56 protein-coding genes and 1 tRNA gene are annotated in these 55,820 nt (G+C 65.1%); 48 read left to right on the top strand and 9 right to left on the bottom strand.

All coding sequences use genetic code 11. From position 1 onward, the window contains the following. Positions 1–344: 344 nt before the first annotated feature. Together AC0SZ7_RS18480 and AC0SZ7_RS18475 are read right to left on the bottom strand one after the other, a co-directional pair. A complete protein-coding gene (locus tag AC0SZ7_RS18480) occupies positions 345–758 on the bottom strand; it encodes a PA2817 family protein (RefSeq protein ID WP_475505734.1) in 414 nt (137 codons plus the stop codon). A 59-nt stretch (positions 759–817) separates the two neighbouring features. After that, positions 818–3,265, bottom strand: a complete 2,448-nt coding sequence (locus AC0SZ7_RS18475) for an acyl-CoA dehydrogenase (RefSeq protein ID WP_475505733.1) — start codon at positions 3,263–3,265, stop codon at positions 818–820. A 234-nt stretch (positions 3,266–3,499) separates the two neighbouring features. Between AC0SZ7_RS18475 and AC0SZ7_RS18470 the strand changes: the two genes are divergently transcribed. The 3 genes from AC0SZ7_RS18470 to AC0SZ7_RS18460 all read left to right on the top strand — a co-directional run bounded on the left by AC0SZ7_RS18470 (position 3,500) and on the right by AC0SZ7_RS18460 (position 5,975). After that, a complete protein-coding gene (locus tag AC0SZ7_RS18470) occupies positions 3,500–4,123 on the top strand; it encodes a glutathione S-transferase (RefSeq protein ID WP_475505732.1) in 624 nt (207 codons plus the stop codon). A 143-nt stretch (positions 4,124–4,266) separates the two neighbouring features. After that, a complete protein-coding gene (locus tag AC0SZ7_RS18465; protein WP_475505731.1) occupies positions 4,267–5,199 on the top strand; it encodes an ABC transporter ATP-binding protein in 933 nt (310 codons plus the stop codon). Beyond that, complete coding sequence (locus tag AC0SZ7_RS18460) at positions 5,196–5,975, top strand: ABC transporter permease (RefSeq protein WP_475505730.1); 780 nt, start codon at positions 5,196–5,198, stop codon at positions 5,973–5,975. Before AC0SZ7_RS18465 ends, AC0SZ7_RS18460 begins: the two co-directional genes overlap by 4 nt. A 218-nt stretch (positions 5,976–6,193) precedes the next feature. Here AC0SZ7_RS18460 and AC0SZ7_RS18455 read toward each other — a convergent pair whose 3' ends face one another. Then, positions 6,194–6,706, bottom strand: coding sequence for a DUF2062 domain-containing protein (locus AC0SZ7_RS18455; protein WP_475505729.1), 513 nt, complete (start codon positions 6,704–6,706; stop codon positions 6,194–6,196). 147 nt (positions 6,707–6,853) lie between these two features. Here AC0SZ7_RS18455 and AC0SZ7_RS18450 point away from each other — a divergent pair, with 147 nt between their 5' ends. From AC0SZ7_RS18450 to AC0SZ7_RS18410, 9 genes are all read left to right on the top strand, one after another. Next, positions 6,854–9,076 (top strand): DNA internalization-related competence protein ComEC/Rec2, encoded by a 2,223-nt coding sequence (locus tag AC0SZ7_RS18450; protein ID WP_475505728.1) that lies wholly within the window; start codon positions 6,854–6,856, stop codon positions 9,074–9,076. 62 nt (positions 9,077–9,138) lie between these two features. After that, on the top strand, positions 9,139–9,774 hold the full coding sequence (locus AC0SZ7_RS18445) for a MotA/TolQ/ExbB proton channel family protein (RefSeq protein ID WP_416423132.1): 636 nt from the start codon (positions 9,139–9,141) through the stop codon (positions 9,772–9,774). Then, a complete protein-coding gene (locus tag AC0SZ7_RS18440; RefSeq protein WP_455921489.1) occupies positions 9,771–10,196 on the top strand; it encodes an ExbD/TolR family protein in 426 nt (141 codons plus the stop codon). Before AC0SZ7_RS18445 ends, AC0SZ7_RS18440 begins: the two co-directional genes overlap by 4 nt. Further along, on the top strand, positions 10,196–11,197 hold the full coding sequence (gene lpxK / locus AC0SZ7_RS18435) for a tetraacyldisaccharide 4'-kinase (protein ID WP_475505727.1): 1,002 nt from the start codon (positions 10,196–10,198) through the stop codon (positions 11,195–11,197). The genes AC0SZ7_RS18440 and lpxK overlap by 1 nt, the downstream gene beginning before the upstream one ends. 41 nt (positions 11,198–11,238) lie before the next feature. Continuing rightward, a complete protein-coding gene (locus AC0SZ7_RS18430; protein ID WP_027977460.1) occupies positions 11,239–11,424 on the top strand; it encodes a Trm112 family protein in 186 nt (61 codons plus the stop codon). After that, a complete protein-coding gene (gene kdsB / locus AC0SZ7_RS18425; RefSeq protein WP_475505726.1) occupies positions 11,421–12,185 on the top strand; it encodes a 3-deoxy-manno-octulosonate cytidylyltransferase in 765 nt (254 codons plus the stop codon). The genes AC0SZ7_RS18430 and kdsB overlap by 4 nt, the downstream gene beginning before the upstream one ends. Then, the gene (locus tag AC0SZ7_RS18420; RefSeq protein ID WP_475505725.1) at positions 12,185–12,649 is read left to right on the top strand and encodes a low molecular weight protein-tyrosine-phosphatase; all 465 of its coding nucleotides are present in this window, start codon (positions 12,185–12,187) and stop codon (positions 12,647–12,649) included. The genes kdsB and AC0SZ7_RS18420 overlap by 1 nt, the downstream gene beginning before the upstream one ends. After that, complete coding sequence (gene murB, locus AC0SZ7_RS18415) at positions 12,646–13,665, top strand: UDP-N-acetylmuramate dehydrogenase (protein ID WP_475505724.1); 1,020 nt, start codon at positions 12,646–12,648, stop codon at positions 13,663–13,665. Before AC0SZ7_RS18420 ends, murB begins: the two co-directional genes overlap by 4 nt. A 21-nt stretch (positions 13,666–13,686) precedes the next feature. Further along, entirely contained in the window at positions 13,687–14,274 is a 588-nt protein-coding gene (locus AC0SZ7_RS18410; protein WP_475505723.1) for a nucleotidyltransferase family protein, read from the top strand. A gap of 333 nt (positions 14,275–14,607) precedes the next feature. Here AC0SZ7_RS18410 and rne read toward each other — a convergent pair whose 3' ends face one another. Next, the gene (gene rne / locus AC0SZ7_RS18405; protein WP_475505722.1) at positions 14,608–17,925 is read right to left on the bottom strand and encodes a ribonuclease E; all 3,318 of its coding nucleotides are present in this window, start codon (positions 17,923–17,925) and stop codon (positions 14,608–14,610) included. A 740-nt stretch (positions 17,926–18,665) separates the two neighbouring features. Here rne and rluC point away from each other — a divergent pair. The 3 genes from rluC to AC0SZ7_RS18390 are packed head-to-tail and all read left to right on the top strand — an operon-like array spanning position 18,666 to position 21,284. Continuing rightward, positions 18,666–19,625 carry a 23S rRNA pseudouridine(955/2504/2580) synthase RluC gene (gene rluC / locus AC0SZ7_RS18400; protein ID WP_475505721.1) on the top strand — a complete coding sequence of 320 codons (960 nt, stop codon included), beginning with the start codon at positions 18,666–18,668 and terminating at the stop codon, positions 19,623–19,625. After that, the gene (locus tag AC0SZ7_RS18395) at positions 19,615–20,277 is read left to right on the top strand and encodes an HAD-IA family hydrolase (protein ID WP_475505720.1); all 663 of its coding nucleotides are present in this window, start codon (positions 19,615–19,617) and stop codon (positions 20,275–20,277) included. Before rluC ends, AC0SZ7_RS18395 begins: the two co-directional genes overlap by 11 nt. A gap of 23 nt (positions 20,278–20,300) precedes the next feature. After that, a complete protein-coding gene (locus AC0SZ7_RS18390) occupies positions 20,301–21,284 on the top strand; it encodes a S49 family peptidase (protein WP_475505719.1) in 984 nt (327 codons plus the stop codon). Positions 21,285–21,330: 46 nt separating this feature from the next. Here AC0SZ7_RS18390 and AC0SZ7_RS18385 read toward each other — a convergent pair whose 3' ends face one another. Then, a complete protein-coding gene (locus tag AC0SZ7_RS18385) occupies positions 21,331–21,909 on the bottom strand; it encodes a Maf family protein (RefSeq protein WP_475505718.1) in 579 nt (192 codons plus the stop codon). A gap of 94 nt (positions 21,910–22,003) precedes the next feature. Here AC0SZ7_RS18385 and AC0SZ7_RS18380 point away from each other — a divergent pair, with 94 nt between their 5' ends. The 18 genes from AC0SZ7_RS18380 to AC0SZ7_RS18295 all read left to right on the top strand — a co-directional run bounded on the left by AC0SZ7_RS18380 (position 22,004) and on the right by AC0SZ7_RS18295 (position 36,103). Further along, a complete protein-coding gene (locus AC0SZ7_RS18380; protein ID WP_475505717.1) occupies positions 22,004–22,531 on the top strand; it encodes a YceD family protein in 528 nt (175 codons plus the stop codon). A 13-nt stretch (positions 22,532–22,544) separates the two neighbouring features. Next, positions 22,545–22,727, top strand: coding sequence for a 50S ribosomal protein L32 (rpmF, locus tag AC0SZ7_RS18375; RefSeq protein ID WP_008375086.1), 183 nt, complete (start codon positions 22,545–22,547; stop codon positions 22,725–22,727). 3 nt (positions 22,728–22,730) lie between these two features. Continuing rightward, a complete protein-coding gene (gene plsX, locus AC0SZ7_RS18370; protein ID WP_475505716.1) occupies positions 22,731–23,741 on the top strand; it encodes a phosphate acyltransferase PlsX in 1,011 nt (336 codons plus the stop codon). A 128-nt stretch (positions 23,742–23,869) separates the two neighbouring features. Then, positions 23,870–24,808 (top strand): ACP S-malonyltransferase, encoded by a 939-nt coding sequence (gene fabD / locus AC0SZ7_RS18365; RefSeq protein ID WP_475505715.1) that lies wholly within the window; start codon positions 23,870–23,872, stop codon positions 24,806–24,808. A 16-nt stretch (positions 24,809–24,824) separates the two neighbouring features. Further along, on the top strand, positions 24,825–25,565 hold the full coding sequence (gene fabG, locus AC0SZ7_RS18360; protein WP_027977471.1) for a 3-oxoacyl-ACP reductase FabG: 741 nt from the start codon (positions 24,825–24,827) through the stop codon (positions 25,563–25,565). A 196-nt stretch (positions 25,566–25,761) separates the two neighbouring features. After that, positions 25,762–25,998 (top strand): acyl carrier protein, encoded by a 237-nt coding sequence (acpP, locus tag AC0SZ7_RS18355; protein ID WP_003175607.1) that lies wholly within the window; start codon positions 25,762–25,764, stop codon positions 25,996–25,998. Between the two features lie 109 nt (positions 25,999–26,107). Then, on the top strand, positions 26,108–27,352 hold the full coding sequence (fabF, locus tag AC0SZ7_RS18350) for a beta-ketoacyl-ACP synthase II (RefSeq protein ID WP_475505714.1): 1,245 nt from the start codon (positions 26,108–26,110) through the stop codon (positions 27,350–27,352). Further along, positions 27,352–28,167 carry an aminodeoxychorismate lyase gene (gene pabC / locus AC0SZ7_RS18345; protein WP_475505713.1) on the top strand — a complete coding sequence of 272 codons (816 nt, stop codon included), beginning with the start codon at positions 27,352–27,354 and terminating at the stop codon, positions 28,165–28,167. The genes fabF and pabC overlap by 1 nt, the downstream gene beginning before the upstream one ends. Before the next feature lie 3 nt (positions 28,168–28,170). Beyond that, on the top strand, positions 28,171–29,334 hold the full coding sequence (gene mltG, locus AC0SZ7_RS18340) for an endolytic transglycosylase MltG (protein ID WP_475505712.1): 1,164 nt from the start codon (positions 28,171–28,173) through the stop codon (positions 29,332–29,334). Further along, positions 29,331–29,963, top strand: coding sequence for a dTMP kinase (gene tmk / locus AC0SZ7_RS18335; RefSeq protein WP_475505711.1), 633 nt, complete (start codon positions 29,331–29,333; stop codon positions 29,961–29,963). The genes mltG and tmk overlap by 4 nt, the downstream gene beginning before the upstream one ends. Then, a complete protein-coding gene (locus AC0SZ7_RS18330) occupies positions 29,956–30,942 on the top strand; it encodes a DNA polymerase III subunit delta' (RefSeq protein ID WP_475505710.1) in 987 nt (328 codons plus the stop codon). The genes tmk and AC0SZ7_RS18330 overlap by 8 nt, the downstream gene beginning before the upstream one ends. A 60-nt stretch (positions 30,943–31,002) precedes the next feature. After that, complete coding sequence (locus AC0SZ7_RS18325) at positions 31,003–31,359, top strand: PilZ domain-containing protein (RefSeq protein ID WP_475505709.1); 357 nt, start codon at positions 31,003–31,005, stop codon at positions 31,357–31,359. Positions 31,360–31,373: 14 nt separating this feature from the next. Then, positions 31,374–32,159: a TatD family hydrolase gene (locus AC0SZ7_RS18320; RefSeq protein ID WP_475505708.1), complete on the top strand. Its 786-nt coding sequence runs from the start codon at positions 31,374–31,376 to the stop codon at positions 32,157–32,159. 375 nt (positions 32,160–32,534) lie between these two features. Beyond that, entirely contained in the window at positions 32,535–33,170 is a 636-nt protein-coding gene (locus AC0SZ7_RS18315; protein WP_027977478.1) for a TetR/AcrR family transcriptional regulator, read from the top strand. Positions 33,171–33,331: 161 nt separating this feature from the next. Beyond that, positions 33,332–34,300, top strand: coding sequence for a GTP 3',8-cyclase MoaA (locus AC0SZ7_RS18310; protein WP_475505707.1), 969 nt, complete (start codon positions 33,332–33,334; stop codon positions 34,298–34,300). A gap of 87 nt (positions 34,301–34,387) precedes the next feature. Further along, a complete protein-coding gene (locus AC0SZ7_RS18305) occupies positions 34,388–34,993 on the top strand; it encodes a DUF4823 domain-containing protein (protein WP_475505706.1) in 606 nt (201 codons plus the stop codon). Positions 34,994–35,014: 21 nt separating this feature from the next. Next, positions 35,015–35,578: a DUF1285 domain-containing protein gene (locus tag AC0SZ7_RS18300; protein WP_475505705.1), complete on the top strand. Its 564-nt coding sequence runs from the start codon at positions 35,015–35,017 to the stop codon at positions 35,576–35,578. Positions 35,579–35,713: 135 nt separating this feature from the next. Next, complete coding sequence (locus tag AC0SZ7_RS18295; protein ID WP_475505704.1) at positions 35,714–36,103, top strand: cupin domain-containing protein; 390 nt, start codon at positions 35,714–35,716, stop codon at positions 36,101–36,103. Positions 36,104–36,189: 86 nt separating this feature from the next. Here the strand turns inward: AC0SZ7_RS18295 and AC0SZ7_RS18290 are convergent. Both AC0SZ7_RS18290 and AC0SZ7_RS18285 read right to left on the bottom strand, forming a co-directional pair. Next, a tRNA-Asn gene (locus AC0SZ7_RS18290) sits at positions 36,190–36,265 on the bottom strand. Positions 36,266–36,335: 70 nt separating this feature from the next. Next, on the bottom strand, positions 36,336–37,532 hold the full coding sequence (locus AC0SZ7_RS18285) for an amino acid aminotransferase (RefSeq protein ID WP_475505703.1): 1,197 nt from the start codon (positions 37,530–37,532) through the stop codon (positions 36,336–36,338). Between the two features lie 331 nt (positions 37,533–37,863). On the opposite strand from AC0SZ7_RS18285, the gene uvrB reads away from it, so the two are divergent. Then, positions 37,864–39,879, top strand: a complete 2,016-nt coding sequence (gene uvrB / locus AC0SZ7_RS18280) for an excinuclease ABC subunit UvrB (RefSeq protein ID WP_475505702.1) — start codon at positions 37,864–37,866, stop codon at positions 39,877–39,879. An 80-nt stretch (positions 39,880–39,959) separates the two neighbouring features. Here uvrB and AC0SZ7_RS18275 read toward each other — a convergent pair whose 3' ends face one another. Beyond that, complete coding sequence (locus AC0SZ7_RS18275) at positions 39,960–40,277, bottom strand: EscU/YscU/HrcU family type III secretion system export apparatus switch protein (RefSeq protein WP_475505701.1); 318 nt, start codon at positions 40,275–40,277, stop codon at positions 39,960–39,962. Continuing rightward, on the bottom strand, positions 40,274–41,833 hold the full coding sequence (fliK, locus tag AC0SZ7_RS18270; RefSeq protein ID WP_475505700.1) for a flagellar hook-length control protein FliK: 1,560 nt from the start codon (positions 41,831–41,833) through the stop codon (positions 40,274–40,276). The genes AC0SZ7_RS18275 and fliK overlap by 4 nt, the downstream gene beginning before the upstream one ends. Positions 41,834–42,026: 193 nt before the next feature. Here fliK and ccmA point away from each other — a divergent pair, with 193 nt between their 5' ends. From ccmA to AC0SZ7_RS18200, 14 genes are all read left to right on the top strand, one after another. Continuing rightward, complete coding sequence (gene ccmA, locus AC0SZ7_RS18265; protein WP_475505699.1) at positions 42,027–42,659, top strand: cytochrome c biogenesis heme-transporting ATPase CcmA; 633 nt, start codon at positions 42,027–42,029, stop codon at positions 42,657–42,659. Then, positions 42,656–43,327, top strand: a complete 672-nt coding sequence (gene ccmB / locus AC0SZ7_RS18260; RefSeq protein WP_475505698.1) for a heme exporter protein CcmB — start codon at positions 42,656–42,658, stop codon at positions 43,325–43,327. Before ccmA ends, ccmB begins: the two co-directional genes overlap by 4 nt. 59 nt (positions 43,328–43,386) lie before the next feature. Continuing rightward, the gene (locus AC0SZ7_RS18255; protein ID WP_475505697.1) at positions 43,387–44,145 is read left to right on the top strand and encodes a heme ABC transporter permease; all 759 of its coding nucleotides are present in this window, start codon (positions 43,387–43,389) and stop codon (positions 44,143–44,145) included. Continuing rightward, a complete protein-coding gene (gene ccmD / locus AC0SZ7_RS18250; RefSeq protein WP_416423170.1) occupies positions 44,142–44,318 on the top strand; it encodes a heme exporter protein CcmD in 177 nt (58 codons plus the stop codon). The genes AC0SZ7_RS18255 and ccmD overlap by 4 nt, the downstream gene beginning before the upstream one ends. Further along, positions 44,315–44,782: a cytochrome c maturation protein CcmE gene (gene ccmE / locus AC0SZ7_RS18245; RefSeq protein ID WP_475505696.1), complete on the top strand. Its 468-nt coding sequence runs from the start codon at positions 44,315–44,317 to the stop codon at positions 44,780–44,782. The genes ccmD and ccmE overlap by 4 nt, the downstream gene beginning before the upstream one ends. 4 nt (positions 44,783–44,786) lie before the next feature. After that, complete coding sequence (locus tag AC0SZ7_RS18240) at positions 44,787–46,760, top strand: heme lyase CcmF/NrfE family subunit (protein ID WP_475505695.1); 1,974 nt, start codon at positions 44,787–44,789, stop codon at positions 46,758–46,760. Beyond that, positions 46,757–47,293: a DsbE family thiol:disulfide interchange protein gene (locus AC0SZ7_RS18235; protein ID WP_475505694.1), complete on the top strand. Its 537-nt coding sequence runs from the start codon at positions 46,757–46,759 to the stop codon at positions 47,291–47,293. The genes AC0SZ7_RS18240 and AC0SZ7_RS18235 overlap by 4 nt, the downstream gene beginning before the upstream one ends. Further along, on the top strand, positions 47,290–47,760 hold the full coding sequence (locus AC0SZ7_RS18230; protein ID WP_475505693.1) for a cytochrome c-type biogenesis protein: 471 nt from the start codon (positions 47,290–47,292) through the stop codon (positions 47,758–47,760). Before AC0SZ7_RS18235 ends, AC0SZ7_RS18230 begins: the two co-directional genes overlap by 4 nt. Continuing rightward, a complete protein-coding gene (gene ccmI, locus AC0SZ7_RS18225; protein ID WP_475505692.1) occupies positions 47,757–48,959 on the top strand; it encodes a c-type cytochrome biogenesis protein CcmI in 1,203 nt (400 codons plus the stop codon). Before AC0SZ7_RS18230 ends, ccmI begins: the two co-directional genes overlap by 4 nt. Positions 48,960–48,961: 2 nt before the next feature. Then, entirely contained in the window at positions 48,962–49,369 is a 408-nt protein-coding gene (locus AC0SZ7_RS18220; RefSeq protein ID WP_475505691.1) for a hypothetical protein, read from the top strand. A gap of 358 nt (positions 49,370–49,727) precedes the next feature. Further along, a complete protein-coding gene (locus AC0SZ7_RS18215; RefSeq protein WP_475505690.1) occupies positions 49,728–51,737 on the top strand; it encodes a DUF1302 domain-containing protein in 2,010 nt (669 codons plus the stop codon). 12 nt (positions 51,738–51,749) lie between these two features. Continuing rightward, a complete protein-coding gene (locus AC0SZ7_RS18210) occupies positions 51,750–53,117 on the top strand; it encodes a DUF1329 domain-containing protein (protein WP_475505689.1) in 1,368 nt (455 codons plus the stop codon). A gap of 392 nt (positions 53,118–53,509) precedes the next feature. Further along, positions 53,510–54,496 (top strand): WD40/YVTN/BNR-like repeat-containing protein, encoded by a 987-nt coding sequence (locus tag AC0SZ7_RS18205; RefSeq protein WP_475505872.1) that lies wholly within the window; start codon positions 53,510–53,512, stop codon positions 54,494–54,496. 20 nt (positions 54,497–54,516) lie between these two features. Then, the coding region (locus AC0SZ7_RS18200) for an efflux RND transporter permease subunit (RefSeq protein WP_475505871.1) at positions 54,517–55,820 on the top strand (1,304 nt) is incomplete at its 3' end.

Here is a 55,820-nt window from a genome sequence, read left to right as displayed (position 1 = left end):
TCAGATAACGAATCTGCCGATATGGGGGTGGCAGACTGCTTCCATGTGGCGCGGGAGGTTAAACGCGGGCCTGACAAGCGTCAAGTAAGATGGTTCCTAAAACGCAAATGACGTTTTTGATAGGAAGGGGGCATTTCCTGAAGCGGCTAGCCGCGTCCGTTAAGGGTTTCAGCCCTTTTTCATTGGGCATTCGCCGTTCATTTACAGATGAAATGTAAAAGCAATTACAGGTGAAAACCGACCAGTGGTATTGGGCTCGGGCGGATGGTTTTTGCCTCGGGATTCGGTCGAACGCCAGCCACAAAAAAGCCGCTCGAAAGCGGCTTTTTCTGACAACAACCCAATCAGTGCTTGCTGCTGTCCTGCAACGACATCGCCAGCAGTTGCTTCTCCTGGTTCCAGTCGAACGGCTCTTCGTTTTCTTCCGCTTCAAAGCGACGCTCTTCCAGTGCCTGGTACAGGTCGATTTCTTCGTCGGGCATGTAGTGCAGGCAATCGCCGCCGAAGAACCACAGCAGGTCGCGGGGGATCAGGTGGGCGATTTGCGGGTAGCGCTGGATGATCTGGCACATCAGGTCCTGGCCCAGGTAGGCGCTGGCGACCGGGTCGATGGGCAGTTCCATGCGCAGTTCGTCGTAGCGCTCCAGAAACAGGGCGTGGCTCTCGTCGGGTACCTGTTCGGCTTCACCCAGGGCGACCAGGATGCCGCGCAGGTGATCGAGCAGCACAAGCTGGTGGTCAATGTATGGGGTGGCCATGTTGAAGGTCCTCTTGAGCAAAACGGGCGCGGGAGTATACGCGCCCGGGAGGAAGTGTGTCATCGGACGCGGCCTTCGCTGGGCGTGAGTTCGGCTTTGTCGAAGTCGTCGACGTCAATTACCTTGCGCCGGGCGGCTTCCGCCTGGCGCAGAGTTTCTGCTTCGCCGGCCTGCAGCACGCCGGCTTCCAGGGCGGCGTCTATCAGGGTTTCTTCCGCGGCCGGGCTGAACTGGCCGGCCTTGTAGGCGGTGTGCAGTTTTTTCTGTAGCGGGTGGCTCGCGGCCAGCAGGTCGCAGGCAGTTTGCAGGGCGGCCACCGGGTCGCCTTCGGCGGTGGGGCGGTAGCAGCCGGCCAGCAGTTCTTCCAGCGCCGGGTCGCCCTTGGCGCGGCCGATGACGGCGGCCACTTCGGCGTCCAGGCGGTCGGACGGGCCGGTGTGGCGGCGGCCGAACGGGAACACCACCACGCGCAGCAGGCAGCCGAGGATACGGCTGGGGAAGTTTTTCAGCAGTTCGTCCAGCGCGCGCTCGGCCTGGCCCAGGCTTTCTTCCATGGCCCAGTGCAGCAGCGGTTGCAGGTACTCGGGTGAGCCCTGGTCGTGGTAGCGCTTGAGCGCGGCCGAGCCCAGGTAGAGGTTGCTGAGCACGTCACCCAGGCGCGCCGACAGGCGTTCGCGGCGTTTGAGTTCGCCGCCCAGCAGCATCATGCTCAGGTCGGCCAGCAGCGCGAAGGCGGCCGCCTGGCGGTTCAGGGCGCGGAAGTAGCCCTGGCTGATGGCGTCGCCGGGGGCGTGTTCGAAATGCCCCAGGCCCAGGTTGAGGACGAAGGTGCTGGCGGCGTTGCCGATGGCGAAGCCGATGTGCTTGAGCAGCAGGGCGTCGAATTCCACCAGGGCCTGGGCCTTGTCTTCACGGGCGGCGAGGGCCATTTGCTTGAGCACGAAGGGATGGCAGCGGATGGCTCCCTGGCCGAAGATCATCAGGTTGCGCGAGAGGATGTTCGCGCCCTCCACGGTGATGAAGATGGGCGCACCTTGCCAGTTGCGGCCCAGGTAGTTGTTGGGCCCCATGATGATGCCCTTGCCGCCGTGCACGTCCATGGCGTGGCTGATGCACTCGCGGCCGCGCTCGGTGAGGTGGTACTTGAGGATGGCCGACAGCACCGAGGGCTTTTCGCCGAGGTCCACGGCGTTGGCGGTGAGCATGCGCGCGGCGTCCATCAGCCAGGCGTTGCCGCCGATGCGGGCCATGGCGGCCTGAATGCCTTCGAACGCCGCCAGCGGCACGTTGAACTGTTCGCGCACCTGGGCGTACTGGCCGGTGACCAGGCTGGTGTACTTGGCGGCGCCGGTGCCCACCGCCGGCAGGGAGATGGAGCGCCCCACCGACAGGCAGTTCATCAGCATCATCCAGCCTTTGCCGAGCATGGCCTGGCCGCCGATGAGGTAGTCCAGCGGCACGAACACGTCCTTGCCGGAGTTGGGGCCGTTCATGAAGGCGGCGCCCAGGGGCAGGTGGCGGCGGCCGATGGTGACCCCGGGGGTGTCGGTGGGGATCAGCGCCAGGGTGATGCCCAGGTCGGTTTCCTCGCCCAGCAGGTGGTCGGGGTCGTGGGCCTTGAAGGCCAGGCCCAGCAGGGTGGCGACGGGGCCCAGGGTGATGTAGCGCTTTTCCCAGTTCAGGCGCAGGCCAATGACTTCCTCGCCGTTCCACTGGCCTTTGCAGATGACCCCGGTGTCGGGCATGGCGCCGGCGTCGGAGCCTGCCAGCGGCCCGGTCAGGGCGAAGCAGGGGATGTCGTCACCACGCGCCAGCCGTGGCAGGTAGTGGTTGCGCTGTTCGTCGGTGCCGTAGTGCAGCAGCAGTTCGGCGGGGCCCAGTGAGTTGGGCACCATGACGGTGGACGCCAGGTCGCCGCTGCGGGTGGCCAGCTTCATGGCTACCTGGGAGTGGGCGTAGGCGGAGAAGCCTTTGCCGCCGAACTCCTTGGGGATGATGAGGGCGAAGAAGCCGTGTTCCTTTATATGCGCCCAGGCTTCGGGCGGCAGGTCGAGGTCCTGGCCGATCTGCCAGTCACTGACCATGGCGCACAGCGCTTCGGTGGGGCCGTCGATGAAGGCCTGTTCTTCGGCGGTCAGCTGCGCCTTGGGGTAGCCCAGCAGGGTGTGCCAGTCGGGGCGGCCGCTGAACAGCTGGCCGTCCCACCACACGGTGCCGGCGTCGATGGCTTCGCGCTCGGTTTGCGACATGGGCGGCAGGGTGCGCTGGAACCAGCTGAACAGCGGGGCGGTGAACAGCTTGCGGCGCAGGTCGGGCAGCAGCAGGGGCAGGGCGCTGGCTATCAGCAGCACCCAGAATATTGTCAGCAGCCAGCCCGGCGCGTGGCTGAACATGCCCATGGCCAGCAGGTACACGGCAATGATGCCCATGGCGGGCAGGGGCGCCACGCGGCGATGGAACAGCCAGGCCTTGCCGATGACCAGTACCACGATCCACAACAACAGCATATTCAGTCCTCCATGATGACGGGGCGGCGCACTGAGGAAGCGTAGACCGCTTGCCAGAGTAGTGACCCCCGGCTGGCCGGGGAGTTCGTTGCGGGCTGTTTGTAGCAGCAACGGTCCTGTGGGAGCTGGCTTGCCAGCGAGCTGTTGCGGCCATAAGAGCTCGCTGGCACGCCAGCTCCCACAAGACGGTATCCGGTAGTAGACTCCTCGGACTATTCAGCCGGGGGACACGGAATGCTTAAGGTGTGGGGACGCAAGAATTCGTCCAATGTGCGCAAGGTGTTGTGGTGCGCAGAAGAATTGCAGGTGCCGTACCAGGCTATCGATGCCGGTGGCGCCTTTGGCCTGGTGAATGAGGTGGAGTACCGCAGCAAGAACCCCAATGGCCGGGTGCCGATGATCGAGGATGGCGCGCTGGTGTTGTGGGAATCCAACGCCATCGTTCGCTACCTGTGCGCGCAATACGCCAGCGGTTCGCCGTGGTTCGCCGCCGATGCCGCGGCGCGGGCCAGCGCCGACAAGTGGATGGACTGGACCACCTCGTCCCTGGCCGACCCCTTCAAGCCGCTGTTCTGGGGCGTGTTGCGCACCCCGGCCGAGCAGCAGGACTGGGTGCAGATCAACGCCGCGCTGAAGGCGGTGATCGAGGTGCTGGCCGTGGCCGACCAGGCCCTGGCGCACCAGCCGTATCTGTCTGGGAGCGAGCTGGGCATGGGCGACATCCCGCTGGGGTGTTTCATCTATGCCTGGTTCGAAATGCCCATCGAGCGGCCGCCCATGCCGCATCTGGAAGCCTGGTACGCGCGTTTGAAGGAGCGCCCGGCCTACCGCAAGGCGGTAATGACCGCGTTGACCTGATAAGTATTATCGATGTTGATCACTGTACATGTGCCTCGCGTGCTAGCACCATTGGTCATGCCCGCCGCACCTTGTGACGGTGATCGGCGTCTTTATTAAGGTTTATCGACCCTTCCTTTCTTTTTTCGGTGCATGGTTTCTCTATGAGTTCTGCTCTGTCCATCCGGCAGCTGACCAAGACCTACGGCAACGGTTTCCAGGCCCTCAAGGGCATTGACCTGGACGTGGCCGAAGGCGATTTCTTCGCCTTGCTGGGCCCCAACGGGGCCGGCAAGTCCACCACCATCGGCATACTTTCCACCCTGGTGAACAAGACCAGCGGCACGGTGAACATCTTCGGCCACGACCTGGACCGCGACCCGGCGGCGCTCAAGCGCAGCATCGGCGTGGTGCCGCAGGAGTTCAACTTCAACCAGTTCGAGAAGACCTTCGACATCGTCGTCACCCAGGCAGGCTACTACGGCATTCCGCCGCGCATCGCCAAGGAACGCACCGAGCAGTACCTGACCCAGCTGGGCTTGTGGGACAAGCGCGATGTGCCGTCACGCTCGCTGTCGGGTGGCATGAAGCGCCGCCTGATGATCGCCCGTGCGTTGATCCACAACCCGCGCCTGCTGATTCTCGACGAGCCGACCGCCGGGGTGGACATCGAGCTGCGCCGGTCGATGTGGAGCTTCCTTACCGAGCTCAACGAGAAGGGCACCACCATCATCCTCACCACCCACTACCTGGAAGAGGCCGAGCAGCTGTGCCGCAACATCGGCATCATCGACCACGGCACCATTGTCGAGAACACCAGCATGCGCAAGCTGCTGGGCACCCTGCACGTGGAGACCTTCCTGCTGGACCTCAAGTCCGACCTGCTGGAAGCGCCGGTGTTGGATGGCTACCCCTGCCGCCTGGTCGACGCCCACACCCTGGAGGTGCAGGTGGACAAGGAAGTGGGTATTACCGCTCTGTTCGGTCAATTGGCCCTCAAGCACATCGAGGTGCTGAGCCTGCGCAATAAAACCAATCGGCTGGAGGAGTTGTTCGTGTCCCTGGTGGAGAAAAATCTGGCGAAGGTGGCCGTATGAGTTTCGAAGTGAAAGCCAACTGGGTCGCGCTCAATACCATCGTCTACCGCGAAGTGCGTCGTTTCATGCGCATCTGGCCGCAGACGCTGCTGCCCCCGGCCATCACCATGGTCTTGTACTTCGTTATCTTCGGTAACCTGATTGGCCGACAGATCGGCGGCATGGGTGGCTTCAGCTACATGGAGTACATCGTGCCGGGGCTGATCATGATGTCGGTGATCACCAACTCCTATGGCAACGTGGTGTCGAGCTTCTTCGGCAGCAAGTTCCAGCGCTCCATCGAAGAGCTGATGGTGTCGCCGGTGTCGCCGCACATCATTCTCACCGGCTATGTGATCGGCGGTGTGCTGCGCGGGTTGATGGTGGGCATCATCGTGACCCTGCTGTCGCTGTTCTTCACCCACCTGCAGGTGCACCACCTGGGCATTACCTTGCTGGTGGTGATACTGACGGCGACGATTTTCTCGCTGCTGGGCTTTATCAACGCAGTGTTTGCGCGCAACTTCGATGATATTTCCATCATCCCGACCTTCGTGCTGACGCCGCTGACCTACTTGGGTGGCGTGTTCTACTCGATCACCTTGCTGCCGCCGTTCTGGCAGACCGTGTCGCTGGTGAACCCGGTGCTGCATATGGTGAACGCCTTCCGTTACGGCATTCTGGGGGTGTCGGACATCCGCATCAGCATCGCGGTGACGTTCATGCTGGTGGCCACGGTGGTGCTGTACATCGGCTGCGCGCGCCTGCTGGTCAGCGGCCGCGGCATGCGTACCTGAGCATCCCGTAGCAGCAACTGTCTTGAAACCGCGTTGCCTGCATCGCGACTAAAGTCGGCTCCTACGCCGTGCGTGGTAGGAGCCGGCCTTGGCCGCGATGCAGACGACGCGATCGACGAAGGTACACACGCCCCCCGTAGCAGCGGCCGCAGGCCGCGTCCCTCGCCCCGCGCACTATCTGGCACCGCGCCGACCCCGGACGCCGCCTGCGGCAGCTGCTACGGGGTTGTGTGGCGTTTGCGCCACTGGCGCGCCACCCACCAGCGCCAATAGCCCTGGGTGGCCACATACCCCAGTGCCCCCATCACCAGCCCCGTCACCACCGAGCCCAGCACGAATGGTTGCCACAAGGTGGCCAGCTGGCTGCTCACCCATTCCCAGTTGAGGTCGTCGGGCAGGCTGCGCGGTGGCGTGCCCATCAGCCAGGCGCCCACCTGGTAGGTGACGAAGAACACCGGTGCCATGGTCAGCGGGTTGGTCAGCCATACCAGGCTGACCGCGATGGCCAGGTTGCCGCGCACCAGCGCCGCCAGCGCGGCCGCCACCAGCATCTGCAGGGGGATGGGCAGGAACGCGGCAAACAGCCCCACGGCCATGGCGCGTGAAACGCCGCGGCGGTTCAGGTGCCACAGGTTGGGGTCGTGCAGCAGGCGCCCGAGAAAGCGTAGCGATTTGTTGCTGCGCAAGCTGTCGGGGTCGGGCATGTAGCGTTTGAACAGGCGGCGCGGCATGCGGGTTCTCGCGGGGCAGGCCAATGGGGTGGGGCCCAGTATGCCCGGGTTTGCTGACAGCTCTGTTCAGACTTTGTGACAAATATTGAGCAGCGCTTCCCTGTGTTTGCGCCGATGCTGGTCGCCCTGCCGCTCAAGGATGAGCTTATGCGTACTGCAATGCTGGCACTGGCCACCGGCCTTGTGGCCCTGCGTTTTCTCCCGGCGTTGCCTGGAACCGCTCTGCTGCTGGGGCTGGTGGCGGTGGGCGCGGCACTGTGCGGGGTGCGTTGGCTGCGCCTTGGCCTGCTGGTGCTGGGGCTGGCCTGGGGCGCCTGGCAGGGGCAGCGGGCCTTGGATGACCGCCTGTCGCCGCACCTGGATGGCCAGACGCTGTGGCTGGAAGGGTTGGTGACCGGGTTGCCGGACAACCAGGGGCAGTCGGTGCGCTTCGAGCTCAGCGCCCCGCAGGCCCGGCGCCATGCGCTGCCGGCGACGGTGCGGCTGTCCTGGTTCAACGGGCCTGCGGTGAATGCCGGTGAGCGCTGGCGCCTGGCGGTTACGCTGAAACGGCCGCGCGGGCTGGTCAACCCGGCGGGGCTGGACGCAGAGGCCTGGATGCTGGCGCGGCGCATCGGCGCCACCGGCAGCGTCAAGGACGGCCAGTTGCTGGCCCCGGCGCAGGGTGCCTGGCGCGACGGCCTGCGTCAGCGCCTGCTGGCGGTGGACGCCCAGGGCTACCAGGGTGTGCTGGTGGCGCTGGTGATGGGCGACGGCTCGGCCATCAGCCGCGAGCAATGGGGTGTGCTGCAAGCCACCGGCACCGTGCACCTGCTGGTGATTTCCGGCACGCACATTGGCCTGCTGGCGGGCCTGGTCTACGGGCTGGTGGCGGGGCTGGCACGGCTGGGGCTGTGGCCGCGGGCGTTGCCCTGGCTGCCTTGGGCCTGCGCGCTGGCATTCGCGGCGGCGTTGGGCTACGGCTTGCTGGCCGGGTTCCAGGTGCCGGTGCGGCGGGCCTGCATCATGCTGGGCCTGGTGCTGCTGTGGCGCTTGCGGTTTCGCCACCTGGGGGTGTGGCTGCCGCTGTTGGTGGCGCTGAACGCGGTGTTGCTGACCGACCCGCTGGTGAGCCTGCTGCCTGGCTTCTGGCTGTCGTTCGCGGCGGTGGCGGTGTTGATGCTGGTGTTCTCCGGCCGGCTGGGCGCCTGGCCCTGGTGGCGGGCCTGGACCCGCGCGCAATGGCTGATGGCCGTGGGCCTGCTGCCGGCGATGCTGGCGCTGGGGCTGCCGGTGAGCCTGGGTGGCCCGCTGGCCAACCTGCTGGCGGTGCCGTGGGTCAGCCTGGCGGTGTTGCCCACGGCATTGTTGGGCGCGCTGCTGTTGCCGCTGCCGTGGGTGGGCGAAGGGTTGCTGTGGTTGGCCGGCGGCTTGCTGGCAGTGCTGTTCGAAGGCCTTGGGTGGCTGGCGGCGCGGGTGCCGGCCTGGCTGCCGCCGGCGTTGCCGCTGGGGGTGTGGTTGCTGGTGCTGGCCGGCACGGTGCTGTTGTTGCTGCCCGCCGGCATGCCCCTGCGGCTGCTGGGCTGGCCATTGGTGTTGCTGACGGCCTTGCCACCGCAGGCGTTGCTGCCCCATGGCCACGCCCAGGTCACCCAGCTGGATGTGGGGCAGGGGTTGGCGGTGCTGGTGCGTACCCGCCATCACGCGTTGTTGTACGACGCAGGTCCGCGCACCCCCGGGCAGGACGCCGGCGAGCGGGTGGTGCTGCCCAACCTGCATGGCCTGGGCGTGCGCCGGCTGGACCTGATGCTGATCAGCCACGCGCACATGGACCACGCTGGCGGCGCCCCGGCGGTGATGCGTGGGCTGCCGGTGGCGGCGGTGTGGAGCGGCGAGCCTGGGCAGTTGCCGGCAGAGCTGGGTGCGCAGCCGTGCGAGCCCGGGCACCAGTGGCACTGGGATGGCGTGCAGTTCACGGTGTGGCGCTGGGCGGCGGCCCGGGAGAGCAACCCGTCGTCCTGCGTGCTGCTGGTGGAGGCGAATGGGGAGAAGCTGCTGCTGGGCGGCGACATCGACGCCGCTGCCGAGCGCGCGCTGGTGGCCAGTGGCCTGGACCTGGCCGGGCACTGGCTGCAATCGCCCCACCACGGCAGCCGCACCTCGTCATCGCAATTGCTGCTAACGGCCATGAAGCCGCGTGGGGCGCTGGTGTCGCGCGGCCATAACAACTCGTTCGGGCACCCGCACCCGCTGGTGCTCGAACGTTACCGCGCCAATGCCATGGAAGTGCACGACAACGCCGTGCATGGGGCGCTGCACCTGCGCCTGGGGCGTTTCGACGGCGTGACCGGCGAGCGCGAGCGGCGGCGCTTCTGGCGTGACCCGACATGACGGCCTACGACCCGTAGCCCCCCTATGTTAGAGTGGCGAACTTTTTCGAGGGGGTCCTTACTGTGTGGGAATTGGTCAAATCCGGCGGCTGGATGATGTTGCCGATCATTCTGAGTTCCATCGCCGCACTGGGCATCACGGCCGAGCGCCTGTGGACCTTGCGCGCCAGCCGTGTGACCCCGCCGCACCTGTTGGGTCAGGTCTGGCGCTGGATCCGCGACAAGCAACTGGACAAGGAAAAGCTCAAGGAGCTGCGCGCCGATTCGCCGCTGGGTGAAATCCTTGCCGCCGGCCTTGCCAACTCGCGCCATGGCCGCGAAATCATGAAGGAATGCATCGAAGAGGCGGCCGCCCGCGTCATTCACGAAATGGAGCGCTACATCAGCACCCTGGGCACCATCGCCGCCATGGCGCCGCTGCTGGGCCTGCTGGGTACCGTGCTGGGCATGATCGAAATCTTCAGCTCGTTCATGGGCGCCAACATGGCCACCAACCCTGCGGTGCTTGCCGGTGGTATCTCCAAGGCGCTAGTGACCACGGCTTCGGGCCTGATGGTGGGTATTCCGGCGGTGTTCTTCCACCGTTTCCTGCAACGCCGCATCGATGAGCTGGTGGTGGGCATGGAACAGGAAGCGATCAAGCTGGTGGAAATGGTGCAGGGTGACCGCGAGGTCGATCTGGCCGAGGACAAAGCGTGAAGTTCCGCCGCAAGCAGCGAGAGCAGATCGACATCAACCTGGTGTCGCTGATCGACGTGGTGTTCGTGTTGCTGTTGTTCTTCGTGGTGACAACCACCTTCACCAAGCAGACGCAATTGCGTGTGGACCTGCCGGAAGCCGTCAGCGGTAGCCCCGAGCAGGATGCCGGCAAGACCCTGGACATCGCCATCAGTGCCGACGGCGTCTATTCGGTGAACAACAAGCTGTTGCCCAAGAGTGACCTGAGCACCTTGATGGATGCCCTGCAGGCCGAATCCGCCGGCGACACCAAGTTGCCGCTGTCGATCAGCGCCGATGGCAAGACCCCGCACCAGGCGGTCATCACCGCCATGGACGCGGCCGGCAAGCTGGGCTTCAGCCACCTGAGCATGACCACGGTAGAGGCGCAGGCGAACAACTGATGGCCTTTTCCGATCGCTTGTTGGCGGCCTGGTACGCCGGTCACCCGGCGCTGGCGTTGCTGCGCCCGCTGGAATGCCTGTACCGCCGCGTGGTGCAGGGCAAGCGCCAGCGTTTCCTGCGCGGCGAGGGCACTATCTACCGTTCCCCAGTGCCGGTGCTGGTGGTGGGTAACGTCACCGTGGGCGGCACGGGCAAGACGCCGATGATTCTCTGGCTGATCGAGCATTGCCGCCGCCAGGGCCTCAAGGTCGGCGTGGTCAGCCGTGGCTACGGTGCCAAGCCGCCGCAACTGCCGTGGCGCGTCAGTGCCAGCGACGACGCAGCGGTGGCCGGTGACGAGCCGTTGCTGATCGTGCAGCGCAGTGGCGTGCCGTTGATGATCGACCCCGACCGCAGCCGCGCCGTGCAGGCGCTGACGGCCAGCGAACCGCTGGACCTGATCCTGTCCGACGACGGCCTGCAGCACTACCGCCTGGCCCGTGACCTGGAGCTGGTGCTGATCGACGCCGCCCGTGGCCTGGGCAACCAGCGCTGCCTGCCCGCCGGCCCGCTGCGCGAGCCTGTCGAGCGGTTGCAGGCGGTGGACGCCGTGCTGTTCAACGGCGCCGAGCACGACCGCGACCAGGGCTTTGCCTTCACCCTGCAGCCCACCGCGCTGGTCAATGTGCTGACCGGCGAGCGCCGCGGCCTCGACCTGTTTGCCCCGGGCCAGGCGGTGCACGCCGTGGCTGGCATCGGCAACCCGCAACGTTTCTTCAATACCCTGCAGGCGCTACACTGGCGGCCACAGGCTCACGCATTTGCCGACCACGCCGAGTTCAGCCTGGCGGCACTGACTTTTTCACCGCCGCTGCCGCTGGTCATGACCGAGAAGGACGCCGTCAAATGCCGCGCCTTCGCCCGGGACGACTGGTGGTACCTGGCGGTCGACGCACAGCCCTCGCCGGGCTTCGTCGCCTGGCTCGACGCCCGCTTGCCCAGCCTGCTCGCGCGTGCCTGACCCGTTTGCCGCACCGCTTCCTCTTTTGCCAAGGACTTAACATGGACACCAAACTGCTCGACATCCTCGCCTGCCCGATCTGCAAGGGCCCGTTGAAACTCAGCGCGGACAAGACCGAGCTGATCAGCAAGGGCGCTGGCCTGGCCTACCCGATTCGCGACGGCATCCCGGTGATGCTGGAAAGCGAGGCGCGCACCCTGACCGACGAAGAGCGCCTTGATAAATGAGCCAGGCGTTTACCGTTGTCATCCCAGCACGTTTTTCTTCCACCCGCCTGCCGGGCAAGCCGCTGCAACTGATCGCCGGCAAGCCGATGGTGCAGCACGTCTGGGAGCAGGCGCGTAAAAGCGCGGCCCAGCGCGTGGTAGTCGCCACCGACGATGCGCGCATTGTCGAGGCCTGCCAGGCCTTTGGTGCCGAAGTGCTGCTGACCCGTGCCGACCATGAGTCGGGCACCGACCGCCTGGCCGAAGTGGCCCAGGCCCTGGGCCTGGCCGCCGATGCCATCGTGGTCAACGTGCAGGGCGACGAGCCGCTGATTCCGCCGGCGGTGATCGACCAGGTGGCTGCCAACCTGGCCGCCCACGCCGAAGCGGGCATGGCCACCCTGGCCGAGCCTATCGAGGACGTCGAGTCGCTGTTCAACACCAACGTGGTGAAAGTGGTCACTGACCTCAATGGCCTGGCGCTGACGTTCAGCCGCGCGACCCTGCCGTGGGCACGTGACCAGTTCGCCAACGACCGTGACAGCCTGCCGGCTGGCGTGCCGTTCCGTCGCCACATCGGCATCTACGCCTACCGCGCCGGCTTCCTGCAGGACTTCGTGGCATGGGGCCCGTGCTGGCTGGAAGAGACCGAGCGCCTGGAGCAGCTGCGGGCCCTGTGGCACGGCGTGCGCATTCACGTCGCCGACGCCGTCGAAGCGCCGCCGGCCGGTGTCGACACCCCGCAGGACCTGGAGCGCGTGCGGCGCCTGCTGGAGGCCTGATGCGCGTTTTGTTCGTGTGCCTGGGCAATATTTGCCGTTCGCCCACCGCCGAGGGTGTGTTGCGCCACCAACTGCGCGAAGCCGGCCTGGCCGAGCAGGTGCAGGTGGCGTCGGCCGGCACCGGCGATTGGCACGTGGGCAAACCGCCGGACAGCCGTACCCGTGCCGCGGCCCTGCGCCGCGGCTACGACCTGTCGGCCCAGCGCGCCCAGCAGGTCAGTGCCGCCGATTTTGGCCGCTATGACCTGATCCTGGCGATGGACCACAGTAACCTTGGCAACCTCAAGCGCCTGCAGCCGGCCAGTGGCCGTGCCGAGCTGGACCTGTTCCTGCGCCGTTACGACGGCGCGGTGGACGAGGTGCCCGACCCGTATTACGGCGGCGAGCAGGGCTTCGAGCAGGTACTGGACCTGATCGAGCTGGCCTGTGCTGGCCTGGTCAACGAATTGAAGGGGCGGCTATGAGCCTGCAGATCCGTGAGCAGGTTTCGCTCAAGCCGTTCAACACCTTTGGCATCGACGTCAAGGCGCACTGGTTCGTCGAGGTCGGCACTGACGACCAGGTGCGCGAGGCGCTGGCCTGGGCGCAGGCCCACCAGGTGCCGGTGTTGCCCATAGGCGGTGGCAGCAACCTGCTGCTGACCGCTGATGTGCAGCAGTTGGTGATGCGCATGGTCGGCACCGGCGTGCGCGTGCTCAGCGACGATGGCCAACAGGTGGTGATCGAGGCCCAGGCTGGCGAACCCTGGCACCCGTTCGTGTTGCAGACCCTGGCGATGGGCCTGGCTGGCCTGGAAAACCTCAGCCTGATCCCCGGCACCGTGGGTGCGGCGCCGATGCAGAACATTGGCGCCTACGGGGTCGAGATCAAGGACGTGTTCCAGGGCCTCACCGCGCTGGACCGCCGCACTGGCGAGCTGCGTGACTTCAGCCTGGCGGAGTGTGGTTTTGGCTACCGCGATAGCCTGTTCAAGCGCGAGCCTGGCCGTTGGCTGATCCTGCGCGTGCGCTTCACGCTGACCCGCACGGCGCGGTTGCATCTGGACTACGGCCCGGTGCGCCAGCGCCTGACCGAGCAGGGCATCGAGGCGCCGACGCCCGGTGATGTCAGTGCGGCGATTTGCAGTATTCGTCGGGAAAAACTGCCGGACCCGGCCGAGCTGGGCAATGCCGGCAGCTTCTTCAAGAACCCGGTGGTGCCGGCGGTACTGGCCGCGAGCATCAAGGCCGAGCACCCCGACCTTGTGGGCTACCCCCAGGCCGATGGCCAGGTGAAGCTGGCGGCCGGCTGGCTGATAGAGCGTGCCGGCTGGAAAGGCTTCCGTGAGGCCGATGCCGGCGTGCATCGCCTGCAATCGCTGGTGCTGGTCAACTACGGCGCAGCCACCGGGCAGCAGCTGCACGCCCTGGCCATGCGCATCCAGGCCGACATTCTCCAGCGCTTTGGCGTGGCGCTGGAAATGGAGCCCAACCTGTACTGAGCCGAGCCGGGAGGCGTCAGCATGGCACCATGCATCGTGGTATTGGCAGCGGGGCAGGGCGCACGCTTCCAGGCGCAGGCGGGGGCGGGGCAGCGCAAGTTGCTGGCGCCGTGCCCCGGCCTTGATGGTGCAGTGCGGCCAGTGCTGGCGCAGACCTTGCGCAACCTCGATGGCCTGCCGGGTGCGCGGGTGCTGGTGACGCGGCCGGGCTGCCCGGAAATCGCCGACCTGGGCCGTGCCCATGGTTTTCAGATCGTGTTCCTGCCTTCCCCGGGCATGGGTGACAGCCTTGCTGCGGCGGTCAATGCTACGCCACAGGCTGACGGTTGGCTGGTGGTGCTGGGCGACATGCCGTTCATCCTCCCTGATACCTATCACCAGGTAGTGACGGCGCTTCAATACAACACCCTCTGCGTGCCAGTGGCGGGGCAGGGCTACGGCCACCCAGTGGCCTTCGGCAGCGCCTTCGCCCCGGGCTTGATGAGCCTGAGCGGCGACCAGGGTGCACGGCGGTTGTTCGCTGGCGCCAACGTCATCGAAATCCCCGTCGCCGATCCCGGCATTTATCGCGACATAGACCTTCCCGCAGACCTCCACCGCGGCGCCTAGGACGCGGCCTGCGGCCGCTGCTACAGGTGCGGTGTACGCAGAATTCGCGTAGCAGCTGCCGAAGGCTGCGTCTGGCGGTGGTCCTGCGTTGCTCCGGGACGCGGCCTGCGGCCGCTGCTACGGGGGCGGTGTACGCAGGATTTTGCGTAGCCGCTGCCGTTAGGCTGCGCTGGCCCCTGAGTGCACTAGAGATCTCCAGCGAGGGTGAAGGCTGCGATTCGCGTAGCAGCTGCCGAAGGCTGCGTCTGGCTGCGGCTGATCGATAGACGAAAAAAAGCCCCCGCTGCATCGCTGCAGCGGGGGCTTTTCAACGCCTCAAGGTCAGGCGAGCGATTAGTGCTCGTGCTTCTCTTCTACGGCGTGTGGTGCGTGTGCGGCCTGGGCGGCAGCGGCGGCTGCAGCTTCGGCTTCACGCTTGCGGCGACGCACTTCGCGTGGGTCGTTCGGGGCGCGGCCGTTGCTGGTCAGCGCCACTGCTGGTGCTTCCACCACAGGTTCGGCAACCACTTCAGGCTGGGCTTCGACAACCGGCTCGGCGGCAACCACTGGCGCTTCAAACACCGGCGCCTCAACCACTGGCTCAACCGGCGCTTCAACCACTGGCGCAGCTTCGACGACTGGTGCTGGCGCAGCTTCCACTGCCTCGGCAACAGGCTCTGGCTGGATGTCGACCACTGGCGCGGCAGCTTCTTCAACGGTCTTCGGCGCTGGCGCCTCGAACACGAAGGAAGGCTGCTCGACCACCGGGGCGGCGAACACTTCAGGCTCAGGCTGGGCTTCAACCACGGGAGCAGCTTCAACCACTGGCGTGACTTCAACCGGCGCTTCGCTGGCTGGGGTCTCGACCACTGGGGTCACTTCTACCGGTTGGTCGGCAACCACTTCGGCGTGAACCACTGGCGCAGCTTGTTCGGCAACTTCAGCAGCTTCAGCAACGTCGGCAACCGGTGCAGCTTCAACAGGGGCGGGGGCTTCAACAGCCACTTCCTGTACTGCGGCAGTGGCGCGGTCGGCTTGAACAGCCGCTTCGGCTTCGGCCGGAGCGCTGATTTCGCTGTGGGCGACGGCTTCGGTCACGGCCAGGCCGGCAGCCAGTTCGGCGCCCGATGGCTCGGTGCCTTCTTCCTGGCCTTCTTCGCTGCCTTCAACGACGTTGCCGTTGGCATCGCGCTGACGCTCACGACGGTTGCTGCGGCGACGCTGGCCACGGGAGCGGCGACGTGGGCGTTCGCCGTCAGTGCCTTCCTGGTTTTCGTCCTGCAGCAGCTCTTCGTTCGGCAGGGCCTCATCGGCTTCAGCTTCGGCGGCAGCTACAGTGGCGGCCACGGCGGCCACGGCTACGGCTTCACCTTCAACCTGCTCAGGGCGCAGCACGCGTTCACGCGGTGCACGTTCTTCACGTGGAGCACGCTCTTCGCGCGGTGCACGTTCTTCACGAGGGGCGCGTTCTTCGCGTGGCGCACGTTCTTCACGAGGAGCACGCTCTTCACGAGGGGCGCGTTCTTCGCGCGGTGCACGCTCTTCACGTGGTGCGCGTTCTTCACGCGGTGCACGTTCTTCGCGTGGGGCACGTTCTTCACGTGGCGCGCGCTCTGGGCGCTCTTCACGGACGGCCGGGGCTACGGCGTCCAGCGGCTCGCGCAGTTCGCGGACCGGGCGGTCTTCACGGCTGCGGCGGTCTTCGCGCGGGGCACGTGGCTCGCGTGGCTGGCGTGGGGCGCGCTCTTCACGGGCGGCCGGAGCTTCCTCGCGGGCTTCGCGCGGTGCGCGTTCTTCACGTGGCGCACGCTCTTCGCGCGGCTTGCGTTCTTCGTCGCGGCGGCCGTTACGGCTGCGGCTCTGCTGGCGGCCGTTGCGGCGCTCTTCGTTGCGCTGTGGGCGCTCGGGAGCAGCTGGCTTCTCGACGACTACCGGGGCAGCTGGCTCTTCCTTGGTGGCGAACAGGCTGACCAGCGACTTCACCAGGCCCTTGAACAGGCTTGGCTCAGGCACGACTGGCGCCGGTGCAGCCGGGGCTGGCGCGGCAACCGGAGCTTCAACCGGCACCGGCGCGGAAGTGCGCGGCGGGGCGGTCTTGACCGCGGCTTCCTGGCGTACCAGGGTGCGGGTGGCGGCCACTGGCTGGACTTCTTCGACTTCGGCGGCAGCGATCTCGTAGCTCGACTGGGCGCTCTGGGCTTCCGGGCTGTCGTCGCGCAGGCGCTGCACTTCGAAATGCGGGGTTTCCAGGTGGTCGTTCGGCAGGATCACGATGCGGGCGCGAGTGCGCAGTTCGATCTTGGTGATCGAGTTGCGCTTTTCGTTCAGCAGGAACGCGGCGACCGGGATCGGCACCTGGGCGCGAACTTCGGCAGTGCGGTCCTTCAGGGCTTCTTCTTCGATCAGGCGCAGGATGGCCAGCGACAGCGATTCGACGTCACGGATGATGCCGGTGCCGTTGCAACGCGGGCAGACGATGCCGCTGCTCTCGCCCAGGGATGGACGCAGGCGCTGACGCGACATTTCCAGCAGGCCGAAGCGCGAGATGCGGCCGATCTGCACGCGGGCGCGGTCGGCTTCCAGGCATTCGCGGACTTTTTCTTCCACGGCGCGCTGGTTCTTGGCCGGGGTCATGTCGATGAAGTCGATCACGATCAGGCCGCCGATGTCACGCAGGCGCAGTTGGCGGGCGATTTCTTCGGCCGCTTCCAGGTTGGTCTGCAGGGCGGTTTCTTCGATGTCGCTGCCTTTGGTGGCGCGCGCCGAGTTGATGTCGATGGACACCAGGGCTTCGGTCGGGTCGATCACGATCGAGCCGCCGGACGGCAGTTCGACCACGCGCTGGAAGGCGGTTTCGATCTGGCTTTCGATCTGGAAGCGGTTGAACAGCGGCACGCTGTCTTCGTACAGCTTGATCTTGCTGGCGTACTGCGGCATTACCTGGCGGATGAAGGTCAGGGCTTCTTCCTGGGCTTCGATGCTGTCGATCAGCACTTCGCCGATGTCCTGGCGTAGGTAGTCGCGGATGGCGCGGATGATGACGTTGCTTTCCTGGTAGATCAGGAAAGGCGCGGAACGGTCCAGGGAAGCTTCCTTGATCGCGGTCCACAGTTGCAGCAGGTAGTCCAGGTCCCACTGCATCTCTTCGCTGCTGCGGCCAAGGCCGGCAGTGCGCACGATCAGGCCCATGTCGGCCGGGGCCACCAGGCCGTTCAGCGCTTCCCGCAGTTCGTTGCGCTCTTCGCCTTCGATGCGGCGCGAGATGCCACCGGCACGCGGGTTGTTGGGCATCAGCACCAGGTAACGGCCGGCGAGGCTGATAAAGGTGGTGAGGGCGGCGCCCTTGTTGCCACGTTCTTCTTTCTCGACCTGGACGATGACTTCCTGGCCTTCGCTCAGGACGTCCTTGATGTTGACGCGGCCTTCAGGCGACTTCTTGAAGTATTCGCGGGAGATTTCTTTCAGAGGCAGGAAGCCATGACGCTCGGAGCCGAAGTCGACGAAGGCGGCTTCCAGGCTCGGTTCGATACGAGTGATCCGGCCTTTGTAGATGTTGGCCTTCTTCTGCTCGCGGGCGCCGGACTCGATGTCCAGGTCGTAGAGGCGCTGGCCGTCTACCAGCGCAACGCGCAACTCTTCGGGTTGAGTTGCGTTAATCAGCATTCTTTTCATGTAGTACCGTCGGTTTCCGGGCTGCCGGAAACGGCGTTCGGCACACACGACTTCTCACGGTCGGTGTCAGGGTGCGTCAGCAGCGGCGGGGCCACTGCAGTGTCCAGCGAGGTCCATCCAAAGGGGATGAAGTCGCGACGACGCGTCCTGCTTGCTGTGGTGTCAAAAGCACTCAGTCAGGAGGAGGAATCAATTGTCCTGCGTGGACGCCTGTAGGCGTCTGATCAAGCCCGGGTCGTGTCGTGAGGCGCCTGGGGCAGTACTCGACATGACGCGGTGCTACACGGTCCGACGATTGTGCATCTCCACCCTACACGTATCCCTGATAATTCGGGTGCTGCCGCGCGCTGAATCCGCAACGGGTTGGCATTTATCGCAAGCACCGATGGGGCGCTTGCGCATTTATGGCTAAGGCTTTGTGTTTCCGAAGCATTCGCCGCTACCGGGTGACAACGACCGCGTGGGATGCGAGTGGCATCGATAAAAAACTGAAAATGAGTGCAAAAACACCGCTCTTTTTGGCTTTCTCTCGGTCTTCTCACATCTGCGCCGGTTACGTTGCGTACCACCCCGTAATCAAGCAAAAACCCCGTCGGACGGCCTCGCGTCCTCATGAATTGCGTTGGCAAGGGCCGGTCTACTACCGCATATCCGCTTGCCCGCCACTTTTGGCGGCGTTCGCGACTATAGCAGCAATCATTAAGTGCTTCAAATCCATAAAAAATTGTTATTATGGAGAAATGACGACTACAACCCCTCCAACCTCCGGCGTCCAGCTGCTCGAGGTTGCGCCGGAATATGCCGGCCAAAGAATCGACAATTTCCTCATCACTGCACTCAAGGGCGTGCCCAAAACCTTGGTCTACCGCATTCTTCGCAAAGGCGAAGTGCGCGTGAACAAGGGGCGCATCAAGCCCGAATACAAGTTGCAGGCCGGGGACATTATCCGTATTCCACCTGTGCGCCTGCCCGAGCGCGACGAGCCCGTGCCGCTGGCCCAGGGCTTGCTGCAGCGCCTGGAGGCCTCGATCGTGTTCGAGGACAAGGCCCTTTTGGTCATCAACAAGCCGGCCGGCATTGCCGTGCACGGTGGCAGCGGCCTGAACTACGGGGTGATCGAAGCCTTCCGTCAGCTGCGCCCTGACACCAAGGAGCTGGAGCTGGTGCACCGCCTGGACCGCGACACGTCCGGGCTGCTGATGATTGCCAAGAAGCGCAGCATGTTGCGCCACCTGCACGCCGCCCTGCGTGGCGATGGCGTGGACAAGCGCTACATGGCGCTGGTGCGCGGCCGCTGGGATTCGGCGCGCAAGCAGGTCAATGCGCCGTTGCAGAAGAGCAACCTGCGTTCGGGCGAGCGCATGGTCGAGATCGACGAAGAGGGCAAAGAGGCCCTGACCCTGTTCAAGGTGCTACGCCGCTTCGGCGACTTCGCCACCATGGTCGAGGCGCGGCCGATTACCGGGCGTACCCACCAGATTCGCGTGCACACCTTGCATGCCGGGCACAGCATTGCCGGCGACAGCAAGTACGGTGACGAGGAGTTCAGCAAGGAAATCCGCGACCTGGGCGGCAAGCGCCTGTTCCTGCACGCCTATTCCCTTACCGTGCCGCTGCCCGACGGCGGTGCCCTGAAGCTTGAGGCGCCGGTGGACGAGATGTGGGCCAAGACCGTGGAGCGCCTCGCCAGTGCGCCGTGATTACGACCTGCTGATCTTCGACTGGGACGGCACTCTGTCCGATTCCATTGGTCGGATTGTCGAGGCCATGAAAGTGGCGGCGCGGGCGGCCGGTTATGCCGAGCGCAGCGACGAGGCTATCAAGGGCATCATCGGTTTGGCGTTGCCAGAGGCAATTCTTACGCTGTACCCGGAAATGGATGACAGCCAAGTCGTAGCTTTTCGTCAACACTATGCTGATTGCTACATGGCCATGGACGCAGAGCCCTCGGCGCTGTTTCCAGGTGTGCTGGAGTCGCTGGAGGCGTTCCGGGCTCAGGGTTACCGCCTGGCGGTGGCCACGGGCAAGGCGCGTCGCGGTCTGGACCGGGTGCTGAAGGCGCACGGCTGGGAGGCGTACTTCGACATCACCCGTGCCGCCGATGAAACCCGCAGCAAGCCGCACCCGCTGATGCTGGAAGAGATATTGGCGCACTGCCAGGTGCCGCGCGAGCGCGCCCTGATGGTCGGGGATGCGGCGTTCGACCTGCTGATGGCGCGCAATGCCGGCATGGATGCGGTAGCCGTGGGCTACGGCGCCATGCCGCTTGCGGCGCTGATGGTGCACGAGCCCGTGCTGGCCATCGAGCGCTTCGCTGACTTGCATGCATGGCTGGCCAGTTCGACGAATTGAAATTTTCCGTAGGGAGCTGAACGATGTCTGATGAATGGAAAGCGCCCGACGCCGAAAAGCGTGGTGATGACAAGAGCTGGCAGTTGTTGGAAAGGACGTTGCAAGCCAATGTCATCGAGCATCGGCGGACCCGGCGCTGGGGTATTTTCTTCAAGTCGCTGACCTTCATTTACCTGTTCCTGGCCATCGCCGCGTTCTCGCCGCTGATGGACATGGAGAAGAGTGCCACCCGCGGCTCCCATTACACGGCGCTGATCGAAGTGCGTGGCGTGATCGCCGACCAGGAGGCTGCCAGCGCCGACAACATCATCGGCAGCCTGCGCGCCGCCTTCGAAGACCCCAAGGTCAAGGCCGTGGTGCTGCGCATCAACAGCCCTGGTGGCAGCCCGGTGCAGGCCGGCTACGTGGTGGACGAGATTCATCGCCTGCGCAAAGAGCACCCTGATACCAAACTGTACGCGGTAATCAGTGACCTGGGTGCCTCGGGTGCCTACTACATCGCCAGCGCGGCCGACCAGATCTACGCCGACAAGGCCAGCCTGGTGGGCTCCATCGGGGTGACGGCGGCGGGTTACGGTTTCGTCGGCACCATGGAGAAGTTGGGTGTGGAGCGTCGCGCGTACACCTCGGGTGAGCACAAGTCGTTCCTCGACCCGTTCCAGCCGGCCAAGCCTGACGAGACCAAGTTCTGGCAGGGCGTGCTGGACACCACGCACAACCAGTTCATTTCGGTGGTGAAGCAGGGGCGTGGCGAGCGCTTGAAAGACAAGGACCACCCGGAGATGTTCTCGGGGCTGATCTGGTCGGGCGAGCAGGCGCTGCCGCTGGGGCTAATCGATGGCCTGGGCAACGCCAGCTACGTGGCGCGTGAGGTGGTGGGCGAGAAAGAGCTGGTCGACTTCACCGTCGAGGACTCGGCCCTGGACCGCTTCTCCAAGAAGCTGGGTGCCAGCGTGGCTGAAAAGCTGGCGCTGTACATGGGCTTCAGTGGTCCTTCGTTGCGTTGAAGCGGTGGTGCCTGTGACGCGGCCTGCGGCCGCTGCTACGGGCGATCTACGGCACCTGCACCCCTTCCTGCAGCAACATGTCCACCAGCCGGATCAGCGGCAGCCCCACCAGGCTGGTCGCGTCCGGCCCGTGGGTGCGCTTGAACAAGCTCACCCCCAGCCCTTCGGCCTTGAAGCTGCCGGCGCAGTCATAAGGCTGCTCGGCCCGCAGGTAGCGTTGGATGGTCGCCAGGTCCAATTCGCGCATCTCCACGGTGAATGGCACGCAATCCACCTGGCAGTGCCCTGTGGCGCTGTTGAGCAGTGCCAGGCCGGTGAGGAAGGTGACGCTGGTGCCGCTGGCCTCCAGCAGCTGTGCGCAGGCCCTGTCGAAGTCGTGGGGCTTGCCCAGGATCTGTTCGCCCAGCACCGCCACCTGGTCGGAGCCGATGATCAGGTGGCCAGGGTGGCTTGCCGCCAGGGCGCGGGCTTTCTGTTCGGCCAGGCGCTTGACCAGGGCTTCGGCGGGCTCGTCCGCCTGGCGGCTCTCGTCGATATCGGGGCTGGCGCAGGTGAACGGCAGGCGCAGGCGACCCAGCAATTCCCGGCGGTATGGCGAGCTTGAGGCTAGTAACAAGGGCAGCATGGCGGTCTCCTGTGGATGAATGGTCATTCTATCATTGGGTTAGCGCCTAATTTCCTTTGACAGAGCAGGGGGTCGTCCCTAGAATGCTGCGCCTATGTTGAATGACCCGATTCCACCTCACGTTGACCCGCGCAAATTGGCCGATCGTGGCGTAACCCTAGAAGGTTCGCTGCCATTATCCGATTTGGAGAGACTCTGCGACCCGCTTTCCGACAATGTCGGTTCGGTGCAGGCTAAATTCGTTTTCGAACGAGACGAACGAAAGGCCGTGGTTATCCACAGCCATCTCGACGTCGAAGTCAAGATGGTATGCCAGCGTTGTCTTGAGCTGGTCACCCTGCCGATCCACAGCGAATGCAGTTATGCTGTGGTGAAGGAGGGTGCAAATACCCAGTCGTTACCGAAAGGTTATGACGTGCTGGAACTGGGCGAAGATCCTTTGGATCTGCAGGCATTGATCGAGGAGGAGCTTCTGCTCGCCTTGCCCATTGTGCCTGCTCATCATCCGGAAGAATGCCAGCAGCCGGCGGGCGCAGATGAGCCCGAGCCGAGCGAGGACGAGGTAACGCGGTCCAACCCGTTCAGTGTATTGGCGCAGTTAAAGCGTGACCCAAACGTTTAGGAGTTAATCAATTATGGCTGTTCAGCAGAACAAAAAATCCCGCTCTGCCCGTGACATGCGCCGTTCGCACGACGCCCTGTCGGCTAGCACCCTGTCGGTCGAGAAGACCACTGGCGAAGTACACCTGCGCCACCACGTTTCGCCAGAAGGCGTATACCGTGGCCGTAAAGTGATCGACAAGGGCGCTGACGAGTAATCCTTGTCCGCTCAAGTCATCGCGATTGACGCAATGGGCGGGGACTTCGGTCCCCGCAACATTGTCCAGGCCAGCCTCGCCTGCCTGTCTGCTACCCCCTCGCTGTACCTGACCCTCGTCGGTCACCCACTCCTCCTTGAAGAATTGATCGCCAGCCAAACCGGTGTGGATCGCGCGCGCCTGCAGATTGCTGCGGCCAGCGAAGTCATCGGCATGGACGAGCGGCCGTCCCAGGCCTTGCGTGGCAAGCCGGACTCTTCGATGCGGGTGGCGTTGCAGCTGCTGCGCGACGGCAAGGTGCAAGCCTGCGTCAGCGCTGGCAATACTGGCGCGCTGATGGCCTTGTCGCGCCATGTGCTCAAGACCTTGCCTGGCGTCGACCGGCCGGCGATGGTGGCGGCGATTCCCACGCAGACCGGCTATTGCCAGCTGCTGGACCTGGGTGCCAACGTCGACTGCACTGCCGAACACCTGTTCCAGTTCGCTGTGATGGGCTCGGTGGCGGCCCAGGCGCTGGGCGTGGCCCGGCCACGGGTGGCGCTGCTGAACGTGGGCACCGAGGACATCAAGGGCAACCAGCAGGTGAAGCTTGCCGCCAGCCTGTTGCAGGGCGCGCGCGGGTTGAACTACATCGGCTTCATCGAGGGTGATGGGGTGTACCGCGGCGAAGCGGACGTGGTGGTGTGCGACGGTTTTGTCGGCAATGTGCTGCTCAAGTCCAGCGAAGGCCTGGCGACCATGATCAGCGGCCGCATCGAGGCATTGTTTCGACATAATTTGCTGTCGCGCGCGGTCGGCGCCCTGGCCATGCCGCTGCTCAAGCGCCTGCAGGCCGACCTGGCGCCGGCGCGACATAACGGCGCAAGCTTCCTGGGCCTGCAGGGCATTGTGGTGAAAAGCCACGGTTCGGCGGGCGTGCAGGGCTTCCAGAGCGCGATTTCCCGGGCGTTGATCGAGATTCAGGAAAACCTTCCGCAGCGCCTGCATGGGCAGCTGGAAGATCTGTTGCTTTAGGCATATCCGCCAAGGAATGCTTAAATGTGACCACCCGGTTCTATCTGTCATCCAACTGTCAGTTTCTTGCGTTCAACTCCGGTTGCACGTCAATTCTCCGACGACAAGATCATTAAAGGGCTTGTTAAATGTCTGCATCCCTCGCATTTGTCTTTCCAGGGCAAGGTTCCCAGTCCCTGGGCATGCTCGCCGAGCTGGGCGCCCAGTACCCGCTGGTGCTGGATACGTTCAAGGAAGCTTCCGACGCGCTGGGTTACGACCTGTGGGCGCTGACCCAGCAGGGTCCGGAAGAAAGCCTCAACCAGACTGACAAGACTCAGCCTGCCATTCTGGCGGCCTCGGTTGCCCTGTGGCGCCTGTGGCTGGCCGAAGGTGGCGAGCGCCCGGCATTCGTCGCCGGCCATAGCCTGGGCGAATACAGCGCCCTGGTGGCCGCTGGCTGCCTGAGCCTGGCCGACGCGGTCAAGCTGGTGGAGCGCCGCGGCCAACTGATGCAAGAGGCCGTTCCGGCCGGGCAGGGCGCCATGGCGGCCATCCTGGGCCTGGACGACGCCGTGGTGGTCAACGCCTGCGCCGAAGCGGCCCAGGGCGAAGTGGTCAGCGCGGTAAACTTCAACTCCCCGGGCCAGGTGGTGATCGCCGGCGCCAAGGCTGCCGTCGAGCGCGCCATGGAGCTGTGCAAGGCTGCCGGCGCCAAGCGCGCCCTGCCGCTGCCGGTGAGCGTGCCGTCGCACTGCGCGCTGATGAAGCCGGCTGCCGAGCGCTTCGCCGAGTCGATCAACGCCATCGACTGGCAGGCCCCGCAGATCCCGCTGGTGCAGAACGTCAGCGCCGCCGTGCCGGCCGACCTCGACACCCTCAAACGTGACCTGCTGGAACAGCTGTACAAGCCGGTGCGCTGGGTGGAGTCGGTGCAGTACCTGGCTGCCCAGGGTGCCCCACGCCTGGTCGAATGCGGCCCGGGCAAGGTCCTGGCCGGTCTGAACAAGCGCTGCGCCGATGGCGTCAGCACTGAAAACCTGAATACCCCAGACGCCTTCGCTGCCGCTGTCGCGGCGAAAGCCTGAAATAGGAGAAGCCTGCATGAGCCTGCAAGGTAAAGTTGCACTGGTTACCGGCGCCAGCCGCGGTATTGGCCAGGCTATCGCCCTGGAACTGGGCCGCATGGGCGCTACCGTCATCGGTACCGCCACGTCGGCCTCGGGTGCCGAGCGCATTGCCGCCACCCTCAAGGAAAATGGCGTGCAGGGCACTGGCCTGGAGCTGAACGTGACCAGCGACGAATCCGTCGCCGCGGTACTGGCTGCCATCACCGAACAATTCGGCGCGCCGACCATCCTGGTCAACAACGCCGGCATCACCCGCGACAATTTGATGCTGCGGATGAAGGACGATGAGTGGCATGATGTCATCGATACCAACCTCAACAGCCTGTACCGGCTGTCCAAGGGCGTGCTTCGCGGCATGACCAAGGCGCGCTGGGGTCGTATCATCAGCATTGGTTCGGTCGTCGGTGCCATGGGCAACGTCGGCCAGGTAAACTACGCTGCCGCCAAGGCGGGCCTCGAGGGCTTCAGCCGTGCGCTGGCCCGTGAAGTGGGCTCGCGTGCGATCACGGTCAACTCGGTGGCCCCAGGCTTCATCGACACCGACATGACCCGTGAACTGCCTGAAGCGCAGCGTGAAGCCTTGCAGACCCAGATTCCCCTGGGTCGCCTGGGCCAGGCCGAAGAGATCGCGAAAGTGGTCGCTTTCCTGGCCTCGGAAGGTGCAGCCTACGTGACCGGTGCTACTATCCCGGTGAACGGCGGCATGTACATGTAAGTGAAATGTGACGGATTGCTTCAAAAAAATGTCATACGTGCTGTCTAAAATCCGTTATAAAGCTGCATCCAAATTCTAGGTAGCGGGTGAGTGTGATCGGGAAGCGACGCTTTCAGCTTGAAATGCCGAAGCCTTCCTATAAACTTGCACACTGGCCAGCTGCCTGACTTATGTCCATTAGGAGTGAAAACAAGGTATGAGCACCATCGAAGAACGCGTCAAGAAAATCGTCGCCGAGCAACTGGGCGTTAAAGAAGAAGAAGTCGTGAACACTGCTTCCTTCGTAGAAGATCTGGGTGCCGATTCCCTTGACACCGTTGAGCTGGTGATGGCTCTGGAAGAGGAATTCGAGACCGAAATCCCTGACGAAGAAGCTGAGAAGATCACTACTGTTCAAGCCGCTATCGATTACGTCACCAGCCACCAGGCTTAAGATTTGTAATCGCAGCTTCTTGTCATGGAAAAACCGCACTGCCTTTGCTGGCGTGCGGTTTTTTCTTTAGATGAGATGTAAAGGTTGTTCCTAGAATAAGGAGAGCGCTGTGTCGCGTAGACGCGTCGTGGTCACCGGTATGGGTATGCTGTCGCCACTGGGCACGGATGTGCCGAGCACCTGGCAGGGCATTCTGGCTGGCCGCAGTGGCATTGGTCTGATCGAGCATACTGACCTTTCTGCCTACTCCACCCGTTTTGGCGGCTCGGTCAAAGGCTTCAACGTCGAGGAGTACCTGTCGGTCAAGGAAGCCCGCAAGCTCGACCTGTTCATTCAGTACGGCCTGGCGGCCGGTTTCCAGGCAGTGCGTAACGCCGGCCTGGAAGTGACCGATGCCAACCGTGAGCGCATTGGCGTGGCCATGGGCTCGGGTATCGGCGGCCTGACCAACATCGAGGAAACCTGCCAGATCCTGCACGCCTCCGGGCCGCGTCGGATTTCGCCGTTCTTCGTGCCGGGTTCGATCATCAACATGATTTCCGGTTTCCTGTCCATCCACCTGGGTGTGCAGGGGCCTAACTATGCCATCGCCACGGCGTGTACCACCGGTACGCACTGCATTGGCATGGCTGCGCGCAACATCGCCTACGGCGAAGCCGACGTGATGATTGCCGGTGGCGCCGAAATGGCCGCCTGTGGCCTGGGCATGGGCGGCTTCGGTGCCTCCCGCGCGCTGTCCACCCGCAACGACGAGCCAACCCGTGCCAGCCGTCCGTGGGACAAGGGCCGTGATGGCTTCGTGCTGTCCGACGGCGCCGGTGCGCTGGTGCTCGAAGAGCTGGAGCACGCCAAGGCGCGTGGCGCCACCATCTACGCCGAGCTGGTGGGCTTTGGCATGAGCGGTGACGCTTACCACATGACCTCGCCGCCCGAAGACGGCGCAGGTGCCGCGCGCTGCATGGCCAACGCCCTGCGCGACGCCGGTGTGAACGGCAGCGATGTGCAGTACATCAACGCCCACGGTACCTCTACCTCGGCGGGTGACCTGGCGGAAGCCTCGGCCATCAAGTCGGTGTTCGGCAACCACGCCTACAAGCTGGCGGTCAGCTCCACCAAGTCCATGACCGGCCACCTGCTGGGTGCCGCGGGCGCGGTGGAAGCCATCTTCAGCATCCTGGCCATCAACAGCCAGGTGGCGCCGCCGACCATCAACCTGGACGAGCCTGATGAAGGCTGCGACCTGGACTTCGTCCCGCATCAGGCGCGCAACATGCCGATCGATGTGGTGCTGTCCAACTCGTTCGGCTTTGGTGGCACCAACGGCTCGCTGGTGTTCCGCCGGTTCAACGGTTGATGCTCAGCTGGGTCGACGGTGTGCCGGCGGACACGCTGGCGGTGAAAAACCGCGGCCTGGCCTATGGCGATGGGTTGTTCGAGACCATCGCCGTCAGGGCTGGCCAGCCGCTGTTGCTGGCGCGGCACCTGCAGCGCCTGCTGCTGGGCTGCCAGCGCCTGGCAATCAGCCTTGACGCCTGCCTGGTCGAGGCTGAACTGGCCGCCTGTGCCGCGCAGCTGGGCGACGGTGTGCTCAAGCTCATCGTCACCCGCGGCGACAGCCAGCGTGGCTACGCCGCCGACCCCCTGGCGCCCGCCCGGCGCCTGGTCCAGGGCAACCCGCCCGCCGCTTACCCCACCGCCCATGCCGAACACGGCGTGCAGCTGTTCGACTGCGCTACGCGCCTGGCTGAACAACCGTTGCTGGCGGGCCTCAAGCACCTCAACCGCCTGGAGCAGGTACTGGCGCGCGCCGAATGGAGCAGCCCGGACTTTGCCGAAGGTTTGATGCGCGATGTTTCCGGGCGCCTGGTGGAAGGCGTGTACAGCAACCTGTTTTTGGTGCGCGACGGCCAGCTGCTGACCGCCGACCTTGCGCGCTGCGGCGTCGCCGGGGTCATGCGCGCCGAGCTGCTGGCCCGGGCTGCGGCGCTGGGCATTGCCGTGCAGGTCCGCGACCTGTGGCCTGAAGACCTTCAACAGGCCGATGAAGTGTTTGTCTGCAACAGCGTGTATGGCATTTGGCCGGTGCGCGCTTTCGCGTCACTTAGCTGGCCGCCGGGACCGCTCACCCGTAAACTGCAGAGCATTGCCCGCGCACTATTGGATGTGTGATTCGTGAGACGTAAATTCTTGGTGCTGCTGGAGACCCTGGTTATCCTGGCAGGCCTGACGCTGGGCTTTGCAGCCTGGAAAGTGCACAGCGCACTCGATCAAACCCTTGCCGTTGCCCAGGAAGAGCTCCTGGACGTACCGACCGGTTCGACGCCCACCGGCACCTTCATGCGCATGCAGGCCAAGGGCACGCTGCGCGATGCGTTCTGGCTGCGTATCTACTGGCGCTTCAACCTGGCCGGCACGCAGCTGCACAGTGGCGAGTACCGCCTGGTCCCCGGCATGACCCTCAAGGACTTGCTGGGTGTGTGGCAGCGCGGCGAGGTGGTGCAGTACAACCTGACGCTGGTGGAAGGCTGGAACTTCCGCCAGGTGCGCGCCGCGCTCGACAAGCAGGAAAAACTCAAGCACACCCTGGCCGGGCTGAGCGACGCCGAGGTCATGACCCGCCTGGGCCATGAGGGCGTGTTCCCCGAAGGCCGGTTCTTCCCCGACACCTACAAGTACGTGCGCGGCATGAGCGACGCCGAACTGCTGGGCCAGGCCTATGGCCGCCTGGACGAGGTGCTGGCCAAGGAATGGACCGACCGTGCCGCGGATGCGCCTTACGACCAGCCCTACCAGGCGCTGATCATGGCCTCGCTGGTTGAAAAGGAAACCGGCGTGCCCCAGGAGCGTTCGCAGATCGCCGGCGTGTTCGTGCGCCGCCTGGCCACCGGCATGCTGCTGCAGACCGACCCCACCGTGATCTACGGCATGGGCGAGCGCTACACCGGCAAGCTGACCCGCGCCGACCTGCATGAAGCCACGCCTTACAACACCTACACCAACGCCGGCCTGCCGCCGACGCCCATCGCCATGGTAGGCCGCGAGGCAATCCATGCGGCGCTGAACCCGGCCAGCGGCACCAGCCTGTATTTCGTCGCCCGCGGCGACGGCAGCCATGTGTTCTCCGACGACCTGGACGAGCACAACAACGCCGTGCGCGAGTTCCAGCTCAAGCGCCGCGCCGACTACCGTTCCAGCCCCGCACCCGCCCCGGTGCCGGCGCCAGCGCCTGGCGAGGAGGCGGCCCCGCAGCCGCCGACCGTACCGGCGGCAAGCCCCGACACGGCCACCGACAGCAATGCCGATGCGCCCCATGACACACAGAAGGACAGCCAGTGAGCGGTTTATTCATCACCCTTGAAGGCCCCGAAGGCGCGGGCAAGAGCACCAATCGCGAGTACCTGGCCGAGCGCCTGCGCGCCGCCGGCCTGGACGTGGTGCTGACCCGCGAGCCGGGCGGCACGCCGCTGGCCGAGGGCATCCGCGAGCTGCTGCTGGCCCCCAGCGACGAAGCCATGCATGCCGACACCGAGCTGTTGCTGGTGTTCGCCGCCCGCGCCCAGCACCTGAGCGAAGTGATTCGCCCGGCGCTGGCCCGTGGCGCAGTGGTGCTGTGCGACCGGTTCACCGACGCCACCTACGCCTACCAGGGCGGCGGCCGCGGCCTGAGCCAGGCGCGCATCGCCAGCCTGGAAAACTTCGTCCAGGGTGACCTGCGCCCCGACCTGACCCTGGTGTTCGACCTGCCGGTGGAAGTGGGCCTGGCCCGCGCCACCGCCCGTGGCCGCCTGGACCGTTTCGAGCAGGAAGGCCGGGCCTTCTTCGAAGCGGTGCGCAACACCTACCTGCAACGCGCCGCCGCCGCGCCGCAGCGCTACACGCTGGTCAACGCCGCGTTGACCCTGGCCGAAGTGCAGCAGCAGCTCGACAGCCTGCTGCCGGGTATCGAGGCGCGCTGCCGTGGCTGAGGCCTACCCGTGGCAGGACAGCCTCTGGCAGCACCTGGCCGGCCGCAGCCAGCACGCCCACGCGTACCTGCTGCATGGCCCCCAGGGCATCGGCAAGCGCGCCCTGGCCGAGCGCCTGATGGCGTTGCTGCTGTGCCAACAGCCTCAAGGGCTGGCTGCCTGCGGGCAGTGCAAGTCCTGCCACCTGCTGGCGGCGGGCAGCCACCCGGACAACTACATCCTGGAGCCCGAAGAGGCCGACAAGGCCATCAAGGTCGACCAGGTGCGCGACCTCGTCAGTTTCGTGGTGCAGACCGCGCAGCTGGGCGGGCGCAAGGTAGTGCTGATCGAGCCGGTGGAGGCGATGAACATCAACGCCGCCAACGCCCTGCTCAAAAGCCTCGAAGAGCCGTCGGGCAACACCGTGCTGCTGCTGGTCAGCCACCAGCCCAGCCGCTTGCTGCCGACCATCAAGAGCCGCTGCGTGCAGCAGGCCTGCCCGCTGCCCAGCCAGGCCATGAGCCTGGATTGGCTGGCCGGCGCCTTGCCCGATTGCACCGCCGAACAACGTGAAGAACTGCTGACCCTGGCCGCCGGCTCGCCGCTGGTGGCGGTGCGCCTGCAGGCCCAGGGCGTTACCGAGCAGCGCGCGCTGGTGGTGGAGGGGGTGAAGAAGCTGCTCAAGCAGCAGGCTTCACCCACGCAACTGGCGGAAAGCTGGAACACCATCCCGCTGATGTTGCTGTTCGACTGGTTCTGCGACTGGTCCAACCTGATCCTGCGCTACCAGTTGACGCAGGACGAGGAGGGGTTAGGCTTGGGGGACATGCGCAAGGTGGTGCAGTACCTGGCGCAAAAGAGCGGGCAGGGCAAGGTCCTGGCCGCCCAGGACTGGATTCTGGCGCAGCGCCAGAAGGTGCTGGCCAAGGCCAACCTCAACCGGGTGTTGCTGCTCGAAGCGTTGCTGGTGTCCTGGGCAGGCTTGCCCGGCCAGGCTTGAAGAGCGTAGTGGGGCCCACCACGGTGGGCCTTCGGTAGTTGGCGCAATCGAGGAATTTCAATGAATCAGCCAGTCAGTCCCGGCCCGCGCAACGGCATCCTGTCCCTGACCATCAAGGACAAATCGGTGCTGTACGCCGCCTACATGCCCTTCATCAAGAACGGTGGGCTGTTCATCCCCACCAGCAAAAGCTACAAGCTGGGCGATGAGCTGTTCATGCTGCTGAACCTGATGGACGAGCCGGAGAAAATCCCGGTGGCCGGCCGTGTCGCCTGGATCACGCCCAAGGGCGCCCAGGGCAACCGCGCCGCCGGTGTCGGCGTGCAGTTCAACGACGGTGACAACACCGCCCGTAACAAGATCGAAACCTACCTGGCCGGTGCCATCAAGTCCGACCGCCCCACTCATACGATGTAAGTTGCCCAATGCCCATGCTTGTCGATTCCCACTGCCACCTCGATCGTCTGGACCTGGCCCAGCACGACGGTTCCCTCGATGCCGCCCTGCAGGCAGCCCGTGACCGCGGGGTAGGGCACTTTCTGTGCATCGGCGTCAGCGCCGACAACGCCGGCGCGGTGAAGGCCGTGGCCGAGCAGTACGCCGACGTCGATTGTTCGGTGGGTATTCACCCGCTGGACCTGAAACCCGGTGAAGAGCCGGCGCTGAAGTGGCTGCTGGAAGAGCTGGACCACCCACGCGTGGTGGCCATTGGCGAAACCGGCCTGGACTACCATTACGAGCCGGAGGCCGCCGAGCTGCAGCAGGCCTCGTTCCGCCTGCACCTGGAAGCGGCGAACATCACCGGCAAGCCGGTGATCATCCATACCCGCGGCGCCCGCGCCGACACCCTCGACCTGCTGCGCGAAGCCAGCTTGCCGCAGGCCGGCGTGCTGCACTGCTTCACCGAAGACTGGGACATGGCCAGGGCGGCCCTGGACATGGGGTATTACATTTCCCTGTCGGGCATTGTCACCTTCCGCAATGCCGACGCCCTGCGCGACGTGGCCCGCCAGGTGCCTGCCGACCGCCTGCTGGTGGAAACCGACTCGCCGTACCTGGCGCCCATCCCGCACCGGGGCAAGCCCAACCTGCCGCAATACGTGCGCGAAGTGGCCGAATTCCTGGCGCTGGTGCGCGGCGAAAGCTACGAGCAGCTGGCCGAGCAGACCACCGCCAACTTCAAGCGGCTGTTCCCGCTGGCCCACGTGGGCGCCTGAGGCAAATCCGAGGCAAAAAAAAACCCGGGTTCTGGGGGGTGAATCCGGGTTAAGACCATTAGGAGTAAAACAAAGGCGTGCGTTCCCTTGACACCTTTATCGGCGTCTCACTTGGGGGGTATGAGCACGTCGACTCTTCAAGTATTGGCGACCTTGCGCACTATGCCACCGGCGATTGAGCGTTTTTTAAACAGATTTGGAATACGTTCGCGTCCATTGAGTGCTCTTGGCAAGGTTGGGCCATGAAAGCGCCAGGAAACGGGGGGTAAAATTGTACCGGCACGTGTCCACAACCAGTACTATGGTTGGAACTTCCGTGCAATTTGCTGCAAGTTAGGCATAATACCGGCCTTCGATTTTGATCCAGTCCTTCTTATGCAGAAAGAACCTCGTAAGGTCCGTGAGTTTCGTCGCCGGGAGCAAGAGATCCTCGACACCGCGCTCAAACTGTTCCTGGAACAGGGTGAGGACAGCGTCACCGTCGAGATGATCGCGGATGCCGTAGGCATCGGCAAAGGCACGATTTACAAGCACTTCAAGTCCAAGGCGGAGATCTACCTGCGCCTGATGCTCGACTACGAGCGCGACTTGAACGAACTGCTGCATTCGGCTGACGTCGACCGCGACAAGGAAGCCCTGTCGCGCGCCTACTTCGAATTCCGCATGCGTGACCCGCAGCGCTACCGCCTGTTCGACCGCCTGGAAGAAAAAGTGGTCAAGGGCAACCAGGTGCCGGAAATGGTCGAGGAACTGCACAAGATCCGCGCCTCCAACTTCGACCGCCTGACGCTGCTGATCAAGGGCCGCATCAGCGAGGGCAAGCTCGAAGACGTGCCTCCGTATTTCCACTACTGCGCCTCCTGGGCCCTGGTACACGGCGCCGTGGCGCTGTACCACTCGCCGTTCTGGAGCAACGTGCTGGAAGACCAGGAAGGCTTCTTCCAGTTCCTGATGGACATCGGCGTGCGCATGGGCAACAAGCGCAAGCGCGACAGCGAACCGTCCGCCTGACCCCTGTGGGAGCTGGCTTGCCAGCGAGCTTTTGATTCCAGCAAGCTCGCTGGCAAGCCAGCTCCCATGGAACGGTCCATACTCATGTATGTGTGGGGCTTGCAAAAACCTGACTTTTCGGTCAGATTTTCGCTGTCCGCTTCCCCCATGCCGGAGTCATCATGATCGTCGATCGTCAAGGCAGGTGTTTTCGCAATCTGCGTGTCAGCCTGACGGCAGCATGCAACTACGCCTGCACCTACTGCGTGCCCGACGGCAAGCGCCTGGTGGCCGCGCAGGATGAGCTGTCCGCCGCCACCCTGGTGCGCGGGGTGCAATACCTGATCGAGGCGGCCGGCATCGAGCGCCTGCGCATCACCGGCGGCGAACCGCTGGTCAGCCCGCGCCTGGAAGAATTCCTGCGAGGCGTCGCGAACCTGGGCCTGGCCGACATCAGCCTCACCACCAACGGCCAGTTGCTGTCGCGCAAGCTGCCGCTGCTGCTGGACACCGGCATCCGCCGCCTCAACGTCTCCCTCGACACCCTGGACCCCGACGCTTTCCGCAGCATTGCCCGTGGCGGTGACCTGCGCACCGTGCTCGACGGCCTGGAGCGCGCGCGGGCGGCGGGCTTGCGCATCAAGGTCAACATGGTGCCGCTGCGCGGGCGCAACGTCGACCAGGTGCTGCCGCTGCTGGACTACTGCCTGGACCGCGGTTTCGAGCTGCGTTTCATCGAGCTGATGCGCATGGGGCACCTGGCCCGCGACAGTGCCGGCTTCCACGCCCAGTTCATCGGCCTCGACGGGTTGCTGGCGCTGATTGGCGAACACTACGAGTACCAGCAGGCCAGCGCGCCGGTGGACGCTACCGCCATCCGCTATGAAGTGCCGGGGCGTGGTTATTTTGGCGTGATCGCCAACGAGAGCGTGCCGTTCTGCCGGACCTGCTCGCGGCTGCGGCTGTCGTCCACCGGCTGGCTGCACGGCTGCCTGTCGTCCAGCAACCGCCACTACGTTGGCGATGTGCTGGAAATGCCCCGTGAACAGGCGCTGCCGGCCCTGCAGGGCTTGCTGCAAAAGGCCTTGGGCGACAAGCAGGAAGTAGCGTTTTCCGGTGGCGCGACGGTGATGAAGATCATCGGCGGCTAAGCCGGCAGGGGTGGATGCGCAGACTGGCGCAAAAGCTGCATCAGGCGGCTATTCGCCGGTTTTCCGTCACCGGCCTCTGGAGGAAAGATGCGTAGCCTGGTCTTGCTGCTCGCGCTGTTGGCGCTGGGCGGCTGCATGAGTGTGAGCGACATGGGTGAAGCCACCCGCGAACAATTGAGCGACGCCGGTGTGCTGAACCACAGCAACACCCGCCGCCTGAACAACTTCCGCCTGCAGCCGGATTCGTTCATCTACATCGGCCAGGGCGCCTTCGCCCCGCCGGGTAGTTCCTACCCAAAGCCTAACGTGGTAGCCGAGGCGGCCTTCAACGGCTTTATCGACTACTTCCCCATGGTGCGCCGCGCCCGCACGCCGCTGGGGCTGGAGCAGGCCCTGGGCGAGGCCCGTAGCGCCGGCGCCAGCTACCTGCTGTACACCCGCTTCGCCAATGCCGATGACCGCATCGGCAACGCCGACGAGTGGGCCGACCAGGAAGCCGTCGACCGCCTGGGCGTGGACAACGGCACCATCCAGGTGATGCTGATCGAAACCAACACCCGCTACCTCATCGACAGCGCCACCATCCGCATGCGCGGCGGCCTGCTGAGTATTCACAACCAGAAGCCGGAAGATTTGCTAGAGCCACCGCTGGAGGATTACGCTCGTATCCTGTTGGGCATGAGTCGCCCGTAAAGCGGTAATCAGGAGCAAGGCATGAGTGGTGCAGGCAAGGCGAACGATCTGCTGGCGCAGATCCCCAGCAGTGGCAAGGGCCTGCCGCCCGTGCATCTGTGGAACCCGGACTTCTGCGGCCACATAGACATGCGCATCGCCCGGGACGGTACCTGGTACTACCTGGGCACGCCTATCGGGCGAAAGCCCATGGTGCGCCTGTTCTCCACCATCCTGCGCCGCGACGGCGACGACTACGTGCTGGTGACCCCGGTGGAGAAAGTCGGCATCACCGTCGACGACGCACCCTTCGTTGCCGTGACCCTGGAGGTGGAAGGGCAGGGTGAAGCCCAGGTGCTGCGCTTCACCACCAACGTCGAAGACGGCGTGGTAGCCGACGCCGAGCACCCGCTGCGGGTGGAAACCGACCCTGCCACCCAGGAGCCTGCGCCATATGTGCTGGTGCGCAGCAACCTCGAAGCGCTGGTGCACCGCAACGTCTTCTACCAGCTGGTGGAGCTGGCCACCGTGCGCGAAATCGACGGCAAGCGCTGGCTGGGCGTGTGGAGCAGCGGGCAGTTCTTCCCTATCGGCCTGGAGCCCTGATAATCCGGGACGCCGCCTTCGGCAGCTGCTACAGGGATCCGCGTCCCGGGCCATTGGCCACCTGCTTTTCCCGTCCATTGGCGCTTTAACGCCGCGGCGGGTGGGCCTATCTTCATCTCATCCCCTCACGAGGCCATGAAGATGAACATCCGCATCCTGCTTGCCACCGCTTTGCTGTCCACCAGCGCGTTCGCCCACGACAACGTCAAGATCCTGCAACAGCAAACCCCGCCCAACGCCCCCGGCCAGCAGGCCATCATGCTCACCGTCGACTACGCCCCCGGCCAGGCCTCTGACGCCCACAGCCACCCGGGCTCGGTGATGGCCTATGTGCTTGAGGGCAGCGTGGTGTCGCAGCTGAAGGGCGAGGCGCCGGTTACCTACAAACAGGGCCAGTACTGGTACGAGCCTGCCGGCACCGTGCATTTGGTGTCACGCAATGCCAGCAAGACCAGGCCGGCGAAGCTGTTGGTGTGGGTGTTGAAGGGGGAGGGGCAGCAGGTGCTGGAACCGTACAGCCAATAACCCATCCCGTAGCAGCGGCCGCCGCAACAAATTTCCAAACCCCGGAAACGACAAAGCCCCTCTAAAAGAGGGGCTTCGTTATGTTTTGGCTCCACGACCTGGACTCGAACCAGGGACCCAATGATTAACAGTCATTTGCTCTACCAACTGAGCTATCGCGGAATCTGGTGCCTATGTTACTGATTCAAAAGGAGAAGTCAACCTTTTTGTTAACTTCTCCCGCTGAACGGCATCACAGCACGGCAACGATCGCCTTGATCACGCGGTCGATGTTGCTCTGGTTCAGGGCTGCCACGCAGATGCGGCCGGTGTCCAGCGCGTAGATGCCGAAGTCGCTGCGCAGGCGCTGGGCCTGGGCGGCGGTCAGGCCCGAGTAGGAGAACATGCCGCGCTGCAGGCCGACGAAGCCGAAGTCGCGGTTGGCGCCAGCGGCGGCCAGGCCTTCGACCATCTGGTTGCGCATGCCGCGAATGCGCAGGCGCATTTCAGCCAGCTCGGCTTCCCACTGGGCGCGTAGTTCCGGGCTGTTCAGCACGGTGGCGACGATCATGGCGCCGTGGGTAGGCGGGTTGGAGTAGTTGGTGCGGATCACGCGCTTGACCTGGGACAGCACGCGGGTGCTTTCTTCCTTGGACTCGGTGACGATCGACAGCGCGCCAACGCGTTCGCCGTACAGCGAGAACGACTTGGAGAACGAGCTGGAAACGAAGAAGGTCAGGCCCGACTCGGCGAACAGGCGCACGGCGGCGGCGTCTTCGTCGATGCCGTCGCCAAAGCCCTGGTAAGCCATGTCCAGGAACGGTACGTGGCCCTTGGCCTTGACGGTTTCCAGCACTTGCTTCCAGTCTTCCGGGGTCAGGTCGACGCCGGTCGGGTTATGGCAGCAGGCGTGCAGCACGACGATGGAGCCGTTCGGCAGGGCGTTCAGGTCCTCGAACAGGCCGGCACGGTTGACGCCGTTGGTGGCGGCATCGTAGTAGCGGTAGTTCTGCACCGGGAAGCCAGCGGTTTCGAACAGGGCGCGGTGGTTTTCCCAGCTTGGGTCGCTGATGGCGACGACGGCATTGGGCGAGAGCTGCTTGAGGAAGTCGGCACCGATTTTCAGTGCGCCAGTGCCGCCAACGGCTTGCACGGTGACCACGCGGCCTTCGGCCAGCAGTGGCGACTGGGCGCCGAACAGCAGTTTCTGCACGGCCTGGTCGTAGGCCGCGATGCCGTCGATCGGCAGGTAACCGCGGGCTGCGTGCTGTGCAACGCGGGCGGTTTCGGCTTCGACAACGGCGCGCAGCAGGGGAATTCGCCCTTGTTCGTCGCTGTAAACACCTACGCCCAGGTTGATCTTGTCGGTGCGGGTGTCAGCGTTGAAAGCTTCGTTAAGGCCCAGGATAGGATCGCGGGGTGCCAATTCGACAGCGGAAAACAGGCTCATTTTTACCGTGGCTCTGAATGGAGAGTGATGGGGGGTGCACTGCTCCAAAAATGCACTAGAGCGGTGCACAAACGGGGAGTCAGTATAGAGATCCTTGTCGGCACCTGCGACAGCTTGATGCAGGTTTTCCTGTGCAATTTCGCTTTTTTTTTACACCGTTAGTCATTTCGATGTGGCCGCGGTCCAATAACCTTGTAGGCCTTATCTTGAAACTGACGCCGCAAAACACCACTTGGGGTATAAGATACTGTCTATAAATACAGGCGTCGTTTTCCGCCTGTGATCGTTTTCGTCTGCAGGGCGCGTCCTGCCGATGACCAAGAGGTTCGCCATGTCCGACTTCCAGCTCGTCACCCGTTTCCAGCCTGCCGGCGACCAGCCCGAGGCCATTCGCCTGATGGTGGAGGGCATCGACGCCGGCCTTGCGCACCAGACCCTGCTGGGCGTGACGGGTTCGGGCAAGACCTTCAGCATTGCCAACGTGATCTCCCAGGTGCAGCGGCCCACCCTGGTGCTGGCGCCGAACAAGACCCTGGCGGCGCAGCTGTACGGTGAGTTCAAGGCGTTTTTCCCCAACAACGCCGTTGAATATTTCGTCTCCTACTACGACTACTACCAGCCGGAAGCCTACGTGCCGTCGTCCGACACCTTCATCGAGAAGGACTCGTCGATCAACGACCACATCGAGCAAATGCGCCTGTCGGCCACCAAGGCCCTGCTGGAGCGGCCGGACGCGATCATCGTCACCACGGTGTCGTGCATCTACGGCCTGGGCAGCCCCGAAACCTACCTGAAAATGGTGTTGCACGTGGACCGCGGCGACAAGCTCGACCAGCGCGCGCTGCTGCGCCGCCTGGCCGACCTGCAGTACACCCGCAATGAAATGGACTTTGCCCGCGCCACCTTCCGGGTGCGCGGCGACGTGATCGACGTGTACCCGGCGGAGTCGGACCTGGAAGCCATCCGCATCGAACTGTTCGACGACGAGGTAGAGAGCCTGTCGGCGTTCGACCCGCTCACCGGCGAAGTCATCCGCAAGCTGCCGCGCTTCACCTTCTACCCCAAGAGCCACTACGTGACGCCCCGCGAGACGTTGCTGGAGGCCATCGAAGGCATCAAGGAAGAGCTGAAAGAACGCCTGGATTATCTGCGCGATGCCAACAAGCTGGTGGAAGCCCAGCGCCTGGAGCAGCGCACCCGCTTCGACCTGGAAATGATGCTGGAGCTGGGCTACTGCAACGGCATCGAAAACTACTCGCGCTACCTGTCGGGCCGCCCGGCGGGGGCGCCGCCGCCCACCCTCTACGATTACCTGCCGCCCAACGCGCTGCTGGTGATCGACGAATCCCACGTCAGCGTCCCGCAGGTGGGCGCCATGTACAAGGGCGACCGTTCACGCAAGGAAACCCTGGTGGAGTACGGCTTCCGCCTGCCGTCGGCGCTGGACAACCGGCCCATGCGCTTTGACGAGTGGGAAGGGGTGAGCCCGCAGACCATCTTCGTCTCGGCCACGCCGGGCAAATACGAGGAAGAGCACGCCGGCCGGGTTATCGAGCAGGTGGTGCGGCCCACGGGCCTGGTGGACCCGCTGGTGGAAGTGCGGCCAGCGCTGACCCAGGTGGATGACCTGCTGTCGGAGATCCGCAAGCAGGTGGCCATCGAGGAGCGAGTGCTGGTGACCGTACTGACCAAGCGCATGGCCGAAGACCTCACCGATTACCTGGCCGACCACGACGTGAAGGTGCGCTACCTGCACTCGGACATCGACACCGTGGAACGGGTGGAGATCATTCGCGACCTGCGCCTGGGGACCTTCGACGTGCTGGTGGGCATCAACCTGCTGCGTGAGGGCCTGGACATGCCCGAAGTGTCGTTGGTGGCGATTCTCGATGCCGACAAGGAGGGCTTCCTGCGCTCTGACCGCTCGCTGATCCAGACCATCGGCCGTGCGGCGCGTAACCTCAACGGCCGGGCGATTCTGTACGCCGACCGCATGACCGGCTCCATGGAGCGCGCCATTGGCGAGACCGAGCGGCGCCGCGAGAAGCAGGTGGCGTTCAACCTGGCCAACGGCATCGTCCCGCAGGGGGTGTTCAAGGACGTCGCCGACATCATGGAAGGCGCCACCGTGCCCGGTTCGCGCAGCAAGAAGCGCAAGGGCATGGCCAAGGCCGCCGAGGAAAATGCCAAGTACGAAAACGAGTTGCGTTCGCCCAGCGAGATCAACAAGCGCATCCGCCAGTTGGAAGAGAAGATGTACCAGCTGGCCCGCGACCTGGAGTTCGAAGCGGCGGCGCAGATGCGCGACGAGATCGGCAAGTTGCGCGAGCGTTTGCTGAATGTCTGATCTTTAGTGGGAGCTGGCTTGCCAGCGAGTTTTTCGGGCCCCCACAACTCGCTGGCAAGCCAGCTCCCACAAGGGGCGCGTCATGAGGGTGGGGTGATATCGCGCTCCACCGGCGCCGGGTTGGGGTCGAACCCCTGGGGGTATTTACCCTTCAGGTTCCAGGCGAACGCGATGATTTCGGCAATGGTGCGGTACAGCGCCTCGGGGATGCTGTCGCCCAGCTCCAGGCGCGCCAGCAGCTTGACCAGCTCGGCGTTCTCGTAGATCGGCACTTCATGTTCCCGCGCAATGGCAAGAATGGCCTCGGCCAGTTCGTCGTCGCCCTTGGCCGTGAGGGTCGGCGCTTGTTGGCCGTCGTAGGTCAGGGCAATGGCCTGACGGGGGGCATTGGCGCTCATGCGGTTTCATCCACCCAGCGTTGTTCAAGTTGTGTGCGCGCACCCTGGGGCGGCGTGCCCTGGTGGCATTGCAGGTCGCTGACCTCAAGCCCCGACGCCAGCAGGCGCTGGCGCAGGTCGCCCAGTTGGCTGTCGATCAGGCGCGCGGTGGCGGGCCACTGTGCCCACAGCTGGCCGCTGAGGCTGCCGCGCAGCAGCTGCGCCTGAATTTGCAGCGGGCCCAGCGGGTCGAGGTCGAAGGCCAGGTCCACGCGCCACAGGCGGTCCTTGGTTTCGCGCGGCTCCTGGGGTTGCGCGGCCTGCTCCTGGGGTTCGTCCTCGCGCTGCACGCGTACCTGCAACGGCACGATGTCCTGCTGGTTGCGCATGGGGATTTCCAGTTGCCAGGTGGTCAGTACCTTGCCGTCATCACTCATGCCGCTCTGTTCCAGGCTCGACAGCTGATGGCTCTGCAGCCGCGACACGGCAGCCGAGGCCAGCCGCAGCAGGGTCTGCAGGTCATTTTCACCGTCGGAGTTGCCCAGCAGGCGCGAGGGCAGGGGAAAGCTGTTGGCGGCCGGTTTTTCACCGATCTGCCCCAGGGTGCCCAGGGCGCTGCGCACGTAGCCGGGCAGCGCGTTGGCCAGTGCCTTGGCGGCGTCGGCCGGGTTGAACGGGGCGTTGCCGGGCAGGTTGGGCAGGATCTGCGCCACCAGGCGCAGCAGGCTGCTTTTCAAATCGTCGGGCAGCGCGCCGTTTTGCGGGGTCAACAGCTGCGCCTCCAGGAACAGCCCGCTGGCGTTCAGCGCCTGCGCCACGCCGCGGGCGTCGGTCAGCTGGCGCACGTCCGGCAGGCTGGCCAGCAGGCGGTTGGCGCTGGCGCGCAGGTCATCGCCCACCTCGCTGCTGTCGCCCAGGTTCTGCAGCGCTGCCAGCAAGCCTTCCAGCGAGCCCTGGCGGCTTTGCTGGGTTTGCAGTTGTTGGTTGACCGCCAGCTGCTCCAGCCGCCCGCCCAGGGGCAGGAAGCTCAAGCTCTGGCTGCCCTGCACCTGGGCGCTGAGCAGGCTGCCCAGGCGCAGCGGCCCGGGGCTGTCGATTTCCAGGGTGCTGCCGGCCATGGCGGTGTTGAGCAGGGTCACCAGCGAGCGGTAATTGGCGGTCTGCGGCTGGAACTGGCTGCTCAGCACCTTGCCCTGCACCAGGGTGCCCACCGGCAGTTGGCCGGTGTCGAGTTGGGTCAGGGTGCTGACGCTGTTGGCCTTGGCCTGCTGCACCGTGACCGCCAGGTTGCCCGAAGCCAGCTGCGTGACCGTCACCTGGGTGCCCTGGGCCAACGGCTGCTGGCTGGTGGCTTGCACCGTGGCCTTGTCGCCGCTGGCAGTGACCAGCGACAGCACCACCTGGAACGGCTGGCCAGCGCCGCCCTTGCTCGACAGCACCTGGCCGCTGGCGCTGTCGCCCACGTCCATCAGGCCGTCCAGCGACGTCAGCAGCTTCAGCACGTCACCGCTGCTGACGCTGGCGCGCAGCGCGCTGGCCGACGGCAGTTGAGTGGGGAGGCTGGTGATATCAGTCATGTAGGCCTGGCCTGTGGAAATTGCCATGATGGCAGTGGGGGGCGATATGTATAATGCGGCACCAACTTTTTCAAAGCTTGTATACAGTGCACCTCGAGCGCTTGCAAAAAGTACGCCGATGCCAGTTTAACGGCAACGGCGGCGCGCACTTGAACGGCGCCTGTACCCTTCATCCGATTGATAAGGTCTTCGTTTGATTCCTCATCTCCAAGCCCAGGCCCTGGCGTGCGAGCGTGACTGGCGGATGCTGTTCGAGCATCTGGAGCTGGCTGTCAGCCCCGGCGACATGCTGCAGGTCAGTGGGCCCAACGGCAGCGGCAAGACCAGCCTGCTGCGCCTGCTTGCCGGTTTGATGCAACCTACTGCCGGCCAGGTGCTGCTGGGCGGCAAGCCATTGGCCGGGCAGGGTGCGGCGCTGGCGCGGATTCTGCTGTGGATCGGCCACGCCGCCGGCATCAAGGACGTGCTCAGCGCCGAGGAAAACCTGACCTGGCTGTGCGCCCTGCACGAGCCAGCGTCGCGCGAGGCCATCTGGGAAGCCCTGGCCGCGGTGGGCCTGCACGGTTTCGAAGACGTGCCGTGCCATACCTTGTCGGCCGGCCAGCAGCGCCGCGTGGCGTTGGCGCGGCTGTACCTGCCGGCGCCGCCGCTGTGGATTCTCGACGAACCCTTCACCGCCCTCGACAAGCACGGCGTGGCCCAGCTGGAAGCACACCTGGCCGCCCACTGTGAAAGCGGCGGCATGGTCATACTCACTACCCACCACAGCCTGGCGGTGATGCCGTCCGGCTACCGGGAACTGGACCTGGGGCGGTGGGCAGCATGAGCGGCGTGTTCCTGCAACTGCTCAAGCGCGAGGCGCGGCTGCTGGTCCGCCGGCCTGCCGAGCTGATCAATCCGCTGGTATTCTTTGCCATCGTCATCGCCCTGTTTCCCCTGGCGGTAGGGCCGGAGGCGCAACTGCTACGCACGCTGTCGCCGGGCCTGGTCTGGGTTGCGGCGCTGCTGGCAGTGCTACTGTCATTGGACGGCCTGTTTCGCAGCGACTTCGAAGACGGCTCCCTGGAGCAATGGGTGCTGTCGCCGCACCCGTTGCCGCTGCTGGTGCTGGCCAAGGTGTTGGCCCACTGGGTGTTTTCCGGGTTGTCGCTGGTGCTGTTGTCGCCGTTGCTGGCGCTGATGCTGGGCCTGCCGGTGGAATGCCTGCCGGTGCTGCTGGCGTCGCTGCTGCTGGGCACCCCGGTGCTCAGCCTGCTGGGCGCGGTGGGCGCCGCGCTGACGGTGGGGCTCAAGCGTGGCGGGCTGTTGCTGGCGCTGGTGATTCTGCCTTTATACATACCGGTACTGATTCTCGGCAGCGGCGCCCTGCAGGCGGCCCTGCAAGGCATGCCGACCGCCGGCTACCTGCTTTGGCTGGGTAGCCTGACAGCCCTCGCTGTCACCCTCACACCCTTTGCGATAGCCGCTGGCCTGAAGATCAGCGTCGGCGAATAATGATGCCAGCCCCCATGAGGGCCGGCAAAGATCCAGGATGCACCGTGATGAATAGCAGCGTGATCAGTTGGACTTGGTTTCACAAACTCGGCTCGCCCAAATGGTTCTACGGGATCAGTGGGCGCCTGCTGCCCTGGTTGAGCATCGCCGCGGCGTTGTTGCTGACCATCGGCGTGGTCTGGGGCCTGGCCTTCGCGCCGCCTGACTACCAGCAGGGCAACAGCTTCCGCATCATCTATATCCATGTGCCGGCGGCCATGCTGGCGCAGTCGTGCTACGTGATGATCGCCGTCGCAGGCCTTGTGGGGCTGGTGTGGAAGATGAAAATCGCCGATATCGCCCTGCAATGCGGCGCGCGCATCGGTGCCTGGATGACGGCCTTGGCGCTGCTCACCGGTTCCATCTGGGGCAAGCCCACCTGGGGCACGTTCTGGGTGTGGGACGCGCGCCTCACGTCCATGCTGATCCTGCTGTTCCTTTACGTGGGCCTGATTGTCCTGGGCCACGCCATCACCAACCGCGACAGCGCCGCCAAGGCCTGCGCGGTGCTGGCGCTGGTGGGCGTGGTCAATATCCCGATCATCAAGTACTCGGTGCAGTGGTGGAGCACCCTGCACCAGGGCACCACCTTCAGCCTCACCGAGAAACCGGCCATGCCGGCGCAAATGTGGCTGCCGCTGTTGTTCACTGCCCTGGGTTTCTACTGCTTCTTCGGCGCCGTGCTGTTGCTGCGCATGCGCCTGGAAGTGCTCAAGCGCGAGGCGCGCAGCAGTTGGGCCAAGGCCGAAGTGGCGCAGGCGCTGGAGGGTCGCGTATGAATTTCGCTTCATTCGGCGATTTTCTCGCCATGGGCCATCATGGTGCCTATGTGTGGTCGGCCTACGGCATCTGCCTGGTGGTGCTGGCCAACAACGTCGCCGCGCCGTTGCTGGCGCGCCGCCGCTATTTGCAGGAAGAGGCGCGCCGTCTGCGCCGGGAGAAAGGCAAGTGAATCCGCTGCGCAAGAAACGTCTGTTGATCATCGTCGGCCTGCTGGTGGGCCTGGGCGTGGCCGTGGGCCTGGCGCTGAGCGCGCTGCAACAGAACATCAACCTGTTCTACACCCCCACCCAGATCGCCAACGGCGAGGCTCCCCAGGACACCCGCATCCGCGCCGGTGGCATGGTCGAGAAGGGCTCGCTGGTGCGCTCTGCCGATTCACTGGACGTGCGCTTCGTGGTCACCGACTTCAACAAGAACGTCACCATCACCTACCGCGGCATCCTCCCGGACCTGTTCCGCGAAGGGCAGGGCATCGTCGCCCTGGGCAAGCTGGACGCCAATGGCGTGGTGGTAGCCGACCAGATCCTGGCCAAGCACGACGAGAAATACATGCCGCCTGAAGTCACCAAGGCGCTCAAGGACAGCGGCCAGTCCGCCTCTGGCGCCCCGGCGCAACCCGGCAAGGAAGGTTGAGACGATGATTCCCGAACTCGGCCACCTGGCCATGATTCTGGCCCTGTGCTTTGCCCTGGTGCAGGCCACCGTTCCCCTGTTCGGCGCCTGGCGCGGCGACCGCCAATGGATGGGCCTGGCCCAGCCGGCGGCCTGGGGGCAGTTCTTCTTCCTGGCGTTCGCCTTTGGCAGCCTGACCTACAGCTTCATGACCGACGATTTTTCCGTGGGCTATGTCGCCAATAACTCCAACAGCGCCTTGCCCTGGTATTACAAGTTCAGCGCCGTGTGGGGCGCCCATGAAGGCTCGCTGCTGCTGTGGGCGCTGATCCTGGGCGGCTGGACCTTCGCCGTGTCGGTGTTCTCGCGCCAGTTGCCGCAGGTGATGCTGGCGCGGGTGCTGGCGGTGATGGGCATGATCAGCACCGGTTTCCTGCTGTTCCTTATCCTTACCTCCAACCCGTTCGCGCGCATCCTGCCGCAAGTGCCGGCCAATGGCGCCGACCTCAACCCGCTGCTGCAGGACCCGGGCCTGATCATTCACCCGCCCATGCTGTACATGGGGTACGTGGGCTTCTCGGTGGCCTTTGCCTTCGCCATCGCCGCCTTGCTCGGTGGCCGCCTGGACGCCGCCTGGGCGCGCTGGTCGCGGCCGTGGACCATCGTTGCCTGGAGCTTCCTGGGCTTCGGTATCACCCTGGGCTCCTGGTGGGCCTACTACGAATTGGGCTGGGGTGGCTGGTGGTTCTGGGACCCGGTGGAAAACGCCTCGTTCATGCCGTGGCTGGTGGGCACCGCGCTGATTCACTCGCTGGCGGTCACCGAGAAACGTGGCGTGTTCAAGAGCTGGACCGTGCTGCTGGCCATCGCCGCGTTCTCGCTGAGCCTGCTGGGGACCTTCCTGGTGCGTTCCGGCGTGCTGACTTCGGTGCATGCGTTCGCCTCGGACCCGGCGCGCGGGGTGTTCATCCTGATCTTCCTGCTGTGCGTGGTCGGCGGCTCGCTGACCCTGTTCGCGGTGCGTGCGCCGGTGGTCAAGAGCCACGTGGGCTTTGGCCTGTGGTCGCGCGAGACGCTGCTGCTGGGCAATAACCTGGTGCTGGTGGTGGCAGCCTCGATGATTCTGCTGGGCACTCTGTACCCGCTGGTGCTCGACGCCATCAGCGGCGCCAAGCTGTCGGTGGGCCCGCCGTACTTCAACGCGCTGTTCGTGCCGCTGATGGCCATCCTGATGGTGGTGATGGCGGTGGGTGTGCTGGTGCGCTGGAAGGACACGCCGCTGCAGTGGCTGCGCGGCATGCTCACCCCGGTGCTGATTGGCGCGGCGGTGCTGGCGCCGATCGGCGGCCTGCTGGTGGACAACTTCGACTGGGCCATTCTCACCGTCTTCGCCCTGGCAGCCTGGGTGCTGCTGGCCGGCGTGCGCGACCTGTTCGACAAGACCCGCCACAAGGGCCTGGTGAACGGCGCCCGCAGCCTGACCCGCAGCTACTGGGGCATGCACGTGGCGCACCTGGGCATTGCCGTGTGCGCCCTGGGCGTGGTGCTGTCCAGCAGCCACAGCGCCCAGCGCGACCTGCGCATGGCGCCGGGTGACGCGGTGGACCTGGCCGGCTACCACTTCATTTTCGACGGCGCGCAGCATTACCGCGGGCCGAACTTCACCGCCGACCGCGGCACCCTGCGCGTCAGCAAGGACGGCAAGGACGTGACCGTGCTGCACCCGGAAAAACGCCTGTACACCGTGCAGCAATCGATGATGACCGAAGCCGGCATCGACGCAGGGTTCACCCGTGACCTGTACGTGGCCCTGGGTGAACCGCTGGAAAACGGTGCCTGGGCGGTGCGCGTGCACGTCAAGCCGTTCGTGCGGTGGATCTGGTTCGGCGGCCTGCTGACCGCCCTGGGTGGCGCGCTGGCGGCCACGGACCGGCGTTATCGGGTGAAAGTACGCGCCAAGGTGCGTGATGTATTGGGTCTGGATGGAGCGGCCGCATGAAGCGTTGGATGTTGTTGGTGCCCCTGGCACTGTTTCTGGTGGTGGCGGTGTTCCTTTACCGCGGCCTGTACCTGGACCCCTCGGAGCTACCGTCGGCCATGATCGGCAAGCCGTTCCCGGCGTTCGCGCTGCCATCTGTACAGGATGGCAAGCCGCTGACCGAGGCTGATCTGAAAGGCAAGCCGGCGCTGGTCAACGTGTGGGGCACCTGGTGCATTTCCTGCCGGGTCGAGCACCCGGTGCTGACCAAGCTGGCCCAGCAGGGCGTGGTGATCTACGGGGTCAACTACAAGGATGACAACGCCGCCGCGCTGAAATGGCTGCAGGACTTCCACAACCCCTACCAGATCAACATCAATGACGAGCAGGGCGGCCTGGGCCTGAACCTGGGCGTGTACGGCGCGCCGGAAACCTTCCTCATCGATGCCAAGGGCGTGATCCGCTACAAGCACGTGGGCGTGATCGACGACACGGTGTGGCGCGAACAGCTGGCCAGCGAGTACCAGGGCCTGGTCGACGAGGCCCGCCCATGAAGCGCTGGCTGGCAGCCGCAGGCCTGGTGCTGGGCCTGGCGGGCTTGGCCCAGGCGGCCATCGACACGTACCAGTTCGCCAACGACGCCGAGCGCGACCGTTACCGCGAGTTGACCCAGGAACTGCGCTGCCCGAAATGCCAGAATCAGGACATCGCCGACTCCAACGCGCCCATCGCCGCCGACCTGCGCCGGGAAATCTTCCGCATGCTGGGCGAGGGCAAGGACAACCAGCAGATCATCGACTTCATGGTCGACCGCTACGGCGAGTTCGTGCGCTACAAGCCAGCGCTCACCGCGCGCACCTGGCTGCTGTGGTTCGGCCCCGGTGCATTGCTGGTGGGTGGCGTGGGCGTGATCCTGCTGATCGTCCGTCGCCGCCGCGCCACCGGCACCGCTGCCGAACCCGAACTGTCCCCCGAAGAGCGCGCGCGCCTCGCCACCTTGTTGGATAAAGACCACCCATGATTGATTTCTGGCTTGCCGTGGGGCTGCTGTTGCTGGTTGCCCTGGGCTTTTTGCTGATCCCCGTGGTGCGCGGCCGTCGCGCCCAGCAGGAAGAAGACCGTACTGCCCTGAACGTGGCCCTGTACCAGGAGCGCATCGCCGAACTGGCGGCGCAACAGGCTGAAGGCGTGCTCACTGCCGAACAGCTCGATGCCGGCCGCGCCGAGGCTGCCCGCGAGTTGCTGGCCGATACCGAAGGTGCCGACGGCGCCCGCGTGTCGCGCCTGGGCCGGCCGTTGCCGCTGCTGGCGGCGGTGCTGGTACCGGCGCTGGGCCTGGGGCTGTACCTGCATTATGGTGCCAGCGACAAGGTGGAACTGACCCGCGAGTTCGCCACGCCACCCACGTCGATGGAGCAGATGACCCAGCGCCTCGAGCGGGCGGTGGCCGCGCAGCCGGACTCGGCCCAGGGCCTGTTCTTCCTCGGCCGTACCTACATGTCGCAGAACCGTCCCGCCGATGCCGCGCGCCTGTTCCAGCGCACCCTGGCGGTGGCCGGGCGTGAGCCGGAAGTGCTGGGCCAGCTGGCCCAGGCGGAATATTTCGCCAGCAACAAGCAGTGGTCGCCGGAGATCCAGGCGCTGACGGACGAAGCCCTGAAGGCCGACCCCAAGGAAGTCACCAGCCTGGGCCTGCGCGGCATCGCCGCTTTCGAAGGCCAGCGTTACCAGGAAGCGGTGGACTACTGGCAGCGCCTGCTGGTGCTGCTGCCGGCGGACGATCCGTCCCGCGCTGCCCTGCAAGGTGGCATCCAGCGTGCTGCCGGCAAGATCACCGCCGGTGGTGGCAGCGTGGCCGCAGCGCCGGCGGAGAAGGGCGCGGCGCTGCTCAAGGTGCACGTCGACCTGGGCGCCGAGCTGAAGGCCAAGGTGCAGCCTGGTGACAGTGTGTTCATCTTCGCCCGCGCTGCCTCCGGGCCGCCGATGCCGCTGGCGGTCAAGCGCCTGACCGTCGCCGACCTGCCTGCCAGTGTCGAGCTCAGCGATGGCGATGCAATGATGCCGCAGCTGAAACTGTCGAACTTTCCCGAGGTCCAACTTGTCGCGCGCATCTCCCGTGCCGGCCAGCCGACCAAGGGTGAGTGGGTAGGCCGCAGCCAGCCGCTGGCCAGCAGCACCACCGCGCCGCAAAACCTGACCATCGACAGCCCGGATCTCTGATCATGCACGCCATTGCCCGTGTCTCCCTGTTAACCCTGGTAGCCGGCCTGAGCGCCTGCGCGGTACACCACCCGCAGCCGCAGCCCAACGCCCCGACCATTCCGTCGCTGCCGCAGACCCGGCCTGCACCGCAACCTGGGCGGCCGTTGCCGGTCACCCCGGGTACCCCGGCCAGCAAGCCTGCGCCGCGCACCTCGGCCAGCTTCGCGCCGCCACCGGGCGGGGCCAGCCACTGGGAGCCGAAGCTGGGCGTGTATGTACTGGAAGGGCAGGCTGACACCTACTACCGCCAGCGCACCTACTACCGCTGGAACGGCGGCTGGACCTGGGCTACCAGCCTGGATGGCCCATGGCAGGCCACCGACACCGGCGGCGTACCGCCGGGCCTGGGCCGCCTGCACGGGCAGTAACACCCCCCCAGCCTCCGCGTTGGCCCCGGACGCCGCCTGGCGACAGCTCCCACAAGACAGTTGCTGCTACGGGGCACGCACCTTCCCGTAGCAGCGGCCAAAGGCCGCGTCCCCAGGCGCCGCGTTGTTCCAGCTAGAAAAGCCTTGGTTTTGTAGGAGGTTTTACCCTGGCGCGTAGGGTATTCCTGAAAATCATCCCCCCCTCGCATTAGCGCTTTCTCTCCCCCGCCACCCTTGGCACTCTGCCCCCTGGCCTTTATCTGCCGGTCAGCACCCGCCTTTTTTTCATACCTTGGGAAATGTCCTACGGATTGACCCTGCGGGTTCGGAAAACAATAAGATTTTCAGGGAGATCACCATGCGTAATCATGCAGTCGCGGTACCCCCAAGCCTGGCACCGGCGCGTGCCGGCTACACCTTGGCGGGGCTTTTGCCGTTCCTGGCCTGCGTGCCCGCCGAGGCCGTGGAGTTCAGCTTTCTCGAGGATGAAGTGCGCGGTTCGCTGGACACCACCTTGTCCTACGGCCAGTTGTGGCGAGTGCAGGGGCGGGACAAGCGCAACGACGACATCAATGCCAACGACGGCAACCGCAACTTCGACCCGGGGCTGGTTTCCTCGGTCTACAAGTTCACCAGTGAACTGGAAACTTCCTATAAAAACTACGGGTTGTTCCTGCGCGCCACCGGCTTCTATGACAGCCGCATCATGGACGGCCACACCGACTACAACCACAACAACAGCCCGGTGCAGCCCAGCCAGAATTTCCCTGATGACCGCCTCTTCAGCCGCGCTACCCGCGACCACGCCGGCAGCAACGTGGAAATCCTCGACGCCTACGTGCGCGGCGACTGGGAGCTGGCCGGCAAGCCGGTGTCCGGGCGCCTGGGGCGCCAGGTGTTCAACTGGGGCGAGGGCATTTTCTACCGTGGCGGGGTGAACACCACCAACCCCATCGACGCGGCCAAGTTCCGCCTGCCCGGCTCGGAGCTCAAGGAAGTGCTGATGCCGGTGGAGGCCCTCAATTTCAGCGTCGGCCTTACTGACAACCTGTCCGTGGAAACTTTCTACCAGTTCAACTGGAAGGAGACCGCCATCGACCCTGTGGGCACCTACTTCGCCGAGACCGACCTGTTTGCCAAGGGCGGCCACACCGCCTACGCCGAAGTGCCGGCGTTGCGCGCGGTCACCGGCCTGTATCAAGGGCTTAGCGCGCTGGGCGTTGGCGGCCTGCAGGGCGGCGGGGGCATCGACCGCTACGGCAACCTCAAGGCGGCCAGCATCGGCCCCGACATCAACGCCCGCAACGACGGCCAGTTCGGCGTGGCGTTCCGCTACACCGCCGAGCAGTTGAACAACACCGAGTTCGGCTTCTACTTCGTCAACTATCACAGCAAGGAGCCGACCATCCATGCTGACCTTGGGGCGTACAAGGGGCTGGACCTGACCCAGATAAAGGCGGCTGCCACTCCGGCGATACGGCAGCAGATGGCCGCCCAGATGGGGATAGCGCCGGAACGGCTGCAGGCCATGATCAATGCTGACCCCACGGGCCAGGTGGCGTCCCAGCTCAACGCTGCAGTGGCCCAGGCCGCCAACGGCGTCGCCACCCTCGACGTCGCCAACCAGGTGCGCGGCCGCCGCGAATTCGCCGAGGACATCCGCATGTTCGGGGCAAGCTTCAACACCCGTTTGGGCGAGGCTGCACTGTTCGGCGAGCTGACCTACCGGCCAAACATGCCCATCGGCATGGCCTCCACCAGCGACCTGGTCGGCGACCTGCTGGCCCAGGCCGGGCCGCTGGCCGACGGCAAGACGGTGAACATCGGCGGCAAGCACGTGCGCCTGGGCGACGAGGTGCAGAGCAGCGAGCGGGTGCAGATGTTCAACGCCTCCATCGGCACGCTCTACAGCTTCGGCCCGCGGTGGGGCTTCGACGGCATCAACGCCGTGGCCGAAGTGGCCTCCGAACACCTGCGCGGCAGCAGCCTGCAGTACACCGCCTTCGACGGCAGCCGCCGCTACTACGCCAGCCGCGCCAACGCCGGCTACAGCGTGGGCTTTGGCCGCGACGCGCAGGTTACCCCGAACGCCTACGGCGCGACGCTGATGGTGATCGGCACCTGGAACAACCTGGTGGGCGGCGTCAACGTCTCGCCGTTCCTCACCTACAAGGACGACTTCAGCGGCAACTCGCACCTCACCGGTAACTTCATCGAGGGGCGCAAGGCTTATTCGGCGGGGCTTCGGGCCAACTACCAGAACAGCCTGGAAGCCGAGCTGCAGTACACCGAGTTCTACGGCGGCGGGCAGAAAAACGCCGTGCGCGATCGCGACAACGTCGGTTTCAACGTCAAGTATTCGTTCTAAGGGAGAACCACCATGCTCACATTTTCGAGATGGCCAGGCGTGGCCGTGCTGCTCGCCTGTTTCGCCACCCCGGTGCTGGCGGCCGACCCACAGGGCGGCGTGCAACTGGGCGCGACCCTGACCCCGCTGGGCGCGCAGAAGGCCGGCAACGCCGCCGGCACCATTCCGGCCTGGACCGGCGGCCTGGTGACCCCGCCCGCTGGCTACCCCGGCTCCGGCCACCCGCACATCGACCCGTTTCCTGCCGACAAGCCGATGTTCACCATCACCAGCGCCAACCTCGCGCAATACCGCGAGCACCTGAGCCCCGGCCAGCTGGCGCTGTTCAAGACCTACCCCGACACCTTCCGCATGCCGGTGTACCTGAGCCGGCGTACCGGCGCTGCGCCGCAGTGGCTGTATGACAACACCCGGCACAACGCCGCCAACGCCGTGCTGGCGCCGGACGGCAATGGCTTCACCGGCGCCCAGGGCGGTATCCCGTTCCCCATTCCTGCCAGCGGCGTGGAGGCGCTGTGGAACCACATTGCCCGCTACCGTGGCATCTATGTGGAGCGCCGCGCCGCCGAGGTGGCGGTGCAGCGCAACGGCAGCTACGTGCCGATCATCGCCGAGCAGCAGGGGCTGTTTCGTTTCTACGACCCGCAGCCGCCCAGCGACACTGGCGACAACGTGCTGTTCTACTACCTGAACCAGATCCGCAGCCCGGCGCGCCTGGCCGGCGGCGTGGTGCTGGTGCACGAGACCCTGGACCAGGTGCGCGAACCGCGCCAGGCCTGGATCTACAACCCCGGCCAGCGCCGTGTGCGGCGTGCGCCCAGCCTGGCCTACGACACGCCCATCAGCAGCGCCGACGGCCTGCGCACCGCCGACGACACCGACCTGTTCAACGGCTCGCCCGACCGCTACGACTGGCGCCTGGTGGGCAAGCAGGAGCTGTATATTCCCTACAACAACTACCGCCTGGGTCAGCGTTCGGTGAAATACGCCGACCTGATCAAGCCCGGCCACCTCAACCCGGAGTTCGCCCGCTACGAGCTGCACCGCGTGTGGGTGGTGGAGGGCACGCTCAAGCCCGGCGCGCGGCACCTGTACGCCAAGCGCCGGCTGTACCTGGACGAAGACAGCTGGCAGGCTGCGGTGGTGGACCAATACGACGGTCGCGGTGAGCTGTGGCGGGTGTCCATGGCCTACCTGAAGAACTTCTACGAGCTGCCCACCACCTGGTCGGCCCTGGACGTGTTCCATGACCTGCAAGCCCGGCGCTACCACGTGCAGCACCTGGACAACGAAGAGGCCAGCACCGTCGACTTCAGCCGGCCGATACCTTCGGCGGCGGATTTCAGCCCGGCGGCGCTGCGGCGCATGGGCACCCGCTGAAGGCGTAGCCGATAACGGCGGATGATGGGCTGACATTCAGCCTTGCCCGCAGCAACCGGCTGGCGGCGCCTGGCGGTTTGTCGCGCAAGGCTCTGGCCTGCAGCTGCGCAGCCTTCTGCTAGGGTTGGGGAAGCGCTGCGCGGGCCACCGGCGCAGGAAAGTTGATACCGCGCGCGTTGTCAGCCCGTTTCATGGCTGGCTAGGATAGACCAGCTTTCGCGGGGCTCTGGCATGCTGGTTCCAGCCAACCCCAACCCAGGCGGGTCCAATAACAATAATGGGAGTGCGCTATGAGCGAGCCGGTCAGGCGTGGCGGCAAGCACGCCACAGGGAAGGGCGCGTGGCGCCCATGGGTGGCATTGTCGATGGCCGTGGGGTTGCTGGCAGGTGGCATGACGGGCACGGCGGTGGCGGCCGAACCCGCCGCAGACGCGCAGGTGTGGTCGGTGGACTCGGCCAAGGCAGTGCGCGGCCTGGTGCTGGACGTGGTCAGCGCCGGCAAGCGCCTGGTGGCCGTGGGCGACCGTGGGCACATTCTGTTCTCCGATGACCAGGGCCGGACCTGGGCCCAGGCCAAGGTCCCCAGCCGCCAGCTGCTGACCGCGGTGTTTTTCGTCGACGACCAGCACGGCTGGGCCGTGGGCCATGACGCGCAGATCCTCGCCACGGCCGACGGCGGCGCCACCTGGAGCAAGCAATTCGAAGACCTCAAGCGCCAGGCGCCGTTGCTGGACCTGTGGTTCAAGGACACCAGCACCGGCTTTGCCATCGGCGCCTACGGCGCGCTGCTCACCACCACCGACGGTGGCCAGCACTGGCAGGATGTCAGCGAACGCATCGACAACCCCGACCAGTTCCACTTCAACGCCATTGCCGCGGTGAAGGATGGTGGCCTGTTTATCGTCGGTGAACAGGGCAGCCTGTTCCGTTCGCGCGACGGCGGGCAAAGCTGGGAAAAGGTCCAGGGGCCCTACGAGGGCTCACTGTTCGGCCTGCTGCCGACGGGCGAGCCGCAGACCCTGCTGATCTATGGCTTGCGGGGCAACCTGTTCCGCTCCACCGATTTCGGCGACACCTGGGCCAACGTGCCGCTGCAAGGCCCGCGCGGCCCGCTGGAGTTTGCCCTGTCCGGTGCCACGCGCCTGGGCGACGGCACCCTGGTGCTGGTGGGCGAGGGCGGCACGGTGCTGCGCAGCAAGGATGACGGCAAAACCTTCAGCCTGTTCAACCGCCCCGATCGCCTGTCGCTGTCGGCCGTCACGGCCGGTGCCAACGGTACGCTGGTGGTGGCGGGGCAGGGCGGCGTGCGGGTGACCGCGGCCAACGGCGCCGACCTCGGCCAGCAACAGGCCAGCCTTCAGAAGGTGGGCCAACCATGACCGTCCGGGAGCAGATTTCCATGAGCAGCCACCACCAGGACAAGGCCACGTTCCTTGAACGCCTGATCTTCAACAACCGCCCCGCCGTGATCATCCTCTGCCTGCTGGCCAGCATTTTCCTGTTCTGGCAAGCCACGCAGATCCGCCCCTCCACCAGCTTCGAGAAGATGATTCCGCTCAAGCACCCGTTCATCCAGCGCATGATCGAGCACCGCAACGACCTCGCCAACCTCGGCAACACCGTGCGCATCTCGGTGGAAGCGGTGAACGGTGACATCTTCAACAAGGACTACATGGAGACCCTGCGGCAGATCAACGACGAGGCCTTTTACATTCCCGGCGTCGACCGCTCGGGCATGAAGTCGCTGTGGAGCCCCAGCGTGCGCTGGACCGAGGTCACCGAGGAAGGTTTTGCCGGCGGCGAGGTGATCCCGCAGAGCTACAACGGCTCGGCCGACAGCCTTGAATTGCTGCGCAGCAACATCCTCAAGTCCGGCCAGGTGGGGCGGCTGGTGGCCAACGACTTCAAGTCGAGCATCGTCGAGATCCCGCTGCTGGAGTCCTACCCCGACCCCAACGACCAGGGCAAGCTGCTGAGCCTGGACTACCAGAAGTTTTCCCACAGCCTTGAGGAAAAGATCCGCGACAAGTTCCAGGCGCAGAACCCCAACGTCAAGGTGCACATCGTCGGCTTCGCCAAGAAGGTCGGTGACCTTATCGACGGCCTGATCATGGTGGTGATGTTCTTCGGCGTTGCCTTTGTCATCACCCTGGTGTTGCTGTATTTCTTCACCAACTGCCTGCGCAGCACCATCGCCGTGCTCAGCACCACGCTGGTGGCGGTGGTCTGGCAGCTGGGGCTGATGCACGCCTTCGGTTTCGGCCTGGACCCGTATTCCATGCTGGTGCCGTTCCTGATCTTCGCCATCGGCATCTCCCATGGCGTGCAGAAAATCAACGGTATCGCCCTGCAGTCCAGCGACGCCGACAACGCCCTGACCGCGGCGCGGCGCACCTTCCGCCAGCTATTCCTGCCGGGCATGATCGCCATCCTGGCCGATGCCGTGGGCTTCATCACCCTGCTGATCATCGACATTGGCGTGATCCGCGAGCTGGCCATCGGCGCCTCGATCGGCGTGGCGGTGATCGTCTTCACCAACCTGATCCTGCTGCCGGTGGCGATTTCCTACGTGGGCATCAGCAAGCGCGCCATCGAGCGCAGCAAGAAGGACGCGGTGCGCGAGCACCCGTTCTGGCGCGCGCTGTCGAACTTTGCCAGCCCGAAAGTGGCGCCGATTTCCGTGGCGCTGGCGCTGGTCGCCCT

The organism is Pseudomonas sp. JC1203 (assembly GCF_056175065.1).
Note: the sequence above shows the minus strand (reverse complement) of the source record. Positions and strands in the feature narration are given on the sequence as shown.

Bases quoted from the DNA above. Each gene is read 5' to 3' on its own strand.
- AC0SZ7_RS18480 (WP_475505734.1), bottom strand. From the start codon at position 758: ATGGCCACCCCATACATTGACCACCAGCTTGTGCTGCTCGATCACCTG.
- AC0SZ7_RS18475 (WP_475505733.1), bottom strand. From the start codon at position 3,265: ATGCTGTTGTTGTGGATCGTGGTACTGGTCATCGGCAAGGCCTGGCTG.
- AC0SZ7_RS18470 (WP_475505732.1), top strand. From the start codon at position 3,500: ATGCTTAAGGTGTGGGGACGCAAGAATTCGTCCAATGTGCGCAAGGTG.
- AC0SZ7_RS18465 (WP_475505731.1), top strand. From the start codon at position 4,267: ATGAGTTCTGCTCTGTCCATCCGGCAGCTGACCAAGACCTACGGCAAC.
- AC0SZ7_RS18460 (WP_475505730.1), top strand. From the start codon at position 5,196: ATGAGTTTCGAAGTGAAAGCCAACTGGGTCGCGCTCAATACCATCGTC.
- AC0SZ7_RS18455 (WP_475505729.1), bottom strand. From the start codon at position 6,706: ATGCCGCGCCGCCTGTTCAAACGCTACATGCCCGACCCCGACAGCTTG.
- AC0SZ7_RS18450 (WP_475505728.1), top strand. From the start codon at position 6,854: ATGCGTACTGCAATGCTGGCACTGGCCACCGGCCTTGTGGCCCTGCGT.
- lpxK (WP_475505727.1), top strand. From the start codon at position 10,196: ATGGCCTTTTCCGATCGCTTGTTGGCGGCCTGGTACGCCGGTCACCCG.
- AC0SZ7_RS18430 (WP_027977460.1), top strand. From the start codon at position 11,239: ATGGACACCAAACTGCTCGACATCCTCGCCTGCCCGATCTGCAAGGGC.
- kdsB (WP_475505726.1), top strand. From the start codon at position 11,421: ATGAGCCAGGCGTTTACCGTTGTCATCCCAGCACGTTTTTCTTCCACC.
- AC0SZ7_RS18420 (WP_475505725.1), top strand. From the start codon at position 12,185: ATGCGCGTTTTGTTCGTGTGCCTGGGCAATATTTGCCGTTCGCCCACC.
- murB (WP_475505724.1), top strand. From the start codon at position 12,646: ATGAGCCTGCAGATCCGTGAGCAGGTTTCGCTCAAGCCGTTCAACACC.
- AC0SZ7_RS18410 (WP_475505723.1), top strand. From the start codon at position 13,687: ATGGCACCATGCATCGTGGTATTGGCAGCGGGGCAGGGCGCACGCTTC.
- rne (WP_475505722.1), bottom strand. From the start codon at position 17,925: ATGAAAAGAATGCTGATTAACGCAACTCAACCCGAAGAGTTGCGCGTT.
- rluC (WP_475505721.1), top strand. From the start codon at position 18,666: ATGACGACTACAACCCCTCCAACCTCCGGCGTCCAGCTGCTCGAGGTT.
- AC0SZ7_RS18390 (WP_475505719.1), top strand. From the start codon at position 20,301: ATGTCTGATGAATGGAAAGCGCCCGACGCCGAAAAGCGTGGTGATGAC.
- AC0SZ7_RS18385 (WP_475505718.1), bottom strand. From the start codon at position 21,909: ATGCTGCCCTTGTTACTAGCCTCAAGCTCGCCATACCGCCGGGAATTG.
- AC0SZ7_RS18380 (WP_475505717.1), top strand. From the start codon at position 22,004: ATGTTGAATGACCCGATTCCACCTCACGTTGACCCGCGCAAATTGGCC.
- rpmF (WP_008375086.1), top strand. From the start codon at position 22,545: ATGGCTGTTCAGCAGAACAAAAAATCCCGCTCTGCCCGTGACATGCGC.
- fabD (WP_475505715.1), top strand. From the start codon at position 23,870: ATGTCTGCATCCCTCGCATTTGTCTTTCCAGGGCAAGGTTCCCAGTCC.
- fabG (WP_027977471.1), top strand. From the start codon at position 24,825: ATGAGCCTGCAAGGTAAAGTTGCACTGGTTACCGGCGCCAGCCGCGGT.
- acpP (WP_003175607.1), top strand. From the start codon at position 25,762: ATGAGCACCATCGAAGAACGCGTCAAGAAAATCGTCGCCGAGCAACTG.
- pabC (WP_475505713.1), top strand. From the start codon at position 27,352: ATGCTCAGCTGGGTCGACGGTGTGCCGGCGGACACGCTGGCGGTGAAA.
- AC0SZ7_RS18325 (WP_475505709.1), top strand. From the start codon at position 31,003: ATGAATCAGCCAGTCAGTCCCGGCCCGCGCAACGGCATCCTGTCCCTG.
- AC0SZ7_RS18320 (WP_475505708.1), top strand. From the start codon at position 31,374: ATGCTTGTCGATTCCCACTGCCACCTCGATCGTCTGGACCTGGCCCAG.
- AC0SZ7_RS18315 (WP_027977478.1), top strand. From the start codon at position 32,535: ATGCAGAAAGAACCTCGTAAGGTCCGTGAGTTTCGTCGCCGGGAGCAA.
- AC0SZ7_RS18310 (WP_475505707.1), top strand. From the start codon at position 33,332: ATGATCGTCGATCGTCAAGGCAGGTGTTTTCGCAATCTGCGTGTCAGC.
- AC0SZ7_RS18305 (WP_475505706.1), top strand. From the start codon at position 34,388: ATGCGTAGCCTGGTCTTGCTGCTCGCGCTGTTGGCGCTGGGCGGCTGC.
- AC0SZ7_RS18300 (WP_475505705.1), top strand. From the start codon at position 35,015: ATGAGTGGTGCAGGCAAGGCGAACGATCTGCTGGCGCAGATCCCCAGC.
- AC0SZ7_RS18295 (WP_475505704.1), top strand. From the start codon at position 35,714: ATGAAGATGAACATCCGCATCCTGCTTGCCACCGCTTTGCTGTCCACC.
- AC0SZ7_RS18285 (WP_475505703.1), bottom strand. From the start codon at position 37,532: ATGAGCCTGTTTTCCGCTGTCGAATTGGCACCCCGCGATCCTATCCTG.
- uvrB (WP_475505702.1), top strand. From the start codon at position 37,864: ATGTCCGACTTCCAGCTCGTCACCCGTTTCCAGCCTGCCGGCGACCAG.
- AC0SZ7_RS18275 (WP_475505701.1), bottom strand. From the start codon at position 40,277: ATGAGCGCCAATGCCCCCCGTCAGGCCATTGCCCTGACCTACGACGGC.
- fliK (WP_475505700.1), bottom strand. From the start codon at position 41,833: ATGACTGATATCACCAGCCTCCCCACTCAACTGCCGTCGGCCAGCGCG.
- ccmB (WP_475505698.1), top strand. From the start codon at position 42,656: ATGAGCGGCGTGTTCCTGCAACTGCTCAAGCGCGAGGCGCGGCTGCTG.
- ccmD (WP_416423170.1), top strand. From the start codon at position 44,142: ATGAATTTCGCTTCATTCGGCGATTTTCTCGCCATGGGCCATCATGGT.
- AC0SZ7_RS18240 (WP_475505695.1), top strand. From the start codon at position 44,787: ATGATTCCCGAACTCGGCCACCTGGCCATGATTCTGGCCCTGTGCTTT.
- AC0SZ7_RS18235 (WP_475505694.1), top strand. From the start codon at position 46,757: ATGAAGCGTTGGATGTTGTTGGTGCCCCTGGCACTGTTTCTGGTGGTG.
- AC0SZ7_RS18230 (WP_475505693.1), top strand. From the start codon at position 47,290: ATGAAGCGCTGGCTGGCAGCCGCAGGCCTGGTGCTGGGCCTGGCGGGC.
- ccmI (WP_475505692.1), top strand. From the start codon at position 47,757: ATGATTGATTTCTGGCTTGCCGTGGGGCTGCTGTTGCTGGTTGCCCTG.
- AC0SZ7_RS18220 (WP_475505691.1), top strand. From the start codon at position 48,962: ATGCACGCCATTGCCCGTGTCTCCCTGTTAACCCTGGTAGCCGGCCTG.
- AC0SZ7_RS18215 (WP_475505690.1), top strand. From the start codon at position 49,728: ATGCGTAATCATGCAGTCGCGGTACCCCCAAGCCTGGCACCGGCGCGT.
- AC0SZ7_RS18210 (WP_475505689.1), top strand. From the start codon at position 51,750: ATGCTCACATTTTCGAGATGGCCAGGCGTGGCCGTGCTGCTCGCCTGT.
- AC0SZ7_RS18205 (WP_475505872.1), top strand. From the start codon at position 53,510: ATGACGGGCACGGCGGTGGCGGCCGAACCCGCCGCAGACGCGCAGGTG.